Origin of the sequence: Rhizobium sp. MHM7A (assembly GCF_005862215.1) — a bacterium.
Taxonomy (GTDB): domain Bacteria; phylum Pseudomonadota; class Alphaproteobacteria; order Rhizobiales; family Rhizobiaceae; genus Rhizobium; species Rhizobium bangladeshense.
Genome location: NZ_VCHT01000019.1, coordinates 57,672 through 100,052 on the forward strand (window position 1 = coordinate 57,672; position 42,381 = coordinate 100,052).

The following is a 42,381-nucleotide window of genomic DNA, read 5'->3' on the forward strand; positions in this document are numbered from 1 at the left end:
GGGAGTTCGCCGTCGCGCTGTCCGGCAGCATCTCGCCGATCACGGGCACCGCGATCTTCGACCCGGCTCGGCCCTTCCTGCCCCTACACCGACTGGGCCTCGGCGCGCTCGTCCGCCTCTTCGTCCGCCCGGCGTGACCGTCGGAAGACGATCTCGCTGACCAGGAGAAGCGTCACGCCGAGTGCCAGCGGCATGAAGAAATACGCGCAGCGGAAGGCAATCAATGCCCCGATCGATGCCTGCTGCGGCACGACATAGGAGACGGTTGCCTCCAGCACTCCGAGCCCACCTGGAATATGCGTCGCGAGGATTGCCGAATTAGCGAGCACATAGGCCGTGACCGACCTGAAGAAGGCGAGGTCGCCGAAGACAGACAGCATCTGGTGCAAACAAGCGGAAACCAGCGTGAAGTTGATTGTGCCTACCCCGACCTGGGCAACCGCAAACGGAAACCGAGGCAGCTGAAACGACCAGCGCCACAGCCGCAACTTACCGCGAATGAAGAACGCGAGGCTTGCATAGACGACCGGAACGAGCAGCGCCGACAGGCCGAAGAGCCGGGTTCTGGCCGCATCGAGTTGCAGCAGCCGCGCGGCATCATCCGGATTGACGACCAGCGCAATGCCACTGAGTGTGATAAGGCCGAGCCCGACGGTGACGCCGCAAAACAGGATAATCTTCGCCACGTCCTCCGTGGTCAGCCCCCAGCGGGAATAGAAGCGATAGCGGAAGGCGCCGCTGCTCAGCCCCGCAAATCCGATATTGTGGCCGAGCGACAAGCTGATGAAAGATGCGAGCAGGACCTTCCGGTAAGGCAAGGATTTTCCGAGCGAGCGGATCGCCAGGAAGTCGAAACAGCTCAGGCACAGATAGGACGCCGCCGCAAAGAGAAGTGCGGTGCAGAAGGTCGCAAAAGGTATGCTGCGAACCGATTGGACGATCTGCTCCATGCTGTACTGGCGGAAGATCCGATAGAGAAGAAAGCCCGCGATACAAAGTGCGGCAACGAGCAGCCCATTCAGGAGTATGCGTTTCAGACTCATCGATTGTCCGTTTCCGAGGTGAGCGCCACGGCTCGATCATCTGGAACGATCAAAAGAGTTCTGTGTTCCCTCCGGGAGAACGAGTCCTGTCTCTCGAGGGGAGACCAGCATCAGCGGGCCTATGCCGGATAAATCGATCAAACTCTTGACCTACAATGTGCATAGCTGCATCGGCAACGACCGAAAGCTCGACCCCGGGCGCATCGCTTCCGTCATCGCCGAGGCTGAAGCCGATATTGTCGCTCTGCAGGAGGTCGATGTCCTCAGGCGCAGGACCGGCGGCGTCGACCAGGCCCATACGATCGCCTCACTCCTAAAGATGCAGGCCCATTTTCACCCGGCGCTCTCGATTGCCGAGGAGCAATATGGCGATGCAATCATCACCGCGCTGCCAACAGGCGCGGTCAAGGCCGGTCCGCTGCCATCGATCGGCGAAGCGAGAGGGGCGTTGTCCGTCGAAATATTGGTTGGCGGCAGGAAGTTGCTCGTGGTCAATACACATCTCGGCCTTCGAGGGCGCGAGCGTATTCGGCAGATGACGACGCTCTTGAATTCGGGCTGGCTGCACGGCTCGTCGGACGAACCGGTTCCAAGCATCCTCTGCGGCGACTTCAACGCCGTTCCGTCATCGGCGACTTACCGGCTTGCCACGCGCTCCTTGACCGACGCACAGCTCGCAGGAAACGCGGCGCCGAGAGCGACCTTCCCTTCCCGCTACCCGCTGATGCGCCTCGACCACATCTTTGTCACCAACGATCTCGTCGTCGAACGGGCGTCAGTCCTCGAAACCCGGCTGACGAGGGTCGCCTCCGACCACCTACCTCTACTTGCTGACATCAGTTTCGCCTGATCACTCCCGCTCGCGCTCAACGCCGGCATCGAACAGGCCCGCGCCGGCGAAGCCGGCAAAGGCTTTGCCGTCGTGGCCCAGGAAGTCCGCGATCTTGCCCGGCTCTCCGCTGAAGCCGGCCAGCGGATCAAGCAACTCAGTGGACACTCGCGAGGGGAGATTACCAACGGTGCAGGCGTCGTTCGCGAAACGAGCGAGGTCTTGGAAAGCATTTCTGCAAAAGTGTCACCGCATCCGAGCAGATGGATATCATCGTCCGCTCGAGCCGGGAGCGGACGCGCTGCATGAGGTCAATTCTTCCGTTAACCGGATAGACCAGATGACGAGCAGAATGCCGCCATGGTGGAGGAAATCAGGGCGGCGGCCAAAGAAGTTGCCAATGAGACGAGAACGCTCGTGCAACTGATCGATCAGTTCCGAACTGGGTGGAGCCGGCGCAGACCGCGTTGCCGCCGCTTAGCGTCTCCGCCTTCGTTGCAACGCGCACACGAGCGCGGGTGCGTCAGTGATGACTGTAGAGTGGCGGCGCCACCTCTTCGTCGGCGAGATCCGGGTAGAGATATCTGCGCGTGCGGGCAAGTGCTTCCGCCTCCCTGCGGTTCCGCTCCAGCAGCACGGCGGTAATATCCTTGTAGGGTCCGCCATCCGACAAGGCGACGCGGACGGTTCCGCCCTGCGAGAGGAAGTCGCAGAACGATCGCACCGAGCGAAGACGCGTCGTAATCTCTACGTAGCGATCATCATGTCCAGCCATGTTCGCCTCCGTTCAAAACGCCAGGATGTCACGAACACTTCGGCGAGATGATGGCGTCCGCTGCATGGTGAAGAAACCGACCCGCGACCTCACGCAGAACCATCCGTGCATGCTGCAATCACCGCCGCGCGAACTTCCGGTTCATCGCAGCGACGACCAGGGGCAGCGCCGTCGTCGCCACGGTTCCCCAAGGCAACTGTCTCAGCCCCCTGGTGATGACGAATGCGCCGGCCATGGCGCCCGCGAGCTTCAGCCAGGGTTGATTGCCAAGCTGCGCATGAGCGCTGGAATCAGCCCACCTGACGTTTTCAGTTACCACGGTCGCGGCCTGGTGTCTGATTCCATGCAGGCGAGCCCGAAGGTTTTCGAGTTCTCCTCTCAATTCCTGCAGCCGGCTTTCCAGTATGTGCTCCTCAGAGAGACGATCCTCGGTCGGAGCGGACACATCCCTGCCCAACGTGTCAAAATAGGCCCGGTATTCAGCCTCGCTCGCGAACCCCTCTCGCCGGATGAGATCCGGATTGATGGTCGGCTCTTCTTCGTTCGGCATCGAAGTGCCGGCATTGCCGCGGTTCCTTTCCGCGCCGAAGGCGGCGGACTGATCCTTGATCATGATTGCGTCTCCCGTTGGTTCCTTCCGGCAGAACGCTCGATAGCTCTAATTGATCCGTCCGCCGTCAAGCGGCTGGCACCAATATCGCTGCAGTTACCGGCAGGACGCGCTGAAGCGCTCAGGGCGAAAGTCGGCAAGCAGCGGATGGCGGCGGCTGTTGGCGATCTCGTCCGCCAGCAGCTCGCCGGCAATCAGGCCAAGGGTGGCGCCGCTATGGCTGAAGGCAACGAAATAACCCGGTATCGATGACAGCTCGCCGAAAACAGGCTCGCCGTCGCCAGGAATAGGTTTGGGACCGACCCCATAATCTTCGATCTCAAGCGCCGGATTGCCTTCGAGGACTCTTGACGCCTCTCGCAGCAGTCCCTGCAGCGTCGATTGCCTGACATCGTAGCTGCCGTCGGGATTGACGCTCACCTCTTCCTCCGACCAGGCGGAATCGAGCGCGAAGCCGCCACTGGGCATCCGTCGAATGGCGACGCGAGGCGTATTGAGCACGGCCTTCAGCGGGTGGCGGATCGGCTTGGTCCTGACGAGAAGAGCAATGGGCGTCGCATCTTCGATCTCTTGCCCGGCCTCCGCAACGATTGCGGGAACCTTGCTGCCGGCTGCAAGAAGCACGGCATCGGCGTCGTGGCGCCTGCCGTCCGCCGTGACTACGCCGCGGGCGCGCGCATCTCTGACATCGACCGTCGCGCGTCCGGCATCCGTGATGATCTCGCCGCCGAGCGTGCGAAACTCTTGCGCAAGCCTGCCAATCACGGACGGAAGATCGACCCACCCCTCCCCCGGGTTGAAGATTGCGCCTTGCGGCGTCACGGCGCTTGGGTCGACGCCGGGAGTCACCGTGGCAATCTTCTCCGGGGCGAGCCATTGTGCGTGATAGCCGAGGTCACGTTCATAGTCGAAGACTTCGGCGATCTCGTTGCTGGCGTCGTCCGCGTCCCAGGTCAGGCCGCCATCGAAGCGCAGCCACGGCGCATCGGGATAGCGAGCAGCCAGCGTACGATAGCGGTCAATACCCGCCAGACGCAGCCGGTGATAGGCATCGGAGCGCTTTCGCGCCGAATTCAGCCAGCCGAGCGACCGGCCGGAGGCCCCATTGGCAAGCGGGCCGTCATTGATGAGCATGGTATCAACCCCGAGCCGGGCCAGATGGAGCGCGGTCGAGACACCGAAAATCCCGCCGCCGATGACAACGACCTTCGAAGGTTTGGTGGAAGCATTCATGTCGGGTACCCTGTTCCTGCTCTTGCTTGATCGAAGCGAATTTGCGCGCGTTACGGCTGGCGCCTCAGAGAACTTCCGCAAGGAAGCGCTTCAGCCGTTCGCTTTGCGGACTGTCGAAAATCTGCTGCGGTGAGCCCGCCTCGACGATACGGCCCTCATCCATGAAGACCACCTGGTCGGCGACACGGCGAGCAAAGCCCATTTCGTGCGTCACGACCGCCATCGTCATGCCCTGCCGGCCGAGGGTCGCCATCAGGTCGAGCACACCCTTGACCAGTTCGGGGTCAAGCGCGCTCGTCACTTCGTCGAACAGGATGACCTCCGGATCCATGGCCAGCGCCCGCGCGATAGCGACGCGCTGCTGCTGCCCGCCGGAAAGGCCTGCCGGCCGGTGATCCCCGCGCGCTGCCAGGCCGACATCGGCCAGGCGAGCCTCGGCGACGCGCCGCGCCTTCTGCCTCGGCATCTTCTTGATCTTCGTCAGCGCAAGCATGACGTTTTCGAGGGCGGTGTGGTCGGGGAACAGGTTGAAGTGCTGGAACACCATGCCAACGCGACGACGAAGCTTTTCCGGCTTCATGACCAGGATGCTCTCGCCGTCGAGCCGTATGTCGCCGCCCTTCGGTTCGACGAGCCTGTTCATGCAACGCAGCAGCGTTGACTTTCCTGAGCCGGATGGGCCGATGATGCACGTGACGGTCCCGGCGGCGATATCGAGATCGACGCCCTTGAGAACATCGAGCTCGCCATAGGCCATGCGCACATCCCGGATTTGCAAGGCTCCGCCCTTGAAATGCCGGCTATCTCCGCTGGCGGCGCCGACTGTGGAATGGGGGCTGGCGGCGGCTGCAAGTTCGCTCACTTCGGCTAATCCGCTCGCAGGACCGGAACCGCGGCCCTGTTTTCCCAACCGCAGCCTAGCGTCGATATAATTGACGAAGTGGGTCAGCGGCACGGTAATCACGAGGTAGAAAATCCCCGCCAACAGCAGCGGCGACAGATTTCCGGTCATGACCGCCTGGTCCTGCCCGACGCGGAAAATCTCCCGCTCGGAGGCGAGCAAGCCAAGGAAATAAACGAGGCTGGAATCCTTGACGTTACCGATGAACTGGTTGACCAGCGCCGGCAGCACCCGTCTGACACCCTGCGGGATGACGATCAGGCGCATGCCTTGCCCGTAGCTCATGCTGAGCGCCCGGCAGGCCTCCATCTGGCCGCGCTCGACGCTTTGGATGCCCGAGCGGAAGATTTCACCGATATAGGCGCCGGCGATCAGGCTGAGCGCCAATATGCCGAGCGGGAATGGCGACGGGCCGAAGATCTCCCGTCCGATCCGGGCAAAGCCCTGGCCGATGATCAGGATCGTGACGATCGCCGGCAACCCGCGAAAAATATCGGTATAGATGCGCGCCGGCAGCCTTAGCCAGCGAGACTGAGAGATGCCCATGACGGCAAGAACCATGCCGATGACGACGCCGAGCACGGTCGAGGCGGCGGCCAGGATCAAAGTATTTTTCAGGCCGACGCTGATCATGCTCGGCAGCACGTCCGCCATCGCCTCCCAATCGAGGAAGCTGCGGCGCAAATTGTCAATCCAGTTCATCGTGATCCCCGTTAGGCCCTAGCCGGGCATGCAGCCGCCGAGGTAGCCGTCCGCCGTGAGCGGACGGCAAGCGGACTCACTTCTTGGGAAGATACTGGTCCGGCATCGGCGAGCCGGGGAACCACTTTTCGTACAGCGTCTTCCAGGTGCCGTCCTGCATCGCATCATGAAGGGCGCGGTTCAGCGCCGTGCGGAAAGCAACGTTTCCTTTCCTGATTACGAAGCCGGCCGGCGCATCGAAGGATGGAATGTTGACGGCCACCTTCAGAGCGGGATAACGCTCGCCGTATTGCTTGGCCGCCTCATAGTCGAGAAAATGCGCATCGATCGTGCCGTTGTTGAGCGCGGCGACGGCGGAATTGTTGTCAGGAAATTTCACCAGATCCGTCTCACCGAAATTCTTGGCGGCATAGACTTCCTGTAAGGTTCCTTGGACCACGCCAAGCCGCTTGTCCTTCAGCCCGGCCGCGTCCTTGATTGCAGCGTCCGACGTCAGCACCGAGAGATAACCAGCGAGATAGCCGTCGGAGAAGTCGACGGTTTTCTTGCGGGCTTCGGTGGTTCCGATCGCGGCGACGGCAACGTCGAACCGCTCGTTTGCAACCGATGGCAGGAGCGCCGAAAATTCCTGGCCGGTGAACGTCACCTTGTCTTTCGAAAAGCCGAGCCGGGACACGACGTTGAGAAACAGTTCGATGTCGAAACCGGTGAACTGGCCATCCGCTGTCGCAAATGTATAGGGCTTTGCATCGCCCATGGTGCCGACGCTGATGACCTCGGGCTCGATCAGATTGTAGGGATTGTCGGCCGCTGTTGCCAAACCGACTCCCGTCGCCAGAAAGCAGGCCACAAGGCCGGCTTGCAGCGGCGCAATGAGTGCCGGAAATGATCCAAAAAGCTTCATGTTCGTTCTCCGCTCCGGAAAGGAATGCTCTTGTCGGCATTATCTGATCACCCGCTTGCCGCCCTTCTGCGGCAAAACGGTTTGCAAAGATACCGGTCTCCGATAAAAAGAGACCGGTCTCACAGCAGATTTGATAACTGTCAATTGACCGGCCGTCAACAACTCTTGTAGTGCTGCCGCATGGAAGATTCCGTTGCTCCGAAACGTTCAGTCACGGTCGCCGACGTCGCGAAGGCGGCAAAGGTGTCGAAAGCGACGGCCGCCCGCGTACTTGGCGGCTACGGCGTCGTCAGCGGCAAGATCAGGGATCAAGTGATGGCGGCGGCGGCCGCGCTCGAATACCGGCCGAACGAGCTTGCGCGCAGCATGAGCACCGGTCGGTCCGGCATCATCGGGGTCGTGGTCGGCGACATCGAAAACGCCTTCTTCAGCTTAGCGGTGCGCGGCATCAGCGATGCGGCTCGGCTCGCCGGCTTCAACGTGATCATTTCCAACTCGGGCGAGAAGCTCGAAGCGGAGAAGTCGGCCGTCGATCTCCTGATCGGCAAGCGTGTCGATGGCCTGATCGTGACACCCGCCCGCTGCGACAGCCTCGACCATCTCCGGGATGTCCGTCGCGCCGGCATGCCGCTGGTCCTCTTCGACCGGAGCATCCCGGAGCTCGACGTTGACGCAGTGACCGGCGACGATCGCGAGGCGGCAATCGCCGCCGCCCGGTTTATGCTCGAGGCAGGACATCGCCGTCTCGCTTACGTGTCGGCCATGGACGCCGAGGACGGCGGAACCACCGATATCGCACGGATATCGAATTCTGCCGTGCGTGAACGCGTGGAGGGCTTCGTGAGCGTTCTGACGGAGGCAGGCTTGCCCAACCCGCCTCACTATGTGCGGCTCGGTGCGACGGATCAACCGCAGACGGACGCCGTGATCAAACATCTGCTCTCGGATCTATCGCCGCCAACGGCGATCCTTGCATCGGACAGCCTGGTGGGGCTGCGGGTCTTCAAGTCGCTGCGATCACTCGGCCACTTCATCCCCGATGATGTTTCGATGATTTCCTTCCTGGATGCCGATTGGACAAGCGTCACCGTTCCGCCGATTACCGTCGTCGACCAGCGCGTCTACGAGATGGGCAAGCTCGCCGGCGAGCGGCTCATCGCCCGCATCGAACAAATCCCCCTTGCCGTGGAACGGCTGCGGGTCAGCACGCGCCTCGTCATCCGCAGCTCGGTCGCGACGGTCGGCCGGTAAGCTCGGCTGTCGGCGGGAGGCGACGTCTAATCGAAAAGCTCGCCGTGGCCAATCTGCTCCCGCTTGCCTGGCACGTCGCTAATGGCTGGGTCGTCGGCAGGATCGGGATCTTTTCTGTTGGCTTCGGTCAAGAACCGCGCCGCCTCCAGGAAGGCGACGGAGATTTCCTCCGTTCCCCATCCGGCTTCATTGGCGGCTGCAATCAGCCTCTCCAAAGCGTCGCGCGCAGCGGCGCTCGCTTCTTCGAAACGCTGAGCGGGAGCTTCGGTTTTTGGCGGTGGAAAGGTCATCGGCGTTCCCTCCATGGTCTGGCTATCAGGATGAACGCAGCTCTTCCGAAATGGATGCACCACCAAGACGATTTAGCGGCGGAAGCGTCGATCTTTTGATCAGATGACCGTCTGCAACAGAAACGGGGAACGCTCCAACGGACGCTGGGCGAGGATCCTGAGCATCGCCGAACCTTGTATGCCGGTCGTCGTGCGCAAGCGCCCGTCATGATAGACGACCGTCATGACCTGGTTGAGAATATCATAGCGTATCTCAGCGATCGTCCGGGTGTGAACCGGAAATACGAACTCGTCGGGCCGAGATGGTTGCCCGGATGTTTTCAAAGTCATCGCAATGCCCTAACGATAACAGCGCCCTGTCCCTCGTTTCCCCTGTTCCAGCGCACCCGGCCTGGAAATCAAAAGCGCTGACGGTACAATCAAGCATATATTGCTTCCATGGTCGCGTGACATCGGCGTGACACGGACTCATGTGTGAGGAAATCGCCTGGCGCGCAGCCACTTAGGAAATAGCCAAAGCCTGCAAAAGTCACGTGGTCAGTGCAATGTCGTCTGTAATGCGTGGACCCGAGCGGCCTGCGGCCAGTGTACAAGCACAATATCGAGAGCGCTTCGCATAAGGATGTCGAGCATGCCCTTCTTGCTTGATAAAGCGTCGGGCAGAATCGGGATCCTGCAATCCTAAAATCTTGTCAGGCCCGCGCGCAGCCTTTCGTAGAAATCCCCGAGATCTCGCATGGCCGATGGTCGGCGACGGCGCGACGGGGAGAGCTGATGTGAGGCAACCACGAACAAACCTGCGGCAACAGCCATAAAAACAAACGTTGAGAGCGGATGATGTTTCACCAGAGCCCCGGTCTGGCGGATCGCCTTTCCGGCGCCGCCCTTAGCCGATTGCCCGGCATTCATGACCTGCTGCTGAAGCGTATCAATCCGCTTCCGCAAAGCGCTCAATTCTGTGCGCAGATCGTGCTCGGCCTGGCGGGGGACCCCGACAGAGGCGGTGTTGACATCGATGATGGCTTTCGGAACCGGCTCGCCGATCTTGGCTCCCTCCGTGTCCAGCGTCATTGTCTCGGTGCTCTTGCGGCGCGGCATGATCATGTCTCCTTCCTAGTCGTCGTCGAGCGAAAAAGCCGGTCGGTAGTGGCGATCGGCGATCAACAAACTACGGTCGGGCCGGATGATGTAGATTTCCTCGACTTGCCGCCCCCATTGATCCGTAAATGTGTGCGGGAAGGACGAACCCACCGGCGATCTCGCCAACTTTGTGCGCGGTTGTCCCTGGTAGGTGATACTGCCCGGAATGGGCGCCAGTCCTGCCGGTGAGTAACTTCCTGCGCTGGTTGTGCAGCCTGTCAGCGCGAAGGCCAGAACCAGCCGCAATCCCATGCTCCGCCTCATCGAATCCTCCGGCTGCTTCGGCTTCTGCCCTGTTGGACAAGTAACAAAGCGCGTCGGACATTGTTCCAGAGCCCGGTGCCGCCAAGCAGGAGAACAGGAACAACCGCGCCATGGCGTAGTTCGGCCGGCAAAGGAGATGCTATATGAACCACGAAGCACCGAACCGACCGCGGCTCCTCCCATGGACCTGCCATACGTTTGACCGCGCGGCCCCATACCGGACTTTCAGAGACAGAGGCAGCGCCCGCCGTCCAAACAACCACCCTGGATCATATCATGGCTGATATTATCGAGGTCGATTTCCAGCTGGTGTGGCAATACCCGGTTTTCATCCGTATCGGAGAGAGTGAGCAGCAGCGCATTGAGGGCCCGGACGCGGCGCTTGACGCCCTGAACCATCGCTGGTCCAAGGTTCGGGGTGGCGGTTATTTCGAAGCGAAGCGGCGCTGCGTCGATGCGCTTCGCCGACGCGGAAGTGCGGAACTGGCACGCCAACGCTTCATCCAGGCTGCTATTGCCGCCGGTGTCCTGGCCTGAGGTAGGAGAGGCTAGCACGCCGCTCAAACAGCCGGTCCGTGCGCTAACGCACCAAGGAAACAAGCGGCTTGGTATCAAACAGCGCACCCCTTATCTTGTTTATGTGAAGAGCGATGAAATTAAGCACCAATCGTGGCGGGGCGTTCATGGCGATATTCTACAGACCGATATTACCGCAGGATTTTAGATGCCTGTCGAAGGCTGTCATGAGCTGGTATCACCATTTCGGTGTCGCGGTCAGCGAACACGACAGTCAGATCCTCTGCAGCGCCGCCATCCAGCTCTTCAATAACGGCAAGACAGATGTCGATGACCTCGCCGCAGGATTAATCGAGATGTTTCCCGCCCCGGATCTGCTCAAGATCAACGCTCCATCCTCCCAGTCGATCCACTAACGTCTGTTCGTCCTTTTGTTTCGCCAAGACCAGAATTCCCGCAGACAGCATGCGATCCTGCTATGGCGAACTGTGAAACCCAATCTGGGAACAGGCTCCGCTTTACTGCGTTTCCCACGCTCGAAAGGAGCTGTACTATGGCCAAAACAAGGATCCCGAAGAAGATTGCGGGCTACAAGGTGCCGAAGGGCATCCGAAAGAATTCGATATTGAAAACGTTGTTGGCGAGCCCCACCGGCCGGGATATCCTGGGGAAAGCTCTGATTGCCGGCGCCGGCGCTGCTGCGGCCGTGCTCGTAGAGGACCGCGAAGACATCGCCGACGCTGCAAAAACGGGAACCCGCAAAGGGGCCAGGACCCTTGGACTCGTCGGCGAAGCCTTTCATAGCGCAACCGATGCGGCCGTCGATGTCGTGCGTGAGGCTGCCAGTTCGGCGCTTCCGAAGAAGATCCGCAAACAGGCCGAAGAAAACCCTCGGAAGGGCGTCGCCGTGCATTAGATGCGACGTCGCCCCGAAAGCGTTCAAAGCGAAAGCTGGAATCTCTCTTGCGCAAACGCGCAGATAAAGGCGTACTGTCTCAGGCCAAGGCGGCAGCGACCGCCAAGGCGCTGAGCAAGCTTGTGCGCAAGCACCCTCTTATCGCCGCGGAGGTTGCCCTGGCGGGGACGGCCAGAGGTATTGCGGTCGCGGCCGAGGAAGTAAAGCAGCGCATTCTACCTCACCATGATGTCGAGGAAATCGGAGACGACGGTTCGGGGGAAATCAGATGAAAGAACAGGATCTGAAGGAGCTTGGCGAGACCATCTTAAAGGAAACGCGGGCTGATATCACACCGAAGCAGTTGATCAAGGCCGTAATGAAATCGAATCCGCAGGCCACCAGGAAAGAGATCGTTCGTGCGGCCTTCTATGCTGTTATTGCCCATGCCGGCAACGAACCTGAAAAGGCTGGCATCCTTCAGGACTTCGCGATCACTCAGCGTGCCAACGAGGACGAGTGACGCTGTGGCGACCGAAGATATCGGTATCCCAAGTGTGAATGTGATCCTGGCTCGCCGCTGACCCGCAGCTAAAGCTCGTCGCTGCGACGCCTTACGGCGTGTTTGACAGCCAGCAAATGTCGGCGCCGCTCGATCATGTAGTCAGCATAACCGACGCAGATATAAAGCAATGTCGGGCCGGCATAGATGACGAAGAGAGCCAATGCTACAAGGATGAATGCGGTCGTCATAGTCTGTTTTCCATCGTGTTGATCATGTGAAGCGACGGGACCTCGCGCCTTTTGGCTGATCGGGTTCCGCCGCCAGGTCTGTCCCTCACTTCTCTCTCGCGTCGTGGGTGTGGTGGCGATCATGCTCGCCGCCGCCGCCGGAAACCTTGCTCCGCATGCGTCTATCCGGCTCGGCTGCCGGCTTTGGTATTTCGAGCGGCGCCTTGGCGTTTTCGTGGGATGCGCCGGGGCCGCCCTGGCGTATAGTTGAGGGGCTTTTCTTCGAGGTAGACATCGATGCCTCCTACCTGTCTTGCTGGTATCCCTGATGGGTGGTGTTGACTTTGGTGTTTCCTTGTTGACCCTTCTTTTCTGGATTTTCGCTGCCGCCTGCCATAGCGGCATCCTCTGGGCTGGTCCGCGTCGACTTGCCAGCGGCTCCCTTGTTGCTGACGTTATCAGCGGGAATGGGCGGTAACCTGCTGCTCATCGCCTTGTCCTCACTCAGGATTTCGATTGGAGCTGTGATCGGAATATTGTTCGGTCTGGACCGTTTTGCCGTCGAGGCCGCGCTCCTTGGAATGCTGTGTCTTGTCGCGGTTCGAAAGGACCATATTTTCGGGAAGCTGTTCTTCGTCGAGATTGGTCATCGCGCCGCTGCCGTCGCCCTTTCCCTTCGAGCCGGCGCCAATATGTTTCCGGTCGGCATGTGCCATGATTTTCTCCTTCGGTTTTATCGAGTCAAACACTCCAGGCCCGCGGAGGTTCCGGTCTTGAACTCAAATCCCCTGGCGGCGTAGAGCTGGTAAGCCAAGCCATCCTAGGACTTGTCCAGGTGCCGATGCAGTTGGTCCTTAGGAATGAAATTGTCGGTGCTGCCCGGCTCATGATCAGGATGTGATACCTTCACATCCAGATCGTCAGGAAGCGACAATGCCTGCTTGGCGTTCATGATGCCCAGCGGCACCCGCCCCTCCTCGGTCTCTACGGCGACTTCGACAAGTTGTTTTGTGGCTTTCATCTCGGCGATCCTTATCCTTGTCTATTCGAAATCCGCCTGCCCGCTGATCGTTCCCTCACCGCGCTGATACGTGGCCTTTCTTCCCGCATGGTCGCCGCAATACGATTCAGCAGGGGGACCGACGCGAGGCCCTCAAGCGAAACGGACAGCTTCGGCTTCCAGTTCGGATAACTATCGCTCGTGCCCGGTATATTGGTGGGCTTTTTCTCGTCGGTCAGGTCCGCAAGCCGAACCGCGACGAGAAGCGACGGGGTTCGGGCGATGAAGCGATAGGCGCTGACGGTCAATTCTTTCAGAGTTTCCCCGCTTGCCCTTGCGCTGAGGCGGGACGGCACGTCGATCCCGGCAGCGCGGAGCGCCGTCGTCAGATTTCGACGCTCGCGCCGGCGGTGCCGGAGATGTTTTGCCGTGAGATCGGGCGGCACGATGCCGTGGTTGCGGCGATCCTGAATGTCGGCGCTGCGCCACCAGCCTGCAAGCGTCTGATGGTCGTGCGTCGAAATGCAGGTTAGGCCGAAAACGGGATAGGCATCCGGCGGCTTGAAGCCTTTTCCGTCCTGTTCATAGGAGAGAATGCGGTACGAAAGGATTCGCGCCGCCGCCAGCTCGTCAGGCAAATCCAGTGGGATCATTCCCAGCGCTTCGCCGATGACGAGGCATCGATGCTCGGCGGAAGTCTCGGCAAGGATCTGCAGAAGCCGGTGCTGGGGATAGCGGACATAAGCGCCCCCATCCGGCCTGCTGCCGAGCGGCACCAGGAAGAGGCGCCGGAGCGCCGGAGCGTGATCGATACGGACAGCCCCGGCATATTGCATGGCCGCGCTGACCATGCGCCGGTAAGGCGAGCTGTCTCCTGCCGCGATGGTGGACGGCAGAAATCCGGCAAGATGCCAGTCCTGCCCCTCTACCGCGAACGGATCGGGAGGGCTGCCGATGGTCGCCTTCGAGATATAGACATCCGGCTCGCTCCATGTCGCCGATCCGTCTACCGCCTCGCCGACGGCAAGATCGAGATAAAGCCCGATCCGCAGGCCGGCTGCGCGCGCCCGGTCCGCTGCCTGCAGCAGCTGCCGGTGAGCAAGCCACTGCAGCCACATATGGAAGCGGACCTCGTCAGCATGCCCATGCTCGAATTCGGCGACGGCGGCGCTGTCGAAGCGCCGGAAACCTACCGGCCACGCCTGCCAGCCGGCACCTGCCCCGCGCTCCACCATGGAGAACGAGAGACATTCGAAGAGCGCATGTCGCCGCAAGCTATCGCCTCCACGTGCGATGAAGGCTTCGAAATCAACGGGATCATAGGTTTCATCGGCGCCTGCCTGTGGCCAAGTGCGCCAGAGATCGCGCATAGTTCCAATCTTGGCCTTGGCAACCCCGGTATAGTCGACGAGATCGCTCCGGCGAAGTCCCTCCAATTGTCGATCGAGTTCGGCACTACCGGCAAAACCCGGCAATCGGTCGACCGCGATATAGAGCGGGTTGAGATGCTGACGGCTCGAGGGTTCATAGGGGCTGCAGCGATCCGGATCGGCAAGAAATGGTGCGTGAAGCGGATTGAGGCCGATGAAATCGGCGCCGAGCTTCCCCGCCAGGTCGGCCATATCAGACAGATCCTCGAAATCTCCGATGCCCCAGTTGCGCGCCGAACGGAGTTCGTAAAGCTGCAGGCTGATACCCCAGACCCGCGTATTGAGCAGGAAATCCGGCAGAAATGATTTGGGAATCGCCTTATGCGCCGGCCCCGACTGCTGCTCCCGTCGCGTTGGATAAGTCTCGCCTTGGGTGGTTCCCGATAGCTCGACTTCCAAAGCCGAGAGTATCTTGCGTTTGGTGTCGGCGGAAATCGCCACCTCCCGATCGTCCGGACTGGGCCGGGTCGGGCTGATCCCGTATCGCCGGGCGAGCTTGTCGAGCTCAGCGGATTTCATCGTCCGATCGCCTTCATGCCAGGCCCTCACTTTTCGAGATTCTCCAGATCACCGTCCAGGGCACCAATTGTCCTCTATCGCTGCCGAGGTGGAAGATCGTTTCGCCCTCTTGGCGCCGCCGGAGAAGCGGCGCCGCCTCGCTGCCGAGATTGGCATCCAGATGAAGGCGCCGGTTACCGGCGAGGTTCCAATCCACCGCGAGCGTTGCACCCGCCGAATGATAGGCCGCGTTTCCGCCCCCGGCGCCTTTCAGCAGGGGTACGATCCGTTTATGCCGGAGCTTGAGAAGCGTCCTATAGAACTCAAGCATTTCCGCTGAGGGTTTGGACCAGTCGAGCTTGGCAGCCGCAAAGGTCGACTGTGCTGGCGGGTCGAGAAACTCGTCGGCGTCGAAGCCTGGCAGGCGTGAAAGCTCTTCGCGCCTGCCCTTCCTGACCTTCTCGTTCAAATCCTCGTCAAAATCACAGAAAAACGGAAAAGGCTCTCTCGCACCCCATTCCTCGCCCATGAACAGCATCGGTATCTGCGGCGCCAGCAAGTAGATCGATGTGACGGCCTTGACGGCCTCGGCCGGGCTCGAAGCCATAATCCGGTCCCCCAGTGCCCGGTTGCCGATCTGGTCATGGTTCTGGATAAAGGACACAAAAGCGGTGGTCGGCAGGTGGCCGCTCGGCCTGCCGCGGCTTCCACCTCGATACGGCATGTGCTCGCCTTGGAACACGAAGCCTTCGGCTAGCGCCCGACCGAGCTTGCCGCTGTCACCGACATAGTCGGCATAGTAGCCGAAGGTTTCACCCGTTGCAGCAACATGCAGCACATGGTGGACGTCATCGTTCCATTGAGCCGTGAACAGCCTGGCCTCGCCGCCCGCGTCACGCGTCAGGAGCTCACTGTCATTCTCCTCGTTTTCCACGATCAGATGAACATGCCGGTCACCGGCCGCCGCCCTGACGCGGCGTGCAAGCGCGTGAAGAAGATGCTCAGAGCTGTCGTCCTTGATGGCGTGGACGGCGTCGAAGCGAAACCCGTCGAGCCTGAACTCGCTGATCCAATAGATGGCGTTCTCGATGATGAATTCGCGGATCATCTCGGAGCCGTCGCCGTCATAATTGATACCGTGGCCCCACGGCGTCTTGTGATGATCGGTAAAGAGCGGGGCGTAGGAGGGGATATAGTTCCCGTCAGGCCCAAAGTGATTGTAAACCGCGTCGAGGAATACCGAGATGCCACGCTCGTGCGCCGCATCCACCAGCGCCATGAGATCTTCCGGCCGGCCGTAACTGCTATCGGGCGCGTAAGGAAGAACGCCGTCATAACCCCAGTTGTAGCGCCCCGGGAAGTCGCTGAGCGGCATGATCTGCAGCGCCGTCACGCCCAGTTCCCCCAGATGGTCGAGACGCTCGATCGCGGCCTTGAAGGTCCCCTGCGGTGTGAAGCAGCCCACATGCAGTTCGTAGATGACCATCTCCTCCCAGGGCCGGCCGGCCCATTGGCGCGTGTTCCAGCGATAGGCAGCAAGATCGACCACTTCGCTCGGACCATGCACATCCCGCGGCTGGAAGCGCGAGGCAGGATCGGGAATTTCGAGACCGTTCGGCAGAATGAAGCGATAGTGGGCGCCGGGACCGGCGTCCGCGGCCGTGCACCGATGCCAGCCATCTTCGGCCGCTTGCATCGGGCGCGGATCAGAGCCTTCGATTTTCAGTGACACGCTTTCAAGCAGAGGAGCCCAAAGGCGAAACTGAACGCCGTCTTTGGTGAATGCGGGGCCGAACATCGTTTTGGTCAAGGGAAAGCCTTCGGTGAAGTGAGATGGGTTTGAGTAACTTTTGTCGGGGCAAAAAGTTTCGGCCGGGCAAATGGGCGCGCAGCGAGATCTCATCAGCGGGCGGCGCAAATCCGGATCGGCCGCGGCGTAGGTCTCGTTGATGCTGAAAGTTTAACGCCGACAAAGAGCAACCTTTCGTATTCCGCTTGGAACACGGTTTTGCTTCAACCATCCGACGAATGGGTATGACGCTGGGCGCTGGAATCACCCGCAGCGGAACGGCTCCTATGTCCTGATCATCTCCTGGAAGCGGGCGATGACACATGGAACTGATCACCTCCAACCACGCCAGCTCCCGCCAGCCGCGGGGCTTGATCATCACGCCGCTGCGACCTTGTCCCTCAATGCTTCGTCCATGGCCGCCTGGAGCTGCTCCTGCGTGAATGGCTTCGTCATCCTGAGCATCCGGCCGAGCCCCTGATCCTCGGTAAGCTCGACATAGCCGGAGGCGAGGATCACCGGCAGGTCGGGAAAGGCGGTTCGAAGGTGACGCGCGAGCTCGGCGCCCGTCATGCCCGGCATGGCATGATCGGTGATGACGAGGTCACACTCCTGTCCGCCGGCGAGGAATTCCAGAGCCTGGGAAGCGGAAGCCGCCTCCCGCGGCAGGTGTCCGAGATCCTCCAACATTGCCACAGTTCCGGTCCTGACGAGCGCATCGTCATCGACGACGAGGATGGCGAGCGATCGCGAGACCGGCTTCAAAGGTTCTACGGCCGCAGGCACGGCCGCTGGCTGCGCCCTGGCAATGCTCTCCGCGACCGGCAGCCACAGGGAGACGGTCGTGCCCTTCCCTCTTGCACTCGAGATCTGGATGGAACCTCCCGATTGCGCGGCGAGGCCATGCACCATCGACAGGCCGAGACCCGTGCCCTTGCCGATCCCCTTGGTGGTGAAGAATGGCTCGGCCGCGCGCAGGACCGTCGCCTCGTCCATTCCCTCCCCATCGTCCGAGACCGATATCCTGATGTAATTTCCGCCTGCAAGACCAGCCGGCCGGGCCTCCTCGGCCGCCGCAGCCACCGTCACCGCACCGCCACTTTCGAGCGCATCCCGCGCATTGACGAAAAGGTTCAGTAGCGCCAGCTCCAGTTGGTTGCTGTCCACCAGCAACGGCTCCAGATCAGCCGGGATGTTCTTTCGGATCTCGATGCGCGGTCCGACCGCCTTGGCGAGCAGATCCTCGACATTTTCGAACAGCCGGAGGAAGTCGACCGCCTGCGGCTTCAGCTCCTGTCGGCGAGCGAAGGCAAGCAGGCGCTGGGTAAGCGCCGTACCGCGTTCGGCCGCCTGGATAGCGTTCGTCACGAGGCGTTCGCTGCGCTCATCCGCAGGAAGCCGCTTTTTTAGCAGACTGAGGCTGCCGAGCACTGCCATGAGAAGATTGTTGAAGTCATGCGCCACGCCGCCTGTAAGGTGGCCGATCGTATCGAGCTTCTGTGCCTCGAAGAGCTGTGCCAGCGCCTCTTCGCGCTCGCGTGTTCTTTGGTCGATGCGGTGCTCGAGCTCCTCGTTCAGTTGACGCAACTGCGCTGCCGAGGCTTCGAGCTCGGCGGTGCGCTGATGCACCCTGGCCTCCAGCTCGGCATTCAGGCGCTCCAGCTCCCGCGTCTTCCTGTAGAGATCGGCAAAGACCCTGACTTTGGCTCTCAGCACCTCGGGCACGATAGGGACTGAGACGTAGTCGACGGCACCGACCGCATAGCCGCGCAACCGGTCCGGTTCGCCGAGCATCACGGCGGAGACGAAGATGATCGGCGTGTTCTGATAGCGCGGATGCTGGCGGATCATGCCAACCAGCTCGAATCCGTCCTGCTCGGGCATGCAGACGTCCACGAGGATCACGGCGATTTCGGTGCGCAACAGGTGCTCGAAGGCTTCGCGCGCCGATTGCGCCTTGATCAGATTTTCGTCGAGCTCTTCGAGAATGACCTCGTAGCTTAGCAGTTTGGCGGGTTGGTCGTCGACGAGGAGGATGTTGACGGGGTTCATGGCCGTTTCCTCAGCGGTGCAGCCACATGCGCAGAGCCGACAGGAGCTGCTCGGTGTTGACGGGCTTCGCCAGATAATCCGACGCGCCGGCTTCCAGGCATTTCTCCCGGTCTCCCTTCATCGCCTTGGCCGTCAGCGCCAGGATCGGCAGCCGCCGGAATCGGGGCTCCGATCGGATCACCTGCATCGTCTCATAGCCGTCCATCCCGGGCATCATGATATCCATCAGCACGATGGCGACGGAGGGCTCGTTGTTGATGACGTCGATCGCCTCGGTACCCGTCGTCGCGGTCAGCACCTTCATGCCGCGACGTTCGAGCACGCTGCTCAGCGCGAAGATGTTGCGGGCATCGTCATCGACGAGCAGCACGGTCTCGCCGACGAGATCCTCGTCCGAGCTGTGCAGCTCCTGCAGCGTCGCCTGCTTTGCAGCCGGCAGGTCGGCAACGACCCGGTGCAGGAACAGCGCCGTTTCATCGAGCAGCCGCTCGGGCGACTCCACACCCTTCACCACGACGCTGCGGGCCATGCTGTGCAGCGTCGCATCCTCTTCGGGCGAAAGCTCCCGCCCGGTGAACACGACCACCGGAACCTCGGCGATCCCATCGTCGTCGCGTATTTGCTCCAGCACTTCGAAGCCCGACATATCGGGGAGCGTGAGGTCGAGCACGACACAGTCGGCGGCGCCTTGCCGGAGAACGGCGAGCGCCTCCGACCCGGAGCCGACGCTCGTTATGTCGATGTCGTCGTGCCCGAGAAGGGCGGTGACGCTCAGGCGTTCGGCCTCGTTGTCCTCCACGAGCAGAAGCTGTTTACGGCGCGGCTCGGCATAGGCCTTGAGCCGCGACAGCGCCTTGCCGAGGCCTTCCGGCGTCGTCGGCTTGCTCATGAAGGCAAAGGCGCCGCGGGTCAGCCCATGCTGGCGGTCCTCGTCGAGGCTGATGATCTGCACCGGAATATGCCGCGTCTCTGGATTCTGCTTGAGCTGGCTCAGCACCGTCCAGCCGAGCATGTCGGGCAGGAAGATATCGAGCGAGATCGCTGAAGGCTTGTATTCCTGCGCAAGCGCGAGCGCATCGCCGCCACGCATGGCGACCAGCACCTTGAAGCCGTTGTCGCGGGCGAGATCCACGAGGACTCGGGCGTAATGCGCATCGTCTTCGACGATGAGCAGCACGGAGTCGCCGGCCTCGATCCGGTGACGGTCGTCCGCGACGTGTTCGACCGGTTTCTCAGCCCGGCGGGCAGCCGCCTCGGCAAATTCCACGACGTTCGCCGCTGCCGGAGCTGGCTTCGGCGCCACCGCGCCGGCGCCGACATAGGTGAGTGGCAAGTAGAGCACGAAGGTGCTGCCGACGCCGGGCGTGCTGCGCAGCTGGATCTCGCCGCCCAGCAGGTTCGCCAGTTCGCGGCTGATCGCCAGCCCCAGGCCGGTGCCGCCATACTTGCGGCTGGTCGAGGCATCCGCCTGTTGGAACGCCTCGAAGATGATGCGCTGCTTCTCAGGCGGTATGCCGATGCCGGTATCGACCACTTCGAAGGCCATGACGGAAGGCGCGTGCCGAAGCGAGGGATGATCCGGCGACCAACCGCTCCTCACCGACGTGACGCGCAGCGTGACGCCGCCCTGCGCCGTGAACTTGAACGCGTTCGAGAGCAGGTTCTTGAGGATCTGCTGCAGACGCTTCGAGTCCGTGATGATGCTCTTCGTCACCTCGGCGCCGATCTCGACCGCGAAGGACAGGTTGCGGTTTTCTGCCTCGTGCCGGAACGGCCGCGCCGTCACTTCGAGGAGGTTGCTGACGAAGATCTCCTCGGCATCGACCGAGACCGTGCCGGACTCGATCTTCGACAGATCGAGAATATCGCTGATGAGGTTGAGCAGATCGGTGCCGGCCCCATGGATCGTCTTTGCGAACTCGACCTGCTTGGCCGACAGGTTGCCGTCAGGGTTTTCGCCGAGCTGCTGGCCGAGGATCAGGATCGAATTCAGCGGCGTGCGCAACTCGTGCGACATGTTGGCGAGGAATTCGGACTTGTATTTCGAAGTCAGCGCCAGTTCAGTCGCCTTTTCCTCCAGCGCGCGCCGCGCCTGCTCGATCTCCTGGTTCTTCGCCTCCACTTCGACGTTGCGTTCCTCGAGCTGCTGCGCCTTCTGGCCGAGCTGTTCGTTGGTCTGCTGCAGCTCGCGCTGCTGAGTCTGCAGCTCGGCGGCGAGCTGCTGGGACTGTTTGAGCAGGCCTTCGGTCTGCATCGTCGCTTCGATCGAATTGAGCACGATGCCGATTGACGTCGTCAGTTGATCGAGGAAGGAAAGCTGCAGCTCGGTAAATTCGCCGGCGGAGGCAAGCTCGATCACCGCCTTCACCTGCCCCTCGAAATGCACAGGCAGGACGATCGCGCTTCGCGGCAGCGTCGTGAACACGCCGGAGCTGATCGGAACGACATTGTCGGGAAGATCGGTGACGAGGATGCGGCGGGCATCGCTGGCACATTGGCCGACGAGGCCCTGGCCGAAATCGAGCCGCAGCGGATGCGCCGCCTCGACGCCCTGCGCATAGACCGACAGCAGCGACAGGAACGGCTGCTCCTCATCTGCATCCACCTGGTAGATGACGCCCTGATGCGCGCCGACCAGCGGTGCCAGCTCCGACAGCAGCATCTTGCCGACCAGCGTCAGGTCGCGCTGGCCCTGCAGCATGTTGGTGAAGCGCGCCAAGTTGGTCTTCAGCCAGTCCTGCTCGGTGTTGCGCTCCGTCGTCAGGCGCAGGTTGTCGATCATCGTGTTGATGTTGTCCTTGAGCTCGGCCACTTCGCCGCGCGCATCGACCTTGATCGAGCGCGTCAGGTCGCCCTTGGTGACGGCGGTGGCGACCTCGGCGATGGCGCGAACCTGCGTCGTCAGGTTGGCGGCAAGCAGATTGACGTTGCCGGTCAGGTCCTTCCAGGTGCCGGCCGTGCCGGGAACGTTCGCCTGGCCGCCGAGACGGCCTTCGACGCCGACCTCACGCGCCACCGTGGTCACCTGATCGGCAAAGGTCGCAAGGGTGTTGGTCATGTTGTTGATGGTTTCGGCAAGTGCTGCCACCTCGCCCTTGGAGGCAACGGTGAGGTTCTGCTTGAGGTCGCCGTTCGCGACCGCCGTCACCACCTTGACGATGCCGCGCACCTGTTCGGTCAGGTTGGCGGCCATGACGTTGACGGTGTCGGTCAGATCCTTCCAGGTGCCGGCGACGCCGGGCACCTGCGCCTGGCCGCCAAGCTTGCCTTCAGTGCCGACTTCGCGGGCCACGCGGGTCACTTCACCGGCGAAGGCATTGAGCTGATCCACCATCGTGTTGATGGTGTTCTTGAGTTCGAGAATTTCTCCCTTCACGTCGACGGTGATCTTGCGCGAGAGGTCCCCGCGCGCCACGGCCGTCGTGACTTCGGCGATGTTGCGTACCTGGGTCGTAAGATTGGCGGCGAGCAGATTGACGTTGTCGGTCAGATCCTTCCAGGTGCCGGCGACACCGGGAACGACGGCCTGACCGCCGAGCCGGCCATCGGTGCCCACTTCGCGGGCAACACGCGTCACTTCGCCGGCAAAGGAGCGAAGCTGATCGACCATGGTGTTCAAAGTGTCCTTCAGCAGCAGGATTTCGCCGCGCACGTCGACGGTAATCTTGCGCGACAGGTCGCCATTGGCGATCGCGGTCGCCACCTCGGCGATATTGCGCACCTGCGCCGTCAGATTGCCGGCCATCGAGTTGACGCTGTCGGTGAGATCCTTCCAGGTGCCGGCGACGCCCGAGACCTGCGCCTGGCCGCCGAGCTTGCCTTCCGTGCCGACCTCGCGGGCGACGCGCGTGACCTCGCCGGCAAAGGCGTTGAGCTGGTCCACCATGGTGTTGATGGTGTTTTTCAGTTCGAGGATTTCTCCCTTCACGTCGACGGTAATCTTGCGCGACAGGTCGCCGCGCGCCACCGCGGTTGTGACTTCGGCAATGTTTCTCACCTGTCCGGTGAGGTTCGAGGCCATGGAGTTGACGTTTTCGGTGAGATCCTTCCAGGTGCCCGCGACCCCCGGCACCTGCGCCTGGCCGCCGAGCTTGCCTTCGGTGCCGACTTCGCGCGCCACGCGTGTGACTTCCGAGGCGAAGCGGTTCAGCTGGTCCACCATCGTGTTCAGCGTTTCCTTGAGCTCAAGGATTTCACCCGAAACCGACACCGTGATTTTCTTCGACAGATCACCATTGGCAATCGCGGTCGAGACCTCGGCGATATTGCGCACCTGCGCCGTCAGGTTACCGGCCATAGAGTTGACACTGTCGGTCAAGTCCTTCCAGGTGCCGGCTACGCCGAGCACGTTCGCCTGGCCGCCGAGGCGCCCCTCCGTGCCGACCTCGCGCGCCACGCGGGTGACTTCGCCGGCAAAGCCGTTCAGCTGATCGACCATCGTGTTGATGGTTTCCTTGAGTTCCAGAATTTCCCCCGACACGGGAACGGTGATCTTCTTGGAAAGGTCGCCCTGGGCAACCGCGGTCGCGACTTCGGCGATGTTACGCACCTGGCCGGTCAGGTTCGAGGCCATGGAGTTGACGCTGTCGGTCAGGTCCTTCCATGTGCCGGCAACGCCGCGCACATTCGCCTGGCCGCCGAGGCGGCCTTCCGTGCCCACTTCGCGGGCCACACGCGTCACTTCGGAGGCGAAAGCGTTCAGCTGGTCCACCATCGTATTGATGGTTTCCTTGAGTTCGAGAATTTCGCCTTTCACGTCGACGGTAATCTTTTTCGACAGATCGCCGTTAGCGATCGCGGTCGAGACCTCGGCGATATTGCGCACCTGCGCCGTCAAGTTACCCGCCATCGAGTTGACGTTTTCGGTAAGGTCCTTCCAGGTGCCGGCGACACCGCGAACATTGGCCTGGCCGCCGAGCCGCCCTTCAGTACCCACTTCGCGGGCCACACGCGTCACTTCGGACGCGAAGGCGTTCAGCTGGTCGACCATCGTGTTGATGGTTTCCTTGAGCTCGAGGATTTCGCCCGACACCGTCACGGTGATCTTCTTCGACAGGTCGCCATTGGCAATCGCGGTCGAGACCTCGGCGATGTTGCGCACCTGCGCCGTCAGGTTCGACGCCATGGAATTGACGTTGTCGGTCAGGTCCTTCCAGGTGCCGGCAACGCCCGGGACCTGCGCCTGGCCGCCGAGGCGGCCTTCGGTGCCGACTTCGCGGGCCACGCGCGTCACCTCGCCGGCAAAGCCGTTCAACTGATCGACCATCGTGTTGATGGTTTCCTTGAGCTCGAGGATTTCGCCTGAGACATCGACAGTGATCTTGCGTGACAGGTCGCCGCGCGCCACCGCCGTCGTCACCTGGGCGATGTTGCGCACCTGTGCCGTCAAGTTGCCGCACATGGCGTTGACGCTGTCGGTCAGGTCCTTCCAGGTGCCGGCGACACCAGGCACCAGCGCCTGACCGCCCAGCTTGCCCTCGGTGCCGACCTCGCGGGCAACGCGCGTCACCTCCGAGGCGAAGGAGCGCAACTGATCAACCATGGTGTTGATGGCTTCCTTCAGCTGCAGGATTTCGCCGCGCACGTCGACCGTGATCTTCTTGGAAAGGTCGCCATTCGCAACGGCGATCGTCACTTCCGCAATATTGCGCACCTGCGCCGTCAGGTTCGACGCCATCGAGTTCACGCTCTCGGTCAGATCCTTCCAGACGCCGGTGACCTCAGGCACCTGCGCCTGTCCGCCGAGCTTCCCGTCGGTGCCGACTTCACGGGCGACGCGCGTCACTTCAGAAGTGAAGACGCTCAGTTGCTTGATCATCGTGTTGACGATATCGGCCGAGCGCAGGAACTCGCCTTTCAGGGCCCGCCCGTCGACATCGAGCGGCACGGTCTGCAACAGATCGCCCTTGGCGACCGCGGTGATCGTGCGGGTGACCGCCGTCGTCGGCCACAGCAGATCGTCGATCAGACCGTTGATCGATCCTTCCATCTCCGACCAGGATCCATCCGACAGGCCGAAGCGCACCCTGGTGCTCGTCCGCCCGTCCCGGCCGACGACTTGGCCGACATGCTCGAGCTGCTGGGCCATGCGCTGGTTGGCCGCGATGATGTCGTTAAGAGCATCGGCGACCTTGCCGGCAACGCCGGTCAAGTCGGAGCGCATCCGCACGGAAAAATCGCCGCGCCTCACCGCAACCAGGACCTCGAGCAGCGCGCTGGCGTCTTCGACCGCCATGCTCTTATGGTCACGTCCGTTGAGGCTGTCTGGCGAAATACCATCGGCCAAATAATCACTGTGCTGCTTGCTCACGGAATCCCCCTTCTTCGACAGAAGGTAATTAGTGCTCGACTGGAAAAAGGGTATGGGTGTGCCGCAGGGTTGCATTGACAGCCCTAACCCAAAGTCAACGGCCAAACTTAGCTTGTGTGGGAACAGTTTACGGCCCGCCGTCGTTTCCGTCCTGACAAGGAGAGCGACATGTCGAACGTCTCGAGGACAGGCAGGGAAGAGATAAACAACGCGACCAGCCCGACCACCTTCGGAAGATCGGTCGAAAGCCAGGCGCAGATGCAGGATGCCGCGGCGGAAGCGTCGCCCGAAACAGGCGGCGAGGTGCTCAACGTCTACCGGCTGGAACCGATCGCCAAACCCGACGATCCCAGATGGGGCAATGCCCCCAATCACGGCACCGTCGTGGTGGCTGCCCGGACGCCGGGCGATGCGAGGATCGTCGCAGCCGCGCGCGAACTTGATTTCATGGAAGTCGATGCGGCGCCCGCCGAGGATGTCACGACGGCCAATGCCAGCGCCTTTCGCGACGACAAACTCTACACCGTGATAGAGATCGATCGGAACAGACATGATATAAAGCGCGGCATCCTCGACGGCACGGTCTCGGTCGATACGATCCGGCCGGTCGAGCAGGACTAGAAATCCTTTCTTCACCTGGGAGCTCTCATGAATACCGCCAATCTGCAGCTCAAAGGCCTGATCATGGCGATGGCCTCGATATGCGACGCGATCGTCGAGAAGGAACTGCTCACCCGCGAGGAAATCGATGCCGCACTCTCGAAGGCTCAAAAGGCAATCGAGGACGACGATGACCATGAGCTGTCCGGTGCCAACCGGGCGGCGATCCTGTTTCCAATCCGTGTGCTGCAGTTTGCCGGCGACGCCGGCCGCAAAGGCGAAGGGGCGACGTTCTCGGACTATGCCAAGCTCGTGGGGAAGATGAGCTGACCCATGTTCGAGAGCTTTTCTCTTGATACCGTCGACGTCGGCACGGGTTCACTTCGTGTCCGCCACGGCGGATCGGGGCCCGCCGTTCTTCTGCTCCACGGCCATCCCAGGACACATATGACCTGGGGCAAGGTGGCCGATCAACTTTCTCCCGATTACACGATCGTCTGTCCCGACCTGCCCGGTTTCGGTCGGTCCTACCAGCCGGCCGATGCTCCAGACAGCAGCAACTCTTCGAAGCGCGCTAAGGCTGACGCTCTAGTCGCGCTGATGCGGCGACTGGGCCACGACAACTTCGCGGTAGTCGGCCACGACCGCGGAAGCCTGACCGCCTTCCGCATGGCGATGGATCATCCCCATCGCGTGCAGAAACTCGCCATCGCCGATGGCATTCCCGTAATCGAGCATCTCGAACGCGCCGACTGGAAATTCGCCAGGGATTGGTATCACTGGTTCTTCTTCGCTCAGCCGGAAAAGCCGGAACGGGCGATCTCGGCCGATCCTCTGGCGTGGTACGACAAACTCTCGCCTGACCTGATGGGAAGGCAAGCCTATGACGACCTCATCGACGTCATCCACGATCCAGCCGTGATCCACGGGATGATCGAGGATTACCGCGCCGGTCTCAGCATCGATCACCTCCACGACCGCGAGGACCGCGAAGCCGGCCGGAAAGTGACCTGCCCAATGCTCTGCCTCTGGTCGCTGCGTGACGACATGGAGCAGATCTACGGCGATCCCGTCGCCATCTGGCGGAACTGGGCGGATGACGTGCGTGGCTTCGGCATTGACAGCGGCCATCACGTGGCCGAGGAAAACCCGGAGGCGCTTGCACAGGCGATCGCGAAGTTTCTCGAAAAAAGATAGCAACTCAATCTGAGACGCGCTTGGGTGGCATTTATCTCTGCAACAATGTCCGCCGTTTCCGATTTTGCAATAAGTTGATCCGTTTGGTCTTGTTTCCAGTCAGTCCCTGTGGCTATACCCCGGCCGCATATATTCACGCACCGGGATTTCTTTCGTGACCAACCTTAAATCGCTTCTGGCCGCCTGCGGCCTCTCCGCCCTGATCGGCCTTGTGGCAACGCCGTCATTGGCCGGTTCGACCACCTACCCGCTGACCCTTGAAAATTGCGGCGCTCAGGTGACGTTCAAGAAGGCGCCGGAACGGGCGATCGGGCTTGGCCAGAACAGCGCCGAAGTTCTGCTGCTGCTCGGCCTTCAGGACAAGATGGTCGGCACCGCCTTCTGGCCGAGCAAGGTCCTGCCGCAGCTCGCCGAGGCCAATGCCAAGGTCAAGCTTCTCACCGTCGAGATGCCGACCTTCGAATCCATGCTCGCCGAAAATCCCGATTTTGTCGCCGCGGCCCTGCCGAGCCTGGTCGGGCCGAACAGCAAGATCGCCAAGCGCGAGGATTTCGACAAGGTCGGCGTCGCCACCTACCTCTCGCCCAGCACCTGCCTCAGCACTACGGACGTCAAGGACCAGTATGGCAGCCGCGGGGAACTCTGGAACATGGACCTTCTCTACAAGGAGATCGACGAACTCTCGCAGATTTTCAACGTCGCGGATCGCGGCCAGGCGCTGATCGCCGATTTCAAGGCGCGTGAAGCCGAGCTCCGCGGGAGCGTTGCCAAGGACGGTCGTAACCTGTCCTACGTCTTCTGGTTTTCGAGCCCGAGCCCGTCGGCCGATGCCTATGTCGGCGGCAAGAACAGCGCCTCCGGCTTCATAGCCGACCTGCTCGGCGGACATAATGCCATCACTGCGGACGCGGAATGGCCGACCGTTGGCTGGGAGGGCATCATCGGCGCCAATCCCGATGTCATCGTTGTCGCAAGCCTCGACCGCAACCGCTGGGAACTCGACAAGCCCGAAGCAAAGATCAAGTTCCTGAACACCGATCCGGCCGTCAGCCAGATCCCTGCCGTCAAGAACAAGGCTCTCGTCGTCATGGACGGTCAGGCGATGAACCCGACCATCCGCACTATCTATGGCGCCGAGCAGGTGGCCGAGCAGCTGAAGGCTCTCGGTCTCCTGAAGTGACGGAAGCGGGTAGTTTCTTCAGGCAGCTCGGAGCAGTCACGACACTGCTCCTGGCCTCCCTCTGTCTCATCACTGTCGCCGTCGGCGTCAGCGTCGGGATCGGCGACCTGCCGATCCCGCTGACGACGACGTTCTCGGCCGTCACCAACCGGCTCGGATGGACTGCGATCGAGCTGAACCGCATCCATGAGACGGTGATCTGGGATTATCGCCTGAGCCGCGCGCTCGTCGCCGCCTTCTGCGGTGCAGGGCTGGCGCTATCGGGCGCCATCATGCAGTCGCTGTTGCGCAACCCGCTTGCGGAACCCTATGTGCTCGGCATCTCCGCTGGCGCCTCCACCGGCGCCGTCGCAATCGTCATTCTCGGGGTTGGCGCCGGCGCTGTTTCGCTCTCAGCGGGCGCCTTTGCCGGCGCCTTCGCAGCCTTCTTCTTCGTGGCGCTGCTCTCGAACGGAACGCGCGGCGGGGCGGACCGCACCATCCTCGCCGGTGTCGCAGCATCGCAGCTCTTCAACGCCTCGACCTCCTACATTGTCACAACCTCGGCCAATGCTCAGCAGGCCCGCGACGTGATGTTCTGGCTGCTCGGCAGCTTCAGCGGCGTGCGTTGGCCAGAATTCGCGCTGGTCTCCATCGTCGTCGGTCTCGGCCTGGTTGCCTGCCTGTTCTACGCCCGAGTGCTCGACGCTTTCGCGTTCGGCGACGAGGCGGCGTCTTCACTCGGCGTCAATGTCGCCCGCGCGCGCATGGCGCTCTTTGCACTGACGGCGATGATGACGGCCACGATCGTCAGCATGGTCGGCTCGATCGGCTTTGTCGGCCTGGTCGTGCCGCATGTCGCCCGCTTTGTCGTCGGCCCACTCCATATCCGCCTCCTGCCGGCCTGCGCAATCGCCGGGGCAATCTTCATGGTGCTTGCCGACATCGCCGCGCGCGCGCTCATCCCCAACCAGATCCTGCCGATCGGCGTTGTCACGGCGCTGGTCGGCGTTCCGTTCTTCTCGATCATCCTCTACCGGTTCCAGCGGTCATCATGAGCATCAAGGCCGACAATCTCACCTGGAAGATTGGCAGGAAGACCATTGTCGACGACGTCTCGCTGGAGGCGCAGCCGGGCAGGATGCTTGGCCTGCTCGGACCGAACGGCTCCGGCAAGACCTCTCTTCTGCGCCTTCTGGCCGGACTGCGGCGGCCGCATTCCGGCCGCGTCACGCTCGATCGGAACGACATCGGAAAGATCGGCCGTCGCTCGATCGCCCGGCGCATCGCCTTCGTCGAGCAGCACGCCACGACCAATGCCAATTTGAAGGTTGTCGACGTCGTCAAGCTTGGCCGGTTTCCGCACCGGTCGATGTTTTCAGGCTGGACAGCGGCTGATGAAGAAGCCGTTGAAGCGGCGCTCGCGCGCGCCGGCTTGGTGGAAAAGCGCGACGAGCGCTGGCAGAACCTGTCCGGCGGCGAAAAACAGCGGACCCATATCGCAAGGGCGCTTGCCCAGTCGCCGCAGGAACTGATCCTCGACGAGCCCACAAACCATCTCGACATCCAGCACCAGATCGGCCTCATGCGGCTCGTCTCCGGCCTGCCGATCACCAGCATCATCGCCCTGCACGATCTCAACCATGCCGCCATGTTTTGCGATGAGCTAATCATCATGCAGCAGGGCAGGATCGTCGCCTCAGGCGCACCTGAGGATGTGCTGAGCGAGAAGCTCCTGCGCGAGGTCTTTTCGGTCGAGGCCCGCATCGAAGCCTCGCCCTATCATTCGCGCCCGCATATCCACTATATCAGGTGAGAGCGGCCGGAGCTGCCCTCACGTCACAATCTGCAGCGGCAAAGCGGTCGTCTTTTTGATCGTCCTGAGAACGATGCTCGACTTTACCGACGCGAGATTGTCGGTGACACGGATCATTCTTTCCAGAAACTGGCTGAGATGTTCGAGGTCGCGCGTCATGACCTTCATCAGAAAATCGGCGTCGCCCGTCTGCGAGTAACAATCCAGGATCTCCGGCGCAGTCTCGATGAAACGATGGAGCCGCTCGTTTCCAACCTCTGTATGCGCTCGAAGGCTGACAAGCGTATGGGCGACGACGGTGAATCCCAGTTTCACCGGGTTGAGGATGGCGACGACGCTCTGGATATATTTCTCATTGCGCAGCCTTTCCAAACGGCGGGCGCATTGAGTGGCCGAGAGATTGACCTTCTGAGAGAGTTCACTTTGCGTCAGCTCGCTGTTTTGCTGGAGAGCGGCGAGCAATTTGATATCGAATGGGTCAAGCATGATCATTGCCCCAGCAAGGTGAATTTCTGCGCATTATAGCGATAAGGCGCGGATTATCTGCACAATTCTCAACAAACAGGATGATCATCGCAGAAATTCCTCACGATGGTTCCGTTAATCTCGGTCAAAGACATGCAAGTGGAGGTGGACAGTGTTTGACCAACTGAACAGCCGGCCGGCCGATAGCCTGCTCGCACTCATCAAGGCCTTCCAGGCCGACGATCATCCCGGGAAGATCGACCTCGGCGTCGGCGTTTATCGAGACGCGATGGGACACACGCCCGTCATGCACGCCGTCAAGGCGGCGGAGCAGTTTCTCCTGGAGACCCAGGACAGCAAGAAATATCTCGGCCCGGAGGGCGATTTGCAGTTCGTGCGCCTGCTGGAGCCGATCATCTTCGGCAAATCGCCGAAATTTGCCCAACGCCTCGCCGGCATTCAGACGCCGGGCGGCAGCGGCGCGCTTCGTCTCGGCGCGGAACTCATTAAGGCGGCAAATCCATCGGCGAAGGTTCTGCTCGGAACTCCGAGTTGGCCCAATCATGCGCCGATCTTCGCTTCGGCACGCTTGGACGTAAAGGAATATGAATTCATTGACCTGACGTTACAGCAGGTGACATTCGAAAGCGTCGTCTCCGCCTTGTCTTCCGCCGGGGAAGGCGACGTCGTGCTGCTTCACGGTTGCTGCCATAACCCGACCGGCATCGATTTCACCATGGAGCAGTGGCGAGAAATTACCGATCTCCTCCTTACGCACAGGCTGGTGCCCTTCATCGACCTTGCCTATCAGGGGCTCGGCGACGGTCTCGAACAGGATGCCGCGCCGACACGAATGATCCTCAATGCCGTCGACGAGGCGCTCATCGCCTATTCCTGTGACAAGAACTTCGGTCTTTATCGCGAACGCGTCGGCGCGCTCTATGTCGTGGCCCGCAATGCCGATGACGTCAGAAAGGCTGAAAGCAACATGGCGGCGCTTGCCCGCGTCAACTGGTCCATGCCGCCGGACCATGGGGCCGCCATCGTCAGGTGTATTCTTGAAAGCCCGGAAATGACGGCGATATGGCGCGTTGAACTCGACGAGATGTGCGAGCGCGTCAACGGCAATCGTTCAGCACTTGCCGCCGCTTCACCCGACCTTGCCTTCATCGGCCGGCAACGCGGCCTGTTTTCCAACCTCTCCATGGCAAGAGAAATGGCGGTCGTGCTGAGAGCCAGGCACGGCATCTACATGGCGGATTCCGGGCGCATGAATCTAGCCGGCATGCAGCCGGCCGACGCCGACGCCATCGTCGCAGCGCTTAGGGCAGAAGGCTGCCTGGGGGTCGTAATCGAACATACCGTTGGAGCCTGAATGAGCACGAAAGAAACGACCGGCCAGGCGATCACCCATTCTCTTGTTGCCCATGGGATCGACACGGTCTTCGGCATCCCCGGCGCCCACATGTATGATTTCAACGATGCGCTTTATGACGCCGGCGACAAGATCCGGTTCATCCACACCAGGCATGAACAGGGCGCGGCCTACATGGCCTACGGCTATGCGAAATCCACTGGCCGGATCGGCGCCTTTACCGTCGTGCCCGGCCCGGGCGTTCTCAATTCGGGTGCTGCTCTCTGCACGGCTTACGGCGCCAACGCGCCGGTTCTCTGCATCACAGGCAACATCATATCGCATCTCATCGGCCGCGGCAGAGGACAGCTGCACGAGCTGCCGGATCAGCTTGCGACGTTGCGCGGGATCACCAAGACGGCGGAGCGCATAAACCATCAGTCCGAGGCCGGTCCCGTCATGGCGGGAGTCATCGGCAAGATGCTTTCCGGCCGCCAAGGCCCGGGTGCGATCGAAGCCCCTTGGGACGTGTTTGGGCAATCCGGCCCGGAAACCGACATTCCCGGCGCAACGCGAGCGCCTCACCCGACCGTCAATCCCGATCAGATCGCTGCCGCGGCGGCGCTAATATCAGGCGCCAGCAATCCGATGATCATGGTCGGCGGTGGCGCGGCGGATGCCGGCTCCGAGATCACCGAGCTGGCGGAACTGCTGCAGGCGCCGGTCACATCGCATCGCTCCGGCAAGGGCATCGTCGCCGACGACCATCCGAACTATCTGAACTTCGTCGCCGCCTATGAATATTGGAAGAAGGTCGACGTGCTGATCGGGATCGGCAGCCGGCTTGAACTGCAGTTCATGCGCTGGAAGTGGCTGCCCAAAGCGCTGAAGTTCATCCGCATCGATATCGATCCGACCGAGATGGTCCGCCTCAAACCGGATGTCGGTATTGTCTCGGACGCGAGGGATGGAACGCAGGCTCTGACCGATGCGCTGGCCGGCTTCAGTCGCGAGGACCGCACGCGCGAGTTTGCGGAGTTCAATGAAGAGGCCCGGTCTCGCTTCTCGGCGGTGCAGCCGCAGCTTGCCTATCTCGATGCCATTCGCAAAGCTCTGCCGAGAGATGGCTTCTTCGTCGAGGAAGTCAGCCAGATGGGCTTTACCGCCCGCTTTGCATTCCCGGTCTACGGTCCTCGCCGATATGTGACATGCGGTTATCAGGACAATCTCGGTTTCGGCTTCAACACCGCCTTGGGCGTGAAAGTTGCCCATCCCGATAAAGCCGTGATCTCCGTTTCAGGTGATGGCGGCTTCATGTTCGGCGTCCAGGAACTTGCCACCGCCGTCCAGCACAGGATCGCCGTCGTCGCCATCGTCTTCAACAATTCAGCCTATGGCAACGTGCTGCGCGACCAGAAGCAGACCTACAAGGGCCGGACTCTCGGCTCGGATCTGACCAATCCCGATTTCGTCGCCCTTGGCGAGAGCTTCGGCATTCGATCCTTCAAGGCGACGAGCCCTGGCGAGTTGAGAGACATAGTGAAGAAAGCACTCTCACTCGATGAGCCCGTTCTCATCGAAGTTCCCGTCGAAAAGGGATCGGAGGCGAGCCCGTGGCCCTTCATCCATCCGGCGCCGCACGCCGAATGACCGCAAGGGGCCGAGACCTTTTCACGGCGACGGCCCTTTGAGCAAGATCGTCGCCAGCGGCGGCAACGTCAGCGTGAGGGAATGCGGCCTGCCGTGCGCGGGTACGGGTTCGCTCGACACCGCACCATTGACGAGACCTGAGCCACCATATTCGCTCGCATCCGTCGTTATCCGCTCGATCCAGACGCCGTCGTGCGGTACGCCGATCCGGTAGCCGTAACGCGGCACAGGCGTGAAATTGGAAACCACGAGGACCGAGGACGAGCGATCGGGGGCATAACGCAGCATGCCGAGAACGGAATTGACGGCGTCGTCAGCCGCCGCCCATTCGAAGCCTTCGGAATGGAAATCGCCAAACTGCAATGCCGGCTCGTTTTTGTAAAAGCCGTTTAGATCCTTGACCAGCCGCTGGATTCCCGCATGCGCGGGCCGATCCAGCACATCCCAGCTGACCGAAGCGTCATGGTTCCATTCGCCGGGCTGAGCGATCTCGCCTCCCATGAACATCAGCTTCTTGCCGGGATGGCCCCACATGAAGGCGAGATAGCTGCGCAGATTGGCGAATTTCTGCCATTCATCGCCCGGCATCTTGCCGAGTAGCGAGCCCTTTCCGTAAACCACCTCGTCGTGCGAAATCGGCAGGATGAAACGCTCGGAATAGGCATAGATCATCCCGAACGTCATCGTGCCGTGATGATAGCTGCGGTAGACGGGATCCTTTTCGATATAGCTCAGGCTGTCGTGCATCCAGCCCATGTTCCATTTCATGTCGAAGCCAAGCCCACCCTCTTCCGGCGGCTTGGTGACGCCGGGCCAGGCCGTCGATTCCTCGGCGATCGTTATCGCATGCGGGCAGCGCTCGTGAACGATGCTGTTCAGGTGCTTGAAGAATTCCACCGCTTCCAGGTTCTCGCGCCCCCCATATTGGTTCGGGATCCATTCCCCTTCATTGCGGCTGTAGTCGCGGTAGAGCATCGAGGCGACAGCGTCCACGCGCAGGCCGTCCACATGATAGCGTTCGAGCCATTCGAGCGCGCTGGCAATCAGGAAACCTTTCACCTCGCGCCGGCCGAGATTGTAGATCAGCGTATTCCAATCGCGGTGAAAGCCTTCGCGCGGGTCCTCGTGTTCGTAGAGGGCGGTGCCGTCGAAGCGGGCAAGACCCCAGACGTCTGTGGGAAAATGGGCCGGCACCCAGTCGAGGATGACGCCGATGCCGGCGCCATGGCAGCGGTCGATGAAATAGGCGAAATCCTCGGGCGTTCCATAGCGCCCGGTCGGGGCGAAGAGGCCGAGTGGCTGATAGCCCCAGGAACCGCCGAAGGGATGCTCCATGATAGGAAGCAGTTCGATGTGGGTAAATCCCATCTCACGGGCATAGGGAACGAGCCGTTGGCTGAGCTCGACCCAGTCGAGCGACCGCCCGCCATTTTCCCGAAGCCAGGAACCGGCATGCACCTCATAGACGGAGATCGGCCCTTCCAGTCTCTCCTGTCGGGACCGGCCCTTCATCCAATCGTCATCCGTCCATCGAAAGCGCGTCGAAGATGCGACGATCGACGCAGTAGATGGCGCGGCTTCGCTGGCTCTCGCCACCGGATCGGCCTTCTGCGGCAGGCAGTTCCCATACGCATCGATAATCTCGAACTTATATCTCTCGCCGGCCGCCAGCCGGGGAACGAACAGCTCCCAGACGCCGGCCGACTGCCTCAGCCGCATCGGGTTTCGTCGCCCATCCCAGGCGTTGAAGTCGCCCACGACCGAGACGCGGCGCGCATTCGGCGCCCAAACGGCGAAGCGGACGCCCGCGGCTCCGTCGACCGACATCTCCACCGCGCCGAGCGTCCGGCTCAGGCTGTAGTGGGTACCCTCGGATATCAGGTGAAGATCGAGCTCTCCGAGCAGAAGGCCGAAGCTGTAGGGATCCTCGGTAATCTGCTCGCCATCAGGCCATTTGATCCGTAGGCGGTAGGGTGTTCTCGAACCCGTGGCCGCCGCAAACAAGCCGGAGGGGTGCGCGATGCTGAAAGGCGTCACCACCCTGCCGCTCGCCGCTTCGATGAGATCGACCCCTTCCGCACCCGGAAGATAGGCGCGCACGATCGTCATGCCGCCGCTTTCGTGCGGGCCGAGAATCGAGAAGGGATCGCTGTGTCGGCCCTCGATCAGAGCCCAGAGCGCATCCTGTCCGATGCCTGAGAGAAGTTCCGAGCGCTCAACATTCATGCGTTCACTCCCGCCAGGCGCGATACGATTTCGGTGAGACCGGCGAGGGGGATCGGCAACCACTTCGGCCTGTTGCGAGCTTCATAGGCGATCTCGTAGGCCGCCTTTTCGAGAAGAAACGCATCAAGAAGCCTCCGTCGTTGATCGGGCCGCATAGCGAGTGCCTTCGATGCGGAGACCGCCTGCCAGTAAGCATCGAGAAAGGCCCGCTCGGCATTGCGACCAAAACGCGCGATGGCGTCGCGACGCACTTCGTTCTCGTGTTCGGTAACGGCGTCATTGTCGAGCTGCGCGGTGGCGACGAGATAGCTCAGCGACCTCAGAAGCCCGGCGACGTCGCGGAGCGGAACCGTCTTTGCGCGGCGCTCGGCAAGATTCTTCGCAGGCTCACCCTCGAAATCGATGATGACGGCATCACCCTCGCTGACCAGGATCTGGCCGAGATGGAAGTCGCCATGCGTGCGGGTCATCAGCGCGCCGCGGGCGCTCTCCGCCAGGTTCGCGGCGAGTTCGACGAGTTCCGAGCGGCGTTCGAGAAGAGGAACAGCAAGCAGATCGACCGCGGGATCGGCATTTTCCTCGCGTTCTGCAAGCTTCGACATGGCATAGGCTACTTCGCCCGCCACCGCCTTCTTGATCGCCTCGACCTCGCCGTCTCCGGCGACGAGCGGGCTGAAAGACTCGTCCGCATTCTCCCCCGAGAGAACGACATGCAATTCGCCGAGCCTGAGGCCGACCATTGCAACGAAGCTGATCAGCGACTGGAAGACGTCGTCGCCAGGTTCGACCGCCGGGTCGTTCAGTACAAGTTCGTCGGCGGCGCGGCGCAGATTGTTCAGCATCCAGTTCCAGGCGTCGCCTTGATTGCGGATCGCACCCTGGACGATGATCAAGGTCGAGCGGCGCCCGCTGGAATCGGTGTGCGCAACTTCCCCGAGCAGCGGCGCGGTGTGGTCGTAGCCGGCGCGGGTGAGAAACCGCGTCATCTCGACCTCCGGATGAACGCCCGGGAAAATATGCCTGATCAACTTGATCATCGCGACATCGCCGACGATCAGCGAGCTGTTGGATTGTTCGGCGGAGAGCCAATGGACCGGCATATCGTCGGTGACCTGGAGACGATCGAGCCGCTCCGTGCCGAGAAATTCGAGAGTACCTGTACGCCCGGTAATGCGCGAGCGGTCGGCAAGCCCGCGCAGGATGCCGCGGGCCATCGGCTCGAGGGCAAACCCGTCCGTCAGGAAGCCGACGCGCCTTCCCTGGCGAACCCGCGCGAGGGCAAGCTGTTGGGTCAGCGCCGAGGGATGTGCATCGTCCCAGGCGACCGTCAACGGCAATTGGTAGGATTCGCTGTGATCGGGCAGCACTACTTCCAATTCGCCGAGAACGACGCCATCGGCATAGGGGATCGGGGTGGCGGAGACGAGCCGCGCCGTCTGAAGCGGCTGATCCTTCGCTCCGAACCAGCGCCGCCTGGCGAGATAGGCAGGCAGTATGTCGTTGCTGAGGGCATGCCCCAGCCGCGGCTCATCGACGAGATCGAGCAGGCCGCGGCGGAGAACCATCGTTACGAGATCCGGAAGCTGTTCCGGCGGCGCGGTGCGCCATGCCGGCGGATCAGCATCGGCCTCCAGCTGAAACCAGAAGAAGCCATAAGGCGGCAACGTCAGGAGATAGGTCAATTGTCCGATCGGCGGAAAGGGCGACATGCCCGTCAATTCGATCGGCACGCGCCCCTCGAAGGCTGAGAGGTCGAGTTCGACCGCCTGGGGCAGTCGTGAGAGGTTTGCGACGCACATCAGCGTCTCGCCGTCATATTCCCTGAGATAAGCCAGGATCTTGCGGTTCTCAGGCGAGAGGAAACGCAACGAGCCGCGCCCGAAGGCCGGATGTCTGCCGCGCAGCGCCAGCATCTTTCGAGTCCAATTCAGCAGTGAATGAGCATCGGTGCTCTGGGCTTCTACATTGACGGCCTCAAAACCGTAGAGCGGATCGGCGATCAGCGGCAGAACGAGGCGCGCCGGGTCCGTCCGGGAAAAGCCGCCATTGCGGTCGGGTGACCATTGCATCGGCGTTCGCACCCCGTCCCGGTCGCCGAGATAGATGTTGTCGCCCATGCCGATCTCGTCGCCGTAATAGATCACAGGCGTCCCCGGCATCGACAGCAGAAGCGCGTTCATCAGCTCGATACGCCGGCGGTCGCGCTCCATCAGCGGCGCCAGGCGCCGCCTGATGCCGAGATTTATGCGGGCACGCTTGTCGGAAGCATAGGTCTCCCAGAGATAGTCCCGCTCGGCGTCGGTCACCATCTCAAGCGTCAGCTCATCGTGGTTGCGCAGGAAGATCGCCCATTGGCAATTCTCGGGAATCTCAGGCGTCTGGCGCAGGATGTCGGTGATCGGGAAGCGGTCCTCCTTCGCGATCGCCATGTACATTCGCGGCATCAGCGGGAAGTGGAACGCCATGTGGCATTCGTCGCCTTCGCCGAAATATTCGCGCGTATCCTCCGGCCATTGATTGGCCTCTGCAAGCAGCATCACTCCAGGATGAGTGGCGTCGAGGGCGGCGCGGATGCGCTTGAGGATCGCATGGGTCTCGGGAAGGTTTTCGTTGATCGTTCCCTCGCGTTCGACGAGGTAGGGGATCGCATCGAGGCGGAAACCGTCAATACCGGTTTCCAGCCAGAAGCGCATCACCTTCAGCAGCTCTTCCATGACGAGTGGGCTGTCGAAATTGAGATCCGGCTGGTGGGAATAGAAGCGGTGCCAGTAATAGGCGCCGGCGACCGCATCCCATGTCCAGTTCGACTTTTCCGTATCGAGGAAGATGATGCGTGTTTCCGGGAATTTCTGATCGCTGTCCGACCAGACATAGAAATCCCGCTCCGGCGATCCTGCAGGTGCATGGCGCGCGCGCTGGAACCAGGGATGCTGGTCGGAGGTGTGGTTGATGACGAGCTCGATGATGACGCGGATATTGCGTCGATGGGCGGCTTCGACGAAGGCGCGGAAATCCTCCATGGTCCCGTAGTCCGGGCTGACATTGCCGTAATCGGCGATGTCGTAACCGTCGTCACGGCGCGGCGAGGGAAAGAAAGGCAAAAGCCAGATGGCGTTGACGCCGAGCGCTGCGACGTGATCCAGCTTCTGGTGCAGGCCCGCAAAATCGCCGACACCATCGCCATTGGCGTCGTAGAACGACTTGATGTGCAGCTGGTAGATGATCGCGTCTTTGTACCAGAGCAGCGGATCAACGCTATCGGGATTCATCGTGTCCATTCATGCCTCCGCTGCGCGAACGCGCCAGATCGCAAAGGGCAGGATCTGAGGATTGAAACTCACTCTCTGCCATTTGCCGTTCCACCTGAACCGGTGCCCCGTGACCAAATCCTCGGCGTCGAGCGCGCCGCCGTCTCCAAGCCCCCATTTCCATAGCGGCAGCTCGACATTGCTTTCCTGAAAATGATGCGGATCGAGGCTGATCGCGATCAGCAGGACATTGTCGCGGGCGCGGCTCGCCTTCTCGAAGAACAGAATGTTTTCGTTCCAGGCGTTCAGCAGCGTTAGCCCGAGATGCGAATGCAGCGCGGTGTTTTCGTTCCGGATACGGTTCAGCATTCGGATTTCGGCAATGATGTTGCCCGGCCGGTCGTAATCCCAGGCGCGGATCTCATATTTCTCGCTGTCGGCATATTCCTTGCGCTTGGCATCGGGACGCCCCTCGCAAAGTTCGAAACCGTTATAAACGCCCCACAGCCCGGAAAGCGTCGCGGCGAGTGCAGCGCGGATCAGAAAGGCCGGGCGCGGTGCGTTCTGTAGGAAATCCGGATTGATGTCATGCGTGTTGACGAAGAAATGCGGGCGGAAGAATTCCTTCGGCGCCGTCTCGGTCAGCTCCCGCATATATTGCTCGAGTTCCCACTTCGTATTGCGCCAGGTGAAGTACGTATAGGACTGGGAGAAGCCGATCTTCGCCAATCGGTACATGACCTTTGGTTTGGTGAAGGCTTCCGACAGGAAGACGACCTCGGGGTGGCGCGCCCTGATGTCGCCGATCAGCCATTCCCAGAACGGAAAAGGCTTGGTGTGCGGATTGTCGACGCGAAACAGCTTGACGCCCTGATCGACCCAAAGCTGGACGATATCCCTGAGCTCCACCCATAGAGAGGGCAGCGCGTCTTTCGTATAGAAGTCAACATTGACGATGTCCTCGTATTTTTTCGGCGGGTTCTCGGCGTATTTGATCGTACCGTCGGGCCGCCAGTCGAACCAACCGGGATGTTCCGTCAGCCAGGGATGATCCGGCGAGGCCTGGATCGCAAGGTCGAGTGCGATTTCCAGCCCATGCCGGCCCGCCTCCTCGACCAGCCGGCCGAAATCCTCAAAATCGCCGAGTTCGGGATGGATAGCGTCATGGCCGCCGTGCTCGGAGCCAATGGCATACGGGCTTCCGGGATCGCCCGGTGCTGCCTTCAGGCTGTTGTTGCGCCCCTTTCGGTTGGTCATCCCGATCGGATGGATCGGTGGGAAGTACAGCACGTCGAAGCCCATGTCCCGGATATCCGGCAGCCTTGGGATGACGTCGTCAAATGTGCCATGTCGGTTCGGATCACCGCTCTGCGAGCGCGGGAAAATCTGGTACCAGCTCGCGAAGGCAGCCGACTTGCGTTCGGCATCGACTGCGCTTGTCGTTGAGCGTAGCCGGAAAGGCCGCCTGTCAGCCTTGTTCATCAGCTCTGAGGTTTCTGGATCGAGCAGGATTGCTGTGCGCTCGGCATCCGACGCGTTTTCAAGACTGTCGATGACCGCCTGCAAGTCGGCGCCGAGTGCCGCCGGCGCCTCGGCCTTCGCGGCGCGGACGAGAGTCAATCCCTCCTGAAGCTCCAGCTTCAGATCCAGCCTGGCATCGTTCTTCTTGGTCAGCTCGTAGCGGAAGATCGCGAACGGATTCTTCCACGCTTCAACCGCGAATTCGTAGCGGCCGATGCGCTCCAGCAGGAACTCGGCGCGCCAGCGGTCGTTCTCGACCAGCTGCATCTCGGCCTCGCTCCACTCGGCCATGGCATCGTGCGGCCGCCACAGCAGCACGGCCGCGATCGGGTCGTGGCCGTCTGCGAATATGTCGGCCTCGACGGTGACGGTCTCGCCGACCACGCGCTTGACGGGGAAGCGTCCGTCATCGACCCGCGGCATGATGTTTTCAATGGCAAGCCGCGGCGAGGCGATCGCCTGCTCAACGTCGAGGGCGGGCCGGGATTCGATTGGCGCGGGCGCTTTGGCCTCGATGATCCGCGTCTCCCCTGCCCGCAGGCGCAGGACCGCGCCATCGGCGGCGGCGGGAAGATAACCGGAGGCAGCCTCGCGAAGTGCCGTCATCGGCGCGGATGCGCTTCTCCTGAGATCCCTGTTAATCAGGACAAACCGCACATTCGATGCGTTGCGAAGGTCCTGCTCCTCGGATTGCACGAGCGCCGAAACCGGCCCATTGGCGTTGCGGATCAGGCGAAGCGATGGAGCGCGCGCGTGGCCGGCCCTGCCGATCTCTGCATTGGCGACGCGTATTTCGGAAGAGATGTCGAAGGCGAGATCATGGCGCAGCCTCCGCAAGCCCGAGCCGTCGCCGTGGGTCGGATCGAGCGGTGTCGCCGCACCATATTCGAAACCCATGGGAACCATGAGGCCCCCGCCGAGCGAAGCGGCGAGGCGCAGCGCTCTGACGGCGCGCCGCTCGAGGATTTCGCGGCTCTCGGTCCCGTGAGCGATCCGCTTTGCGAATGGCGGCTCGGGAAAAGCGACCTGCCAGCCGAGCGGCTGCTGGACGCGATGCTCCTCGACGAACCATCTCTCGTCGAGATCCCACCAGGCCATCGATGAAAAACATCCATCGAAACCTGTATCCGCGATCGCTCTCCTCACAGCAAAATCGGTGCCGGGCGTCCAGGCGAGGAATTGAGCTTCCGCCTTCTCGCGCACCGCCGCAATCAGCGATTTCAAAAGTTCGGGGGCGACTCGATCGATTCCGAGCACCCGATAGCCGGAGAGGCCGAGCTCGGACAGCCGCCAAAGCCATTCGGTCCACTCCCCAAGCAATTGCGATTGCCGCTCGGAGCCGATCGTGTTCATCGGCTCCGCCGGATCGAGCGGCGAGCGCCGAGGATCGACCGGACGAGAGCCCGCTTGCGCGTCGCCGACTCTCCCGTCGAGCATCAGGTCCATCATCAGGCCGACGCGGCTCTTCTCAGCGGCCTCGGCCAGACGCAATATCCCATCGTCGACCGCGCTTCCGATCTGCAATGCCGGATCGAGGCGATCGAAATCCCGGAAGGTAAAAACGCTCCGTTCTCCGCCCCGGTCTAAGAGCGGCGCCGTCAGAACATGGCCGAAACCGGTATCGGCCGCGTGGTCGAAAACCTCGCGCCATGCATCGATGCCTTGGAGAAGTAGCGGGTTGACATAATAGATCCGGGGTGGGGTGCTGAGCGCACCCTGCTTCGCAGAGAGTAACATCGGCCGCCGCCTCGCGTTGCTTTTCAGGCAAACTTCCTTTGGCGGAGGTTGTTCCACTCAAGCGATCAATTCACGGCTGCATCAGAACTCGTTGACCAGGCTCAATCACACTGGTGCCCCGATGCGCGGTCCCGCTGCAGACACAATAAACGCCGAAGAGCCTCGGCGATCATGTCCCAGGACGTGGTGTAGCTTAGACGACCACGGCTCATCCCAGAGGGCCGGATGAGTGTCAGCTTGCTGC

General features: G+C 61.6%; 40 protein-coding genes (1 of these 40 cut by a window edge). 17 read left to right on the forward strand and 23 right to left on the reverse strand.

Features of this window, described 5'->3' with window-relative positions; all coding sequences use genetic code 11:
* Positions 1-137, forward strand: the 3' end of a protein-coding gene (locus tag FFR93_RS35645) for a phospholipase D-like domain-containing protein (RefSeq protein WP_138396639.1). The gene continues 1,384 nt to the left of window position 1, outside the view; the window shows 137 of its 1,521 coding nt (coding positions 1,385-1,521); the start codon falls outside the window, past its left edge; it ends in the stop codon at positions 135-137.
* Here the strand turns inward: FFR93_RS35645 and FFR93_RS35650 are convergent.
* Positions 84-1,043, reverse strand: coding sequence for a lysylphosphatidylglycerol synthase domain-containing protein (locus FFR93_RS35650; RefSeq protein WP_138396640.1), 960 nt, complete (start codon positions 1,041-1,043; stop codon positions 84-86). The two genes, FFR93_RS35645 and FFR93_RS35650, sit on opposite strands and share 54 nt — an antisense overlap.
* 121 nt (positions 1,044-1,164) lie before the next feature.
* Between FFR93_RS35650 and FFR93_RS35655 the strand changes: the two genes are divergently transcribed.
* Together FFR93_RS35655 and FFR93_RS35660 are read left to right on the forward strand one after the other, a co-directional pair.
* Positions 1,165-1,893 carry an endonuclease/exonuclease/phosphatase family protein gene (locus tag FFR93_RS35655; protein WP_138396641.1) on the forward strand — a complete coding sequence of 243 codons (729 nt, stop codon included), beginning with the start codon at positions 1,165-1,167 and terminating at the stop codon, positions 1,891-1,893.
* 27 nt (positions 1,894-1,920) lie between these two features.
* A complete protein-coding gene (locus tag FFR93_RS35660; RefSeq protein ID WP_082930585.1) occupies positions 1,921-2,181 on the forward strand; it encodes a methyl-accepting chemotaxis protein in 261 nt (86 codons plus the stop codon).
* A 214-nt stretch (positions 2,182-2,395) separates the two neighbouring features.
* Here FFR93_RS35660 and FFR93_RS35665 read toward each other — a convergent pair whose 3' ends face one another.
* The 5 genes from FFR93_RS35665 to FFR93_RS35685 all read right to left on the reverse strand — a co-directional run bounded on the left by FFR93_RS35665 (position 2,396) and on the right by FFR93_RS35685 (position 6,997).
* Complete coding sequence (locus tag FFR93_RS35665) at positions 2,396-2,647, reverse strand: hypothetical protein (protein ID WP_064709580.1); 252 nt, start codon at positions 2,645-2,647, stop codon at positions 2,396-2,398.
* 118 nt (positions 2,648-2,765) lie between these two features.
* Entirely contained in the window at positions 2,766-3,260 is a 495-nt protein-coding gene (locus FFR93_RS35670; protein WP_138396642.1) for a hypothetical protein, read from the reverse strand.
* Positions 3,261-3,353: 93 nt separating this feature from the next.
* A complete protein-coding gene (locus FFR93_RS35675; RefSeq protein WP_138396643.1) occupies positions 3,354-4,490 on the reverse strand; it encodes an FAD-binding oxidoreductase in 1,137 nt (378 codons plus the stop codon).
* A 64-nt stretch (positions 4,491-4,554) separates the two neighbouring features.
* Entirely contained in the window at positions 4,555-6,093 is a 1,539-nt protein-coding gene (locus FFR93_RS42005; RefSeq protein ID WP_064709583.1) for an amino acid ABC transporter permease/ATP-binding protein, read from the reverse strand.
* Between the two features lie 76 nt (positions 6,094-6,169).
* The gene (locus FFR93_RS35685; protein ID WP_138396644.1) at positions 6,170-6,997 is read right to left on the reverse strand and encodes an ABC transporter substrate-binding protein; all 828 of its coding nucleotides are present in this window, start codon (positions 6,995-6,997) and stop codon (positions 6,170-6,172) included.
* Positions 6,998-7,177: 180 nt separating this feature from the next.
* On the opposite strand from FFR93_RS35685, the gene FFR93_RS35690 reads away from it, so the two are divergent.
* Positions 7,178-8,248 carry a LacI family DNA-binding transcriptional regulator gene (locus FFR93_RS35690; protein WP_138396645.1) on the forward strand — a complete coding sequence of 357 codons (1,071 nt, stop codon included), beginning with the start codon at positions 7,178-7,180 and terminating at the stop codon, positions 8,246-8,248.
* A gap of 26 nt (positions 8,249-8,274) precedes the next feature.
* Here FFR93_RS35690 and FFR93_RS35695 read toward each other — a convergent pair whose 3' ends face one another.
* From FFR93_RS35695 to FFR93_RS35710, 4 genes are all read right to left on the reverse strand, one after another.
* Positions 8,275-8,538 carry a hypothetical protein gene (locus tag FFR93_RS35695; RefSeq protein ID WP_064709725.1) on the reverse strand — a complete coding sequence of 88 codons (264 nt, stop codon included), beginning with the start codon at positions 8,536-8,538 and terminating at the stop codon, positions 8,275-8,277.
* A gap of 99 nt (positions 8,539-8,637) precedes the next feature.
* Positions 8,638-8,868 carry a hypothetical protein gene (locus FFR93_RS35700; RefSeq protein ID WP_138396646.1) on the reverse strand — a complete coding sequence of 77 codons (231 nt, stop codon included), beginning with the start codon at positions 8,866-8,868 and terminating at the stop codon, positions 8,638-8,640.
* A gap of 351 nt (positions 8,869-9,219) precedes the next feature.
* Entirely contained in the window at positions 9,220-9,636 is a 417-nt protein-coding gene (locus FFR93_RS35705) for a hypothetical protein (RefSeq protein WP_138396647.1), read from the reverse strand.
* A 15-nt stretch (positions 9,637-9,651) separates the two neighbouring features.
* Positions 9,652-9,942 carry a hypothetical protein gene (locus FFR93_RS35710; RefSeq protein WP_138396648.1) on the reverse strand — a complete coding sequence of 97 codons (291 nt, stop codon included), beginning with the start codon at positions 9,940-9,942 and terminating at the stop codon, positions 9,652-9,654.
* Positions 9,943-10,218: 276 nt separating this feature from the next.
* Between FFR93_RS35710 and FFR93_RS35715 the strand changes: the two genes are divergently transcribed.
* From FFR93_RS35715 to FFR93_RS35735, 5 genes are all read left to right on the forward strand, one after another.
* Positions 10,219-10,479, forward strand: coding sequence for a DUF982 domain-containing protein (locus FFR93_RS35715; RefSeq protein ID WP_064709588.1), 261 nt, complete (start codon positions 10,219-10,221; stop codon positions 10,477-10,479).
* Between the two features lie 206 nt (positions 10,480-10,685).
* Positions 10,686-10,874 (forward strand): hypothetical protein, encoded by a 189-nt coding sequence (locus FFR93_RS35720; RefSeq protein ID WP_138396649.1) that lies wholly within the window; start codon positions 10,686-10,688, stop codon positions 10,872-10,874.
* 137 nt (positions 10,875-11,011) lie between these two features.
* A complete protein-coding gene (locus FFR93_RS35725; protein ID WP_138396650.1) occupies positions 11,012-11,374 on the forward strand; it encodes a hypothetical protein in 363 nt (120 codons plus the stop codon).
* 47 nt (positions 11,375-11,421) lie between these two features.
* Positions 11,422-11,646, forward strand: coding sequence for a hypothetical protein (locus tag FFR93_RS35730; RefSeq protein ID WP_138396651.1), 225 nt, complete (start codon positions 11,422-11,424; stop codon positions 11,644-11,646).
* Entirely contained in the window at positions 11,643-11,876 is a 234-nt protein-coding gene (locus FFR93_RS35735) for a hypothetical protein (protein ID WP_064709591.1), read from the forward strand. Before FFR93_RS35730 ends, FFR93_RS35735 begins: the two co-directional genes overlap by 4 nt.
* A 68-nt stretch (positions 11,877-11,944) precedes the next feature.
* Here FFR93_RS35735 and FFR93_RS41120 read toward each other — a convergent pair whose 3' ends face one another.
* The 9 genes from FFR93_RS41120 to FFR93_RS35775 all read right to left on the reverse strand — a co-directional run bounded on the left by FFR93_RS41120 (position 11,945) and on the right by FFR93_RS35775 (position 25,164).
* Positions 11,945-12,106: a hypothetical protein gene (locus FFR93_RS41120; protein ID WP_167358977.1), complete on the reverse strand. Its 162-nt coding sequence runs from the start codon at positions 12,104-12,106 to the stop codon at positions 11,945-11,947.
* An 85-nt stretch (positions 12,107-12,191) separates the two neighbouring features.
* Positions 12,192-12,380, reverse strand: coding sequence for a hypothetical protein (locus FFR93_RS35740; protein ID WP_064709592.1), 189 nt, complete (start codon positions 12,378-12,380; stop codon positions 12,192-12,194).
* A 9-nt stretch (positions 12,381-12,389) separates the two neighbouring features.
* Positions 12,390-12,575 carry a hypothetical protein gene (locus FFR93_RS35745; RefSeq protein WP_138396652.1) on the reverse strand — a complete coding sequence of 62 codons (186 nt, stop codon included), beginning with the start codon at positions 12,573-12,575 and terminating at the stop codon, positions 12,390-12,392.
* Positions 12,576-12,585: 10 nt separating this feature from the next.
* Positions 12,586-12,801, reverse strand: a complete 216-nt coding sequence (locus FFR93_RS35750) for a hypothetical protein (RefSeq protein ID WP_138396653.1) — start codon at positions 12,799-12,801, stop codon at positions 12,586-12,588.
* Positions 12,802-12,905: 104 nt separating this feature from the next.
* The gene (locus FFR93_RS35755) at positions 12,906-13,106 is read right to left on the reverse strand and encodes a hypothetical protein (RefSeq protein WP_064709595.1); all 201 of its coding nucleotides are present in this window, start codon (positions 13,104-13,106) and stop codon (positions 12,906-12,908) included.
* A gap of 11 nt (positions 13,107-13,117) precedes the next feature.
* Positions 13,118-15,034, reverse strand: coding sequence for a 4-alpha-glucanotransferase (malQ, locus tag FFR93_RS35760; protein WP_138396654.1), 1,917 nt, complete (start codon positions 15,032-15,034; stop codon positions 13,118-13,120).
* Positions 15,035-15,047: 13 nt separating this feature from the next.
* On the reverse strand, positions 15,048-16,823 hold the full coding sequence (treZ, locus tag FFR93_RS35765) for a malto-oligosyltrehalose trehalohydrolase (protein ID WP_138396655.1): 1,776 nt from the start codon (positions 16,821-16,823) through the stop codon (positions 15,048-15,050).
* Between the two features lie 357 nt (positions 16,824-17,180).
* Complete coding sequence (locus FFR93_RS35770; protein ID WP_064709597.1) at positions 17,181-18,854, reverse strand: response regulator; 1,674 nt, start codon at positions 18,852-18,854, stop codon at positions 17,181-17,183.
* A 10-nt stretch (positions 18,855-18,864) separates the two neighbouring features.
* Entirely contained in the window at positions 18,865-25,164 is a 6,300-nt protein-coding gene (locus FFR93_RS35775) for a HAMP domain-containing protein (RefSeq protein ID WP_138396656.1), read from the reverse strand.
* 168 nt (positions 25,165-25,332) lie between these two features.
* Between FFR93_RS35775 and FFR93_RS35780 the strand changes: the two genes are divergently transcribed.
* The 6 genes from FFR93_RS35780 (at position 25,333) to FFR93_RS35805 (ending at position 29,936) form a co-directional block, all read left to right on the forward strand.
* The gene (locus FFR93_RS35780; RefSeq protein WP_138396657.1) at positions 25,333-25,785 is read left to right on the forward strand and encodes a hypothetical protein; all 453 of its coding nucleotides are present in this window, start codon (positions 25,333-25,335) and stop codon (positions 25,783-25,785) included.
* A 27-nt stretch (positions 25,786-25,812) separates the two neighbouring features.
* Positions 25,813-26,094 (forward strand): hypothetical protein, encoded by a 282-nt coding sequence (locus FFR93_RS35785; protein ID WP_138396658.1) that lies wholly within the window; start codon positions 25,813-25,815, stop codon positions 26,092-26,094.
* 3 nt (positions 26,095-26,097) lie between these two features.
* Entirely contained in the window at positions 26,098-26,961 is an 864-nt protein-coding gene (locus FFR93_RS35790; RefSeq protein WP_138396659.1) for an alpha/beta hydrolase, read from the forward strand.
* 154 nt (positions 26,962-27,115) lie between these two features.
* Entirely contained in the window at positions 27,116-28,141 is a 1,026-nt protein-coding gene (locus FFR93_RS35795; RefSeq protein ID WP_138396660.1) for an ABC transporter substrate-binding protein, read from the forward strand.
* Positions 28,138-29,178 carry an iron chelate uptake ABC transporter family permease subunit gene (locus FFR93_RS35800; RefSeq protein ID WP_138396661.1) on the forward strand — a complete coding sequence of 347 codons (1,041 nt, stop codon included), beginning with the start codon at positions 28,138-28,140 and terminating at the stop codon, positions 29,176-29,178. The genes FFR93_RS35795 and FFR93_RS35800 overlap by 4 nt, the downstream gene beginning before the upstream one ends.
* Positions 29,175-29,936: an ABC transporter ATP-binding protein gene (locus FFR93_RS35805; protein WP_138396662.1), complete on the forward strand. Its 762-nt coding sequence runs from the start codon at positions 29,175-29,177 to the stop codon at positions 29,934-29,936. The genes FFR93_RS35800 and FFR93_RS35805 overlap by 4 nt, the downstream gene beginning before the upstream one ends.
* Positions 29,937-29,954: 18 nt before the next feature.
* On the opposite strand, the gene FFR93_RS35810 is transcribed toward FFR93_RS35805, so the two are convergent.
* On the reverse strand, positions 29,955-30,422 hold the full coding sequence (locus FFR93_RS35810; protein ID WP_138396663.1) for an Lrp/AsnC family transcriptional regulator: 468 nt from the start codon (positions 30,420-30,422) through the stop codon (positions 29,955-29,957).
* 151 nt (positions 30,423-30,573) lie between these two features.
* On the opposite strand from FFR93_RS35810, the gene FFR93_RS35815 reads away from it, so the two are divergent.
* The gene (locus tag FFR93_RS35815; RefSeq protein ID WP_138396664.1) at positions 30,574-31,776 is read left to right on the forward strand and encodes an amino acid aminotransferase; all 1,203 of its coding nucleotides are present in this window, start codon (positions 30,574-30,576) and stop codon (positions 31,774-31,776) included.
* Complete coding sequence (locus FFR93_RS35820; protein ID WP_138396665.1) at positions 31,777-33,405, forward strand: thiamine pyrophosphate-dependent enzyme; 1,629 nt, start codon at positions 31,777-31,779, stop codon at positions 33,403-33,405.
* Between the two features lie 21 nt (positions 33,406-33,426).
* On the opposite strand, the gene glgB is transcribed toward FFR93_RS35820, so the two are convergent.
* Genes glgB through FFR93_RS35835 form a run of 3 tightly spaced genes read right to left on the reverse strand, consistent with a single transcriptional unit; the run spans position 33,427 to position 42,137 of the window.
* On the reverse strand, positions 33,427-35,631 hold the full coding sequence (gene glgB / locus FFR93_RS35825; RefSeq protein WP_138396666.1) for a 1,4-alpha-glucan branching protein GlgB: 2,205 nt from the start codon (positions 35,629-35,631) through the stop codon (positions 33,427-33,429).
* Complete coding sequence (gene treS, locus FFR93_RS35830; protein WP_138396667.1) at positions 35,628-38,909, reverse strand: maltose alpha-D-glucosyltransferase; 3,282 nt, start codon at positions 38,907-38,909, stop codon at positions 35,628-35,630. The genes glgB and treS overlap by 4 nt, the downstream gene beginning before the upstream one ends.
* Complete coding sequence (locus FFR93_RS35835) at positions 38,910-42,137, reverse strand: alpha-1,4-glucan--maltose-1-phosphate maltosyltransferase (RefSeq protein WP_138396668.1); 3,228 nt, start codon at positions 42,135-42,137, stop codon at positions 38,910-38,912.
* Positions 42,138-42,381 lie beyond the last annotated feature (244 nt).

Excerpts from the sequence above, each read along its gene's own strand:
- FFR93_RS35650 (WP_138396640.1), bottom strand. The coding sequence starts at position 1,043 with ATGAGTCTGAAACGCATACTCCTGAATGGGCTGCTCGTTGCCGCACTT.
- FFR93_RS35655 (WP_138396641.1), top strand. The coding sequence starts at position 1,165 with ATGCCGGATAAATCGATCAAACTCTTGACCTACAATGTGCATAGCTGC.
- FFR93_RS35665 (WP_064709580.1), bottom strand. The coding sequence starts at position 2,647 with ATGGCTGGACATGATGATCGCTACGTAGAGATTACGACGCGTCTTCGC.
- FFR93_RS35670 (WP_138396642.1), bottom strand. The coding sequence starts at position 3,260 with ATGATCAAGGATCAGTCCGCCGCCTTCGGCGCGGAAAGGAACCGCGGC.
- FFR93_RS35675 (WP_138396643.1), bottom strand. The coding sequence starts at position 4,490 with ATGAATGCTTCCACCAAACCTTCGAAGGTCGTTGTCATCGGCGGCGGG.
- FFR93_RS42005 (WP_064709583.1), bottom strand. The coding sequence starts at position 6,093 with ATGAACTGGATTGACAATTTGCGCCGCAGCTTCCTCGATTGGGAGGCG.
- FFR93_RS35685 (WP_138396644.1), bottom strand. The coding sequence starts at position 6,997 with ATGAAGCTTTTTGGATCATTTCCGGCACTCATTGCGCCGCTGCAAGCC.
- FFR93_RS35690 (WP_138396645.1), top strand. The coding sequence starts at position 7,178 with ATGGAAGATTCCGTTGCTCCGAAACGTTCAGTCACGGTCGCCGACGTC.
- FFR93_RS35695 (WP_064709725.1), bottom strand. The coding sequence starts at position 8,538 with ATGACCTTTCCACCGCCAAAAACCGAAGCTCCCGCTCAGCGTTTCGAA.
- FFR93_RS35700 (WP_138396646.1), bottom strand. The coding sequence starts at position 8,868 with ATGACTTTGAAAACATCCGGGCAACCATCTCGGCCCGACGAGTTCGTA.
- FFR93_RS35705 (WP_138396647.1), bottom strand. The coding sequence starts at position 9,636 with ATGCCGCGCCGCAAGAGCACCGAGACAATGACGCTGGACACGGAGGGA.
- FFR93_RS35710 (WP_138396648.1), bottom strand. The coding sequence starts at position 9,942 with ATGAGGCGGAGCATGGGATTGCGGCTGGTTCTGGCCTTCGCGCTGACA.
- FFR93_RS35715 (WP_064709588.1), top strand. The coding sequence starts at position 10,219 with ATGGCTGATATTATCGAGGTCGATTTCCAGCTGGTGTGGCAATACCCG.
- FFR93_RS35720 (WP_138396649.1), top strand. The coding sequence starts at position 10,686 with ATGAGCTGGTATCACCATTTCGGTGTCGCGGTCAGCGAACACGACAGT.
- FFR93_RS35725 (WP_138396650.1), top strand. The coding sequence starts at position 11,012 with ATGGCCAAAACAAGGATCCCGAAGAAGATTGCGGGCTACAAGGTGCCG.
- FFR93_RS35735 (WP_064709591.1), top strand. The coding sequence starts at position 11,643 with ATGAAAGAACAGGATCTGAAGGAGCTTGGCGAGACCATCTTAAAGGAA.
- FFR93_RS41120 (WP_167358977.1), bottom strand. The coding sequence starts at position 12,106 with ATGACGACCGCATTCATCCTTGTAGCATTGGCTCTCTTCGTCATCTAT.
- FFR93_RS35740 (WP_064709592.1), bottom strand. The coding sequence starts at position 12,380 with ATGTCTACCTCGAAGAAAAGCCCCTCAACTATACGCCAGGGCGGCCCC.
- FFR93_RS35745 (WP_138396652.1), bottom strand. The coding sequence starts at position 12,575 with ATGAGCAGCAGGTTACCGCCCATTCCCGCTGATAACGTCAGCAACAAG.
- FFR93_RS35750 (WP_138396653.1), bottom strand. The coding sequence starts at position 12,801 with ATGGCACATGCCGACCGGAAACATATTGGCGCCGGCTCGAAGGGAAAG.
- FFR93_RS35755 (WP_064709595.1), bottom strand. The coding sequence starts at position 13,106 with ATGAAAGCCACAAAACAACTTGTCGAAGTCGCCGTAGAGACCGAGGAG.
- malQ (WP_138396654.1), bottom strand. The coding sequence starts at position 15,034 with ATGAAATCCGCTGAGCTCGACAAGCTCGCCCGGCGATACGGGATCAGC.
- FFR93_RS35770 (WP_064709597.1), bottom strand. The coding sequence starts at position 18,854 with ATGAACCCCGTCAACATCCTCCTCGTCGACGACCAACCCGCCAAACTG.
- FFR93_RS35780 (WP_138396657.1), top strand. The coding sequence starts at position 25,333 with ATGTCGAACGTCTCGAGGACAGGCAGGGAAGAGATAAACAACGCGACC.
- FFR93_RS35785 (WP_138396658.1), top strand. The coding sequence starts at position 25,813 with ATGAATACCGCCAATCTGCAGCTCAAAGGCCTGATCATGGCGATGGCC.
- FFR93_RS35790 (WP_138396659.1), top strand. The coding sequence starts at position 26,098 with ATGTTCGAGAGCTTTTCTCTTGATACCGTCGACGTCGGCACGGGTTCA.
- FFR93_RS35805 (WP_138396662.1), top strand. The coding sequence starts at position 29,175 with ATGAGCATCAAGGCCGACAATCTCACCTGGAAGATTGGCAGGAAGACC.
- FFR93_RS35810 (WP_138396663.1), bottom strand. The coding sequence starts at position 30,422 with ATGCTTGACCCATTCGATATCAAATTGCTCGCCGCTCTCCAGCAAAAC.
- FFR93_RS35820 (WP_138396665.1), top strand. The coding sequence starts at position 31,777 with ATGAGCACGAAAGAAACGACCGGCCAGGCGATCACCCATTCTCTTGTT.
- glgB (WP_138396666.1), bottom strand. The coding sequence starts at position 35,631 with ATGAATGTTGAGCGCTCGGAACTTCTCTCAGGCATCGGACAGGATGCG.
- treS (WP_138396667.1), bottom strand. The coding sequence starts at position 38,909 with ATGGACACGATGAATCCCGATAGCGTTGATCCGCTGCTCTGGTACAAA.
- FFR93_RS35835 (WP_138396668.1), bottom strand. The coding sequence starts at position 42,137 with ATGTTACTCTCTGCGAAGCAGGGTGCGCTCAGCACCCCACCCCGGATC.